This is a genomic window from Paraburkholderia sp. 22098 (genome assembly GCF_052045935.1).
Taxonomy (GTDB): Bacteria; Pseudomonadota; Gammaproteobacteria; order Burkholderiales; family Burkholderiaceae; genus Paraburkholderia; species Paraburkholderia caledonica.
Genome location: NZ_JBQEPV010000002.1, coordinates 112,867 through 170,537 on the forward strand (window position 1 = coordinate 112,867; position 57,671 = coordinate 170,537).

Sequence of the window (57,671 nt, forward strand, 5' to 3'; positions counted from 1 at the left end):
GCCGACGCTCATACTGCTGCCGACACCGGTGCCGCTTCAGGCGCAGGTGTGGCCGCAAGCCCGGCTGCCGCCGATGCCGCCGATGCCGGCGTGCGCGGGAACCTGATCCGATGAAGCTGACGAACAGGCTGGTTCGCTCATATGCGTTTTACACGCTTGGCTTCCTGCTGTTCATCTATGTGATGTGGCGCATTGAGCGCACGACCGGGCCGGGCATGTGGATCGGCTATGTGTTCCTGTTCGTGCCGATTGCCGTGTACGCGGTGATCGGCTTGCTGTCGCGCACGTCGGATCTCGTCGAATACTACGTAGCGGGACGGCGCGTGCCGTCCGCGTTCAACGGCATGGCGACGGCGGCGGACTGGCTTTCGGCGGCTTCGTTCATCGGCCTCGCCGGGTCGATCTACGCAACCGGCTACGACGGCCTGGCCTATCTGATGGGCTGGACGGGCGGCTATTGCCTCGTTGCGTTTTTGCTCGCGCCATACGTGCGCAAGCTCGCGCGCTACACGATTCCCGATTTCCTCGGCACGCGTTTTTCGAGCAACGCCGTGCGCGGCCTCGCGGCGTTGTCGGCGATTCTGTGTTCGTTCGTTTATCTGGTTGCGCAGATTCAGGGCGTCGGCCTGATTGCGACACGCTTCATTGGTGTCGACTTTGCCGTGGGCATTTTCTGCGGACTCGCGGGGATTCTCGTGTGTTCGTTTCTCGGCGGCATGCGCGCGGTGACGTGGACCCAGGTTGCGCAATACATCATTCTGATTTCGGCGATCCTGATTCCCGTTTCGATGATCGCGCATAAGGACGGGCTCGGCTGGGTACCGCAACTGAGTTACGGCCGGTTGATGGAGCGTATGGAGAGCCTCGAGAAACAGGTGCGCGACGAGCCGCTCGAGCAGACCGTGCGCGACGATTATCGCCGCCGGGCCGCGCTGATGCAGCAGCGGCTCGACATGCTGCCGCATTCATTCGTCGCGCAGAAGCTGAAGCTCACACAGGAGGTGGCGGATCTGCGCCGCCGCAATGGTCCGCTGCGCGAGATCAAGGAGCGCGAGAAAGCGCTCGAGCAGTTTCCACGCGATGCCGCTGCCGCGCAGATCGTTTGGAGCCAGCAGCGAGACGAGATGCTGATGCGTGCTGCCGCGCCGCTGCCGATGCACGAGCCGTTCCCCGCGGCGAGCGATGACGACCGGCGCATGCACGAGCGCAACTTTCTTTCGCTTCTGCTGTGTCTGTCGCTCGGCACGGCGAGCTTGCCGCATATTCTGACGCGCTACAACACGACGACGTCGGTCGCGTCCGCGCGACGCTCGGTCGGCTGGACGCTCTTTTTCGTCGCGCTGTTTTATGTGACCGTGCCGGTGCTTGCGGTACTGATCAAGTACGAGATGTTGACGAGCCTCGTGGGTCATCACTTTTCCGATCTGCCGCAATGGCTCACACAATGGCGCAAGGTCGAGCCGAGCCTGATCACGCTCGCGGACACCAATGGCGACGGCATCGTGCGATGGAGCGAGATTCAGATGCAGCCCGACATGGTGGTGCTTGCCGCGCCGGAGATCGCGGGATTGCCGTATGTGATGTCTGGCCTGATCGCGGCGGGCGCATTGGCCGCGGCGCTTTCGACGGCTGACGGTTTGCTGCTGACGATTGCGAACGCCTTATCGCACGACGTGTATTACCACATGGTCGACCCGGGCGCGTCGAGTCAGCGGCGCGTGACCATTTCGAAGATTCTGCTGCTCGGAGTGGCGCTGTTTGCGTCGTATGTGGCGTCGCTCAACACGGGCAACATTCTGTTTCTGGTCGGCGCGGCATTTTCACTGGCGGCGTCGAGCCTGTTTCCGGTGCTGGTGCTGGGCGTGTTCTGGAAGCGCACGACGCGGCTCGGCGCGGTGGCCGGCATGCTGGCGGGGCTACTCGTGTGCATCTACTACATTGTTTCGACCTATCCCTTCTTCGCGCAGATGACGGGCTTTGCGGGGCCGCGGTGGTTCGGCATCGAACCGATCAGTTCGGGCGTGTTCGGCGTGCCGGCGGGCTTTCTGGTGGCGATCGGCGTAAGCCTTTTCGACCGCAAACCGGATGCTTATACGACGGCGCTGGTGGACTATATCCGTCATCCGTAGAGCGGTTTGCGCGAGGGTGTAGCGGACGGCTCGAAGTTTGCTATAATTCGGCTCCCCGCCGGAGAGATGGATGAGCGGTTTAAGTCGCACGCCTGGAAAGCGTGTATAGGTTAATAGCCTATCCGGGGTTCGAATCCCCGTCTCTCCGCCAGAATACCTTTGTGCCTATAAATGACTGATTTATAAGGCCGTATCGTGTTGGCGAATTCTCGCTAACCACACAATCTACACGCATTCCCACCACATGTAGGCGGTCGTCAGGAGACGGTTCGTGAGCCAATCAGCGTCCTTTCTGGATGAAGTTGAGCTGCTACAGAACATCCTTGTGTCACACGCGACTAACGGCCCTACGTACGATGGCGACTATGTGACACTGAGGGCCTCCCTACTGGCGCGCGCGGACTATGCGCCACTTGTTCCGAGATTCGTGCGTACCTGTCGCGACCTGAGCCAGTTCTGGCAATTCATAAAACACAAGTTTCCGAGTTACGCAGAGCGGCGGTTGTTTTTGTGGGATGAGTTCAGGCCTCTCCTGGAGCGAATCGAAGGGGCCGGGACGAGTCCCGCCGACTCGGCAGTTACTGCGGCCATCGAGAAGTTCGATAGCGAGCATGTGCTGGCTGCATGGAACAAGGCATTGGAGAGGAAGCAGGCGGACCCAGAGGGTGCGATAACGATGGCGCGTACTCTTCTTGAGAGCATGTGTAAGCATATTCTCGACGAGCGCGACGTATCTTACGGGGAATCGCCTGACCTGCCGGAACTCTACAGGCTCACATCTAAGGCATTGAACTTGGCTCCCAGTCAGCACACTGAGTGAGTCTTTAGGCAGATCTTGGGCGGCTGTCAGTCGGTGGTGGAAGGGCTGGGTGCCCTCCGAAACAGGCTTAGCGATGCGCACGGCACAGGCAAGCGCGCAGTAAAGCCCGCAGCAAGGCATGCTGAACTCGCAGTGAACCTGTCGGGGGCACTAGCCCTCTACCTGTTGGCCACACTAGAAGCCATGGGCCAGACTCCATCTGGGCAATAAGGCCGAAGTAGGTAGTCTGCCAGGTCATTGGTAAGTGCCATACGTCCTCAGCTATTCCTTTCCATCCGCCTATCCGCGGAGGAAAGAGGCAGGCCGTTTCTGGGTAGAACGATTCGCCAATGTCGTCGTGAACCACGTTCACAGAGTCCGAGGCTGCCTTCCTGAAGCTTGTCCGTTTTGCTCCCTTTGCACTTAACTATTTGTTATTGCACGTGACTGCTTACGGTGTAGTCATTGTCTGTCGACATCGACCGACACGCCGACCTGTTGAGCGGCTTTTTGTTGACAAGGATGATACGCATACCGAATTAATGCATCGTGATTATCCCACCGAAATGCGAGCGGAAAAATACTGTCTCACGTCGCCAAACACCAGCACGTCACCTGTTTTCAGAGTTGTCCGATATGGCGGTCAGCGCGTCATGCGAGGTAATGCCTTGTCGCGTCAGCGGGCCAGGTTCCGCGCAATGCGGAGGAGTGACTTAACCAGGACAGGAGACTAAAAATGCCGGAACAGCAGGAAAACCAAACGACAAGCCTGTTTGCAATTATTGGTACTCGCACCGGGCGCTGCGGATACGCGAGCCGGGTACTGACCAGCGCCGAGTATGCAGGCAAGGCATGCGCTCGCGTCGGAGAAATCGACGCGTATGACGACGGGAGACAAACCAGCATTATCGACGGCGCCGCCTATGCCGCTACATGGGAGGTTAAGCCGCTTGCGCTGATCGGTTCGCGCCTAAGCAACGGCGAAATGACTCCCGTCCTGTTCGACCGCGGATACGCGCCGCCTGCCGCTGAGTCTGCCAGTGCGAGAGGCGACACCCATGCGTAAGGCGCTCGTCGTGCAAGGCAGCCCCACGACGACAGGTGGCGTTGTAACCGGCGGGTCTGCCACTCACATGACGGACCACGGCAGGCCATTCGCGCTCAACGGTGACAAAGCAACGTGCGGCAAGTGCGAGGGTACGTTCAGGATATCCGGTACAGCTGCGCGCAGATACTACAGAGGAAAGCCCGGTGTCATCGAAGGCGATCTGGTGCTGTGTCCCTGCGGACAGAATCGCGTGATGGCTAGTCCCAATCCCTGTTGTTTCTACTGGACCGACGAAAGCGAAGCGGGCGAAAGCAGCGGGGCTGCTGCCGCAATCGCGTCATCGGTAGTAGATGCGATATACGACGAACAGGTCTGCGTCGCTGCTGCGGGCATGACGCTCGAAGGGTATCCGTATGTCATCGAGACGCCAGACGGCCGGATGCGCGCGGGACGCCTTGGTGCGGATGGACGGCTACCGCGCATTGACACCGGCGAGAGTAGCGGCGACTTCGCAGTGTATTGGGGCGATGAAGCGCTCGCACGCGATGACATGGCGCGCATCTAGTACCACATGGAACACGAAACGAAATCATGATGCTTCGAATCGACGTAGTAGGCGACAGCCTGGAACGCGGCGGCGAGAAACTGCCTTATGCGGGTCCGGTCCTGACTATTGGCGAGGCGGTTCGCCGCCTCGCCGTCATCGGCGGAACGGCTTACTGCGAAACCTCCAGGAGCGCTGGCACGATTGAAGGCTGGCGGTCCCCGGCGTATTGACTGTATAGGTGAGATTACCGCTGACCGCGATATCGTCCTTTGGAAGTGCCCGTCGCGGTCACCTGCCGCGCGTCCACACTGCCACCGCCGTTAGTTACACCGTTCATTGAGGCGATGAAGCCCTCGCAAAACAGGAAGTCTGATAATGCCGAACACGAAGACAATAGTCAGAACCAACTCGACGCCGAACTCCATCAAGGAAGTGCAGTTGACAGTACTGACCTTTCGCGAGCTGTGGAGTGCTTATCCGTCGGGAAATCCGTATGATAATCCTGCATACAAGGATCAATGCGCGATTCGCATGAGCGTTACTTTCCATCGCGTCGGCATCGAAATGAAGTCGTTTTCTTCGAGGCTGGTGCGTCCACTGTCGGGCCAGTCCACCATTGGGCGAATCATTCTCGATGGCAAACCAACAGCAACTCGCGCAGATGAGCTTGGTGAATGGTTGAAGCTGCGCCCCTTTGCCGGTCTGCCGAACGCCGGGGACATTACCGGGCCAGATTGGGAATCGAAGATGAAGGGGAGAACTGGCATCATCCAGTTCTCCCGCTATTGGACGCGGGACGGCGAAAGCGCAGCAGACGCAAGTGGCGGGCACATTGACCTTTGGAACGGTTCGCGATTAACGATCAGCGGCCCAGAAGACTCAGTTGCAACGGTCGGGCGAATGTTTGGGATGAACTCTCTCTTCGCGGGTACTTCGTTTGGCTTCTCTGATTTACGAAAATCAAAAGAGATCCTTTTTTGGGAGATCAAGTGAAACGGTTCGTCGTTAGCCTTGGAGGAATTGGATACGGACTTGCTATTACATGGGCTTGCCTCGCTACACTCAGTAGATACGACTGGTTTCGCGATCCACACAAGATTGTGCACGGCTGCCACGAACTGGGCAAATGCGCATTTCCTTGGTACAACTGGCTCATTCTGTATCTGCTCATATTCGGCCCCGCCACTTTAGCGGCTGGCGTCAATGCCTACGCGTGGCAGCGATGGCCCTTGATGCGTTGGGCATACTGCACTGGCGGCGCGATGATCCTGTGCGTGGCTCTCTATTTTGTCGGTGCGATTATTCTTGAGCGTTAGCGAAAAGCCCGGCTTCAGCGGGGCTATAGATTGCTGACAAAGCACCGCCCACGTCTGGCCAGACGCCGGGCTTTGTCGTTTAATGAGCCTCATGCTCAACAAGCTGACGCCGATGCAGCACGAACTCGAGACGGTCACGTTCGAGGAACTCGCGCCCGGGGTTACCTGCTGCGCAAGATTTTGCGTGGCAGGCCATTCGAGTTCCACATTGACGAAGCAATGTACGGAAAGTGCGAGGGGACTCTCCGCTCTAACACTAGCCACTGGCTGCGCATATTTTTCCTGGTACGCTTTCCGGTTCTTGGGTTACGCATGAAGGTTCGCATCGGGCCGGCAACAGCCTCCCTTCATCAAACAAGCGCATTACTAGCAGCCGCCGCCCGCCCGCGCAGCCACGTGATGCTCGCAAAGAGCAGCACTGCGAACACGATCAGCATTGTCGCTACGGCGAGGATCGACGGGTCGATCGAGTCGCGAATTCCACTCCACATCTGCCGCGGCACGGTTGTCTGATCCGGGCCGCCGATGAACAGAATGACAATCACCTCGTCGAATGACGTCGCGAACGCGAAGACGCTGCCCGTGGCGATCGCCGGCATGATGAGCGGCAACGTCACGCGCCTGAATGTCACCCACGGCGGCGCGCCGAGCCCTGAAGCGGCACGCAACAGGCTGTGGTCGAACGAAAGCAACGAAGCGGTCACGGTAATCACGACGAATGGCGTGCCGAGCGCCGCATGCGCAAGCACCACACCGGGATACGAGTTCACGAGTCCGAGCGGCGCGAAGATCAGATAGAAGCCTGCCGCGACCACGACGATGGGTACGATCATCGGCGAAATGATGAGCGGCATGATCAGCGAGCGCAGCGGAAACTGCGAGCGCGACAGGCCCAATGCGGCGAGCGTGCCGAGACACGTGGCAATCACCGTCGAAGCCGCGCCGATGCCGAGGCTATTGAGCAGCGAGCGTTGCCAGTCCGCGCTCGTGAGCGCCTGCTCATACCAGCGCAGCGAAAATCCCTGCATCGGGTAAGAAAAGTAGGATCCCGAATTAAACGAGAGCGGGATGATCGCGAGAATCGGCGCAATCAGGAAGAACAGCACGAGTGCGGTATGCAGCCGCACCCAGCGCGCGGCGACGCGTTCGGTCAGCATCTTGTTGCGTTGATCTTGCATATCGTTCCTCCGTCGTGTCCCTTCGTCGTGCTTCGTCGCGTGTGCATTCGAACGGTGCTTACCCGAAGCGCAGGCGGTCAATGCCTACGATGCGGTTAAAGAGAAAATAGAAGATCGCCGTAAAGATCACGAGATAGGCCGAGAGCGCACCGGCGAGGCCCCAGTTGAGTTGCGTGTTCGTCTGCATCGCAATGAGCTGGCTGATCATCTCGTCGCCGGCGCCACCGAGCAGCGCAGGCGTGATGTAGTAGCCGAGCGCGAGCACGAAGACGAGGAAGCAGCCGGCGCCGACGCCCGGCAGCGTCTGCGGCACATAGATGCGCACGAACGCGGTGAACGGATGCGCGCCGAGCGATTGCGCGGCGCGCATATAAACTGGCGACACGCTTTTCATGACCGAATAGATCGCGAGAATCATGTACGGCAGCAGCACGTGTGTCATGCCGATCAGAACGCCTGTCCGATTGAAGATGAGCGGCAGCGGGTGAGTGGCGAGGCCGAGACCCGTCACGAGACTATTGATGACGCCGCCCGGCTGCAGCAACACATACCATGCTGTCGTGCGCACGAGCAGCGAAGTCCAGAACGGTACGATCACGAGAAGCATCAACCGGTTGCTGCTTTTCGCGGGCAGGTTCGCAAGCAGCCACGCGACCGGGTAGCCGAGCACGAGACACAGCAGCGTGACCGTCGCGCTGATCGAGATGGTCCGCACGAATGCTTGCCGGTAGACCGAAGCGTTATCCGCGACGAACGCGAGCGTGCCTTGCGGCGTCACTTGCGCATCGACTGCGGCGAGCAGATAGTCCGGCGTCGGCGACGCGGCGGCTCGCTTCAGCAGGCGCCAGGTCTCGGGCGAGTTCCAGCGTTCGTCGAGTTCGACGAGCGCCGGCTTCCACGCCGGCGGCGGATCGCCCGACAGCTGGCGCGCGGTGCGCATGAGCAGGCTGCGAAACTCCGGCTGCGCGAAATTCAGCCGCCGCGCGACGGTGCCGAGCTGCCCGCTTTGCTGCGCTTCCTTGAGCCCCGCGGCGAGCAGCGCGAACGTGGCTTCGTCCGGCACGCCGCGACCGTCCCATGCATCGAGCGCACGCGTCAGTGCAGGCATGCTGTCCGGCACTTCGCGGTTCTCGACGCTGCGCGCGAGCAGCAGCATGATCGGCGCAATGAACGTCGAGAGCAGAAACACGAGCAACGGCAGCGCAAGCAGCAACGCCTGCAACGATGCGCGGCGGCGCGCCTTCTGGAACGACGCGCGGCCTTCGGCTCTCGTCGGAGAGCCCGGGACCGTGCCTTGGGCGGAAGCGGGCATGCTGGTAGTCAAGTTGGGCTCTCGTCGAACGGTGGCGTTACTGCGTCAGCCACACCTGGAAGCGCTTGTTGATCTGGTCCGCGTTGTCGGCCCAGAAGTTCGCGTTGATCTGCAGCGCGCGCTTGAAGTTCTCGGGTGCGGTCGGCAGATCGGCAAGACGCTGCTTGTCGATGAGCGCAATCGCGTCCTTGCGCGGCGGCGCGTACGCGATGTACTTCGACAGATCCGCGTAAGCCTTGGGTTGCGAAGCCGAGACGATGAATTTGGCTGCGGCGTCGGCGTGCTTCGCGCCCGTCGGCACGGCCCACCAGTCGAAGTCGTAGACCTGCGCGTCCCAGACCGCCTTGAACGGCTTGTTGTCTTTCTTCGCGGCATCGGAGATGCGGCCGTTGTAGGCCTGCGTCATGACGACCGCGCCGTCGGCGAGCAGCTGCGGCGCCTGCGCGCCCGACTCCCACCACACAATGCTCTTCTTGATCGTGTCGAGTTTCTTGAACGCGCGATCCACGCCGGCGGGCGTGCCGAGCACCTTGTAAACGTCTTTAGGATCGACACCGTCCGCGATCAACGCCCATTCCATCGACACCTTCGGCGACTTGCGCAAGCCGCGCTTGCCCGGGTATTTCTGCAGGTCGAAGAAGTCGTTGACGGTGGTCGGCGCGGTCTTGAGCTTGCTCGCGTCGTACGCATAGACCGTCGACCACACCATGCTCGCGACCGCGCAATCGCTGATCGAGCCGGGAATGAAGTCGCTCGTCTTGCCGATCGTCTTCTTGTCGAACTTTTGCAGGAGGCCTTCCTCGCAGGCGGTGATCTCATCGTTGGTTTCGAGGTCGATCAGGTCCCACGTGGTGTTTTTGGCTTGCTCCATCGCGGAAAGCTTGGCGAGCCCGCCGTCGTACGATTCGGTCGAGAAGCCGATCCCCGTGGCCTGCGTAAACGGTTCGAAGTAGGCCTTCTTGGCCGCCGCTTCGTACGCGCCGCCGAAGGTCACGACGGAGAGCGTCTCCGCTGCCTGGGTGGTCACGGTGGCGAATGCGGCTACGGCGAGTGCAGCGCATTGTGCTTTGATGAGGGTGCGCATGTCAGTTGGCTCCTGCTGGTGCGGTCGTGATTATGGAAGGTGAGGGCGGTGTGGTTACGTTGATTGCGGGCGCGCTTCGCGGCGCAGGTGCGGCGAGAATCTTGCAGTCGTCGTGGCGCCACGCGACGTCGATGGTGCTGCCGGGCGAGGGCAGCGCATGGCGCTGGGTGTTGGGCACCTTCACAACGATCGAATCGCGCGAGCCGAGCGTCAGATGTACACGGTGATGATCGCCGCAATACACCAGTTCGTCGACGCGCGCACGCACTACGTTGTCGTGTTCGGCGGCGAGCGTGCCTTCCGCGCTCGGGATATGCGCGCGTTCGGGGCGCAGCGCGAGCATCGCTTCGTCGCCGGCGCGCAGGCCTTCTTCGCAACGGCCGCGAATCATGCTGCCGTCCGAAAGCGCGAGCGTTGCGGAGCCGTCGCTTGTATTCGCCACGCGTCCGGTCAGTCCATTGTTCTCGCCGACGAAGTTGGCGACGAACGCGTTCTGCGCATTTTCGTAAAGCTCGCTCGGTGTGGCGGCCTGCTGGATGCGGCCATCGGAAAACACGGCCACGCGGTTCGACATGGTCAGTGCCTCCGCCTGATCGTGCGTCACGTAGACGATCGTGAGCGACAGTTCGCGATGCAGGCGCATGATTTCGTATTGCATCGTTTCGCGCAGGCGCTTGTCGAGCGCACCGAGCGGCTCGTCCATCAGCACGACACTCGGCTCGAACACGAGCGCACGCGCGAGCGCGACGCGCTGCTGCTGTCCGCCGGAGAGTTGCGCAGGACGCCGGTTCGCCAGATGCGGAAGTTCGATCATGTCGAGCGCACGCTTCACACGCACCTTCTGCTCGGCGCGGCTCACGTGCCGCACGGAAAGCGGAAACGCGACGTTCTCCGCGATCGTCAGATGCGGAAAAAGCGCGTAGTTCTGAAACACCATGCCGATGTCGCGCTGATGCGGAGGTTTGTCGTCGAGGCGGCGGCCGTCGAGGCGGATCTCGCCGTGAGTGGGCGTTTCGAATCCCGCGAGCATCATCAGCGTGGTTGTCTTGCCCGAGCCGGAGGGACCGAGCAGCGACAGAAATTCTCCCTTGCCCACCTCGAGATTCAAGTCATCGACGACATATTGGGCGCCGTCATACGATTTGCTCACGCGCGAGAGCGAAATGAAGGAAGGGTTTGACATCGTGATCGCGTCCTGTCGATGGTGCGTCGTAATCAATGTGTACCGGGCTGCGTCGCGGCGATCTTGCTGGCTAGGTAGCGCGCGAAGTCATAGTTGGGGCGTTCGAGATGGCTCAAATGGCCCGGTTTCGCGAGCGGCGCGTGCACGCCGCGAAAGACCGCTTCCACGCCGCGTTTATCTTCGGCGTTCACGTCGTCCAGCAGTTTCTTCAGCGTCGCCATATGCGCGTTCGCTTCGGGGTCCGCGATGAACTCCGGCGCAAGCCCCCCGCCGAAGCGGATATGCACGTGCCCTACGCCCTGAGGTTGCAGCACGAGATACCAGAAGTAACCTGGGGTAAGCGTGACCAGATGCGTCGGGTAGATCGCGAGCAGCGCGGTGGTCTTGCGCCAATGCCCGGTAAGTCGCGTGTTCTCCGGATGCGCGTTGCCGATCGGCAAAGACGCTTCCTTCGTAATCCAGTGATAGTTGAACGCGGGATAACCCGGCGGGCATTCCATTTCTTCGAGCCGCGAATGCGGTCCGACCGTCGCGCGATGCAACATGGGCAGGTGATAGCTTTCCATGAAGTTTTCCGCGAGGATCTTCCAGTTCGTGTCCCACACGTGCTCTTCATAGAACGTTTCAATGTAGTCCGACATGCCGTATGCGCCGATCAGTTCGCCCAGATCGGCAAGCTGCTCGCGCACGGGCGGCGTGTTTTCTTCGAGCGTCACATAGAGCCAGCCTTGCCATTCTTCGCAACGTACTGCGGGCAGCCGGTAGCTTTCCTTGCAGAAGCCCTGTTGCCGGTCCATGAGCGGCGCGCCGTGTAATGCGCCGTCCAGTGAATAATTCCACGCGTGATACGGGCAGACGATGCGGCGCACGTTTCCGCGTCCTTCGAGCAATACCGACATGCGATGCAGGCACACGTTCGACATGGCCCTGAGTTGCATCTGTTCGTCGCGTAGAACCACGACGGGTTGCGCGCCGATGCGCGCGCTCAGGTAATCACCGGGGGCTTTCAGCGCGCTAGCGCGGCCGACGCATTGCCATTCCCGCGAAAAGATCGCGCGCTCTTCCAGCGCCAGAAATTCGGGCGACGTGTAGACACCGGGCGGCATTGAACGCGCATCGCCGAATGGCCGTTCGCAACCCGTCTGCAGCTTTTCAACCAGTGCATGCACTGCAGTCGTCGTTGGCAGGTCGGTCATGCGTCCCCCTCGATTCGTGACGGTCAGAGCGAGCCGGCGTAAAGCCTCGCGGCGTAGCGCTCAACATGGCCACCAATCTATCAAGCCAATTTGCAAGCCAAAATATTGTTTTCAGATACAAAGCAAAGGTTTTGTCTATGCAGCGAACGCAATCTGAAAGCAGTCGACCAACCGCGATGACTCATTCGTCTATATGCAGTCGCCGGATGTAGTTCTCGCAGAACGACGCAAAACGATGCACGAGCTGGCGAGGCTTCATCGTGCGCGATTGCGCGATGCCTAGCATCGTTGCGTTGACGTTGTCTTTGAAGCGTTTAATGACGAACTCTTCGCCATCCACCGTGCGATTGGACTTGAGCGGAAAGTTAAGCAGGCTGTAGCCGAGACCGTTGGCCACCATGCCGCGCACGACCTCGGGCTGCGACGAGCGAAACGCCGGCACCGGCCGGCTGCCCACTGCGTCGAAGAGCGCGGCGAAGTACTCGCGGCTGTGCGGCAAGTCGAGCATTACATAAGGCTCGGGCAAAAGGTCAGCGAGCGATACCTTGCGCGCGCGGGCGAGCCGATGCGTGCGCGGCAGGATCGCATAAGGCGGCAGCGAAAGCAGCGGCGTGAAAGCAATGTCCTCGGTCAAGTCGAGGCTGTAGGTGAGGGCAATGTCGAGCGAGCCGTCGTGCAGGCCGCGTAAAAGGCCGTCCTGATGCGCCTCGACGGTGCGAAACGAAATGCCCGCGTGCTCGCCAGTGAAGCGGCTGATCAACCGCGGCATGAGCGGCGGCGCAAGCGAGACGAGACAGCCGAGCGCAATTGCACCCGTCATGCCGCCGTCCATTTCCTTCGCGGTCGTTTGCAGTTCCTCCGCGATCTTCAGCAGATTGCGCGCCTGGCCGAGCAGATCGCGTCCGGCCTGCGTGAGCGAAAGACCGCTCGCGTGATGTCGTATGAAGAGTTGCACGCCGAACGAGACTTCGAGATCCGCAAGCGCCGTCGAGATCGACGGTTGCGAGATATGCAGGCGCTTTGCCGCCGCCGTGAAAGACAGCGCTTCCGCCGTGACGACGAAATAGCGCAACTGGCGCAATGAATAGCGCAACGGGTGACTTTCCATCGACGACGCTCCATCTTCAAGGTCTTCAACGAGCGGCATTGTGAGGCGGTCAAAAAGCGCTGCATAGGAAAAACCGATGCGCTGCATTTTTTTAATATGTTTTTCGGATTCGGAATGGGCGGGTAGATTTTGACGGGAGACGAACGGCCGGGGCGGCACACGCCGTCTGCAAGCATGATTCGCTATAGCCTCTTCTGAAGGACACAGTCATGACACTCGAAACAACGTCGATCGATACGCTGGTGGTCGGCGCCGGCCAGGCCGGCGTCGCGATGAGCGAACACCTGACGAGGCTCGGGGTGCCGCACCTCGTACTGGAGCGCGCCCGTATTGCCGAGCGCTGGCGTACCGGGCGCTGGGATTCGCTGGTTGCGAACGGTCCCGCATGGCACGATCGTTTCCCCAACCTGGAGTTCGCGGACGTCCACCCGGACGCTTTTGCGCCGAAGGAGCAGGTCGCGGAATATTTCGTCGCTTACGCAAAAAAGTTCGATGCGCCGATCCGCACTGGCGTGGAGGTGAAGCACGTCGTGCGTAATGCCGGACGTCCGGGCTTTACGGTCGAAACGTCGGAGGGCACGATCGAGGCTAATCGCGTGGTCGTCGCGACTGGACCTTTCCAGCGCTCCGTCATTCCGCCGATTGCGCCGCAAGACACGCGTCTCACGCAAATTCATTCCGCCGACTATCGCAACCCGGGGCAATTGCCTGAAGGAAGCGTGCTCGTGGTGGGCGCGGGATCGTCCGGCGTGCAGATCGCGGACGAGTTGCAGCGTGCAGGCAGGCGCGTTTATCTGTCGGTCGGTGCGCACGACCGTCCGCCGCGCGCTTATCGCGGTCGCGATTTTTGCTGGTGGCTCGGCGTGCTCGGCGAATGGGACGCGGAGGTCATGAAGCCGGGCAGGGAACACGTGACGATCGCAGTAAGCGGGTCGCGCGGCGGTCATACGGTGGACTTCCGGCGTCTCGCGCATCAGGGCATTACGCTCGTGGGTCTCACGAAGTCTTTCGACAATGGCGTCGCTGTCTTCGAAGACGATCTGGCGGCGAACATCGCGCGCGGCGACGAGAACTATCTGTCGCTGCTGGACGCGGCCGACGCGTATGCCGAGCGCAACGGTCTCGATCTTCCGCAAGAACCGGAGGCGCGCGCCATTCCCGCCGACCCCGAGTGCGTCACGCATCCGCTTCGCGAACTCGATCTGGCAGAAGCCGGCGTGACGTCGATTGTGTGGGCAACCGGTTATGCAGTCGATTTCGGCTGGTTGGACGTGAACGCGTTCGACGAAAAAGGTAAGCCGTCGCATCAGCGCGGCGTATCGAAGGAGCCGGGCATCTATTTTCTCGGACTGCCGTGGTTGTCGCGTCGCGGCTCTGCGTTTATCTGGGGCGTGTGGCACGACGCGAAGCACGTCGCCGATCACATCGTCACCCAGCGCAAATATCTGGCGTATTACGATGGACCGCGACGCGACGTAGCGAGCGGCCGCGACGAAAGCGCAGCAGGCACTGAAGGCGCCGACGGCTCGTCCGCCGGTTCAAAGGTTCATAAAGTAAGCGAAATGGGCGTGAACTGATTCACGCGTCTCCCCATCTTTCTCCCCATATAAATGGTGCACTCATGAGCCAACCTACGCATACCCGAATTCGCATGTTCAACACGAAGGACACATATCCGAACCAGACGCTCGACAACGACCTCTGTCAGGCCGTGCGCGCAGGCAATACGGTTTATGTACGCGGCCAGGTGGGGACCGATTTCGAAGGCCGTCTGGTCGGCTTGGGCGATCCGCGCGCCCAGGCCGAGCAGGCCATGAAGAACCTCAAGCAATTGCTCGAAGAGGCGGGCAGCGACTTGTCTCACGTCGTCAAGACAACGACGTATCTGACGGATGTCCGTTATCGCGAGCCTGTGTATCAGGAAGTCGGCAAGTGGCTGAAGGGCGTATTTCCGATTTCCACCGGGCTCGTCGTGGTTGCGCTCGGTCAGCCGCAATGGCTGATGGAGATCGACGTAATCGCCGTCATTCCAGACGGATGGACGCGGCCGCAAGCCTGAGGAGCGGGACATGACATTCTCTATTGTCGGACGCTGCGCACAGTCGGGGCAGCTTGGGATTGCGATCAGTTCGTCGAGCATTGCAGTGGGCGCCCGTTGTCCCTGGGTGCGTGCAGGCGTCGGCGTGGTCGCGACGCAAAACGTCACGCTGCCGGCACTGGGCCCGCAGATTCTCGATCTTCTCGAAAGCGGGCAATTCGATCCCGCCGCCGCGTTGGATCGTGCGCTAGGGGCAAGCGACTGGAGCGAATATCGTCAGGTGACGGTGGTCGATAGCCAGGGCCGCACGGCGTTCTTCAGCGGCAAGGAAGCGTTGGGCACGTATCACGCCGTCGCGGGCGAGCAATGCGTGGCAGCGGGCAATATGCTCGCCGGCGTCGAAGTGATCGAGGCAATGGTCCCTGCGTTCGAGCAGACCGCAGGCCCGCTTGCCGATCGGCTCCTCGCGGCCATGCACGCGGCGATGGCCGCGGGCGGCGAGGCGGGGCCCGTGCATTCGGCGGCGCTCAGAATCGTGGGCGATGTGAGCTGGCCCGTCGTCGACTTGCGTGTCGATTGGGTCGACGACGATCCCATCGGCCAACTCGATGGTTTGTGGCGCGCATATCAGCCGCAAATGCAGGACTATCTGACGCGCGCTTTGAATCCGACCGCCGCGCCGAGCTACGGGGTGCCCGGCAATGAGTGACAGGTCCAGTCGCGCGCTGCTCGCCACGTTGATCGGCTTTGCCACGGTCAGCCGCGAGTCGAATCTCGACATGATCGGGTTCATTCGAGATTACCTGGACGAACTGGGTGTGAAGAGCGAACTCTTCTACAACGCCGAGCGTACCAAGGCGAATCTGTTTGCGACGATCGGTCCGCACGAGCGGGGCGGCATTGTGCTGTCAGGCCATACCGACGTGGTGCCGGTCGAAGGGCAGGCGTGGAGCGTCGACGCATTCCGTCTCACCGTGACGGCCGGCTGTACGGTCGCGGGACGGCCGACATGAAGGGCTTCATCGCATCGGTGCTCGCGGCGGTGCCTGGCTTCGTCGAACGCGATTTGAAGCTCCCGGTGCATCTCGCCTTTTCATACGACGAGGAAGTCGGGTGCCTTGGCGTGCGGCCTATGCTCGCTGAACTGGAACGGCGTCCGCATAAGCCGGTGCTGTGTCTGATCGGCGAGCCGACCGAACTCAAGCCGGTGCTCGGACACAAGGGCAAACTGGCGATGCGCTGTCAGGTCAAGGGTGCGCCGTGCCATTCGGCCTACGCGCCATATGGTGTCAACGCCATTCAGTACGCGGCGCGCATGATCAGCCGTCTCGAAGAGATCGGCGATCATCTCGCGCAGCCCGAGTATCGCGACGAACGGTTCGATCCGCCGTTCTCGACCGTGCAGACCGGAGTGATCAAAGGCGGCCGTGCGCTGAACATCGTGCCCGCAGAATGTGAGTTCGATATCGAAGTCCGGGCGCTGCCGGGTTTCGACGCCGGTCAGGTAGCCGACGAGTTGCAAACGTACGCCGAAGCCGAGCTGCTTCCCAGAATGCGTGCCGTGAAGTCCGACGCCGATATCCGCTTCCAGTCGCTCTCGGCTTATCCGGGACTGGCTACGTCGCCCGATAGCGAAGCGGCGCGTCTTCTATCGTTGCTGACCGGTTCAAACGAGTTTGGCACCGTGGCGTTCGGCACCGAAGGCGGGCTCTTCGAGCAGGCGGGCATTCCCACCGTGGTCTGCGGACCAGGCAGTATGGACCAGGGGCATAAGCCAGATGAATTTCTCACCAGCGAGCAACTGAGCGATTGCGATGCAATGCTCGCCCGTCTGGCGGATTACCTTTCGGCTATGGATTGAAACGCACGCGCTGGCGACAGCGCGCGGTCGCGATTCAACCCTGGTTTCTGGCGCTGAAGCCTCGGCCTCGGTTCGCAGAGCGCTCGCGGCGCTCGCTGCGTGATCGGCCGGTCCCTAGGCCGGCTCCCAGGCCGGCCCCGGCCGATACGCGGGCCGTGCTTCAGTTGCCGTCGTTATCGCCTGGGGCCTGCTTGCGCGAACGCGGCGGTTTGCTCGCGGCTTTCGCACCTTTCGCATCTTTCGCGTGCCGCGCGTCGCGTTCCCGGCTCCAGTGTTCGAGCAGTATTCGCGTCTGATCGCGTACCGTGGACTTCAACTGCTCGGCCTTCTCTGCGTCCATGCTTTTCCAGCCGAGAACCGACAGCGTCGAGCGATGCGCGAGGTGAAAGACCACCAGCTGTCCATGCAGACTGAATGTGCGAATCTGCGTGACGGGGTCGTCGGAGGCTAGCCCGCAGATACGCGCGACCAGCGCGGCGCTCGCTTCGTTCAACGGCTGACGGATCCGGCACGCGAGAATCTGCGTGGCGCTCTCGGGTTCGTAGCCGGCCTGCTCGCGTGCAAAGAACATCCGCCGGCCCGGCTTGCTCGCTTTCGCGAACGCGCCGTCCGCCATCGCTTCCTGAATCCGGATAAAAGCGTCGATCAACACTTCGGTCCCGGCGTTTTCGCGCACCACGGCCTGTGCGTGTTCGATGGCCGGGCCGAAGGTTCTCCATGCATCGTCGGCCAGTGCTTCGACGCACGCGCGATACACCCCTTCCTTGTTCTCGAAGTAGTACTGCAGCGCGGGCGCGTTGACGCCGGCGCAAGCCGCGATCTCGCGGGTCGACGCGCCTTCGAATCCGTGTTCGCCAAACAGCTGGATCGCTGCTTCGATTATTCGCTGACGCGTCTCGTCACCGCGCGCGTAGCCGCCTTCCGGCGACCGACGCACTTTCTGTGCGGGGTTCATGCATTTCTCTCCATTACTTCCACACAAATATATCACTTGACACAATTCTATCGACTGGAATAATTCTGCCAACTGGAAATAATTGGACCATTGAGATGTCAACGACCGCAGATTCCCCGTCCCGTCCCCGACCCGCTGACGAGTCGCCGCCGTCAGGCATGCGCCGTCCGAGCCGGCGCACGGTGTCGATCGCTCTGGGCGTTGTCGCGCTCATTGCCGGAGGTATCTGGCTCGCGCGTTGGTGGACCGTAGGACGCTTTATCGAGAGCACCGACGACGCCTATCTGCAGGCCGACAGCGTCACGGTCGCCCCCAAGGTGTCCGGCTATGTGACGGAAGTTTATGTCGCGGACAATCAGATGGTGAAGCCGGGCGATCCTCTCGTGCATCTCGACGCGCGCCAGTACCAAGTTGCGCTCGACCAGGCGCTTGCCACCATCGACGCACGCAAGGCGGACATAGAACGCGCGCAGGCCGACATCAAACAGCAGCAGTCCAATATTGCGCAGGCACAGGCGCAAGAGCGGGTGGCCCTCGTGAGTGCACAGCATGCGAGCGACGAAGTGCGGCGTTACGCGCCGCTCATCGCGACCGGCGCTGAAAGCAGTGAACGCATGGCCGAGCTGACCAGCACGCGCGACCAGGCGAATGCCACGCTTGCAGCAAACGCAGCCGCGGTCGACGCCGCACGTTCGCAGATCGGCTCTGCCACCGCGCAGCTTGCACAGGCGCGCGCGCAACTCGAAGCCGCCGAGGCAAGCGCACAACAGTCGCGGCTCGATCTCGAGAATACGGTGGTGCGCAGTGCGCTCGGCGGCAAGGTAGGGGACCGCACCGTGCGTGTCGGTCAATACGTGCAGCCCGGCACGCGGATGCTGACGGTCGTTCCCGTACGAAGCACCTATTTGCTGGCCAATTTCAAGGAAACGCAGGTGGGCCGCATGCGGGTCGGCCAGCCCGTCGAAATGCATGTTGACGCGTTGCCTGGCCATACGCTGCACGGTGTGATCGACAGTTTCTCGCCGGGCACCGGCTCGCAGTTCGCATTGCTGCCGCCGGAGAATGCGACCGGCAACTTCACGAAGATTGTGCAGCGTGTGCCCGTGCGGATTCGTATCGATACGGGGGCCGAGACGCGCAGCGTATTGTTGCCAGGCCTGTCCGTCACGGTCGATGTCGACACGCGGTCTGCGCGTGAGCGCGATGCGCGTATCGATGCCGAGAATCGTCGTGGCTGACGCGACGCCGGCGACTGCGGCGCCTGCCGCACCACACGGGGAAGAGCGAGCGAGCGTCGGCGACTGGATCGCCGTCGCCGCCGGCGCGCTCGGCGCGTTGATGGCGACGCTCGACATCTCCATCACGAACTCCGCTCTGCCGCAGATTCAGGGCGAAATCGGCGCGACGGGAACGGAGGGTACGTGGATTTCCACCGGGTACCTGATGTCCGAGATCGTGATGATTCCGCTCGCGGCATGGCTCACACGCGTCTTCGGCCTGCGCAACTTTCTGCTCACCAACTCGGCGCTCTTCATTGCATTTTCGATGATGTGCGGCTGGTCGCACACGCTGCCCATGATGATCGCCGGCCGGATCGGCCAGGGCTTTACTGGCGGCGCGCTGATTCCTACCGCGCAGACCATCATCCGCACGCGGCTGCCGCTTTCGCAGTTGCCGGTCGGCATGACGATGTTCGGCCTGATCGTGCTGCTCGGACCGCTGCTGGGGCCGGTAGTCGGCGGCTGGCTCGCGGAGAACGTCAGCTGGAGCTGGTGCTTCTTCATGAACCTGCCAATCTGTCTTGCGCTGATGACGCTGCTGATTGTCGGACTGCCGTCGGACAAGCCTCACTGGGAAGCTTTCTTCAAGGCGGATTGGCTCGGCATCGTCGGCCTCGCTATCGGGCTCAGCTCGCTCACGGTGGTGCTCGAAGAAGGGCAGCGTGAACGCTGGTTCGAGTCGTCGACAATCGTCCTGCTCACCTGTGTATCGGTTTTCGGCATGCTCCTGATCGCAGCTTCGCAGATGACGGCAAAGAAGCCGATCGTGCGCCTCGGCCTGATGCGTAATCCTAACTATGCGAGCGTGATTGTGATCGTGTCGGCGGTCGGCGCTGCGCTTTATGGCGTGTCGTATCTGCTGCCGCAGTTTCTCGGCGTGGTGGCGGGCTATAACGCGGAGCAGTCGGGCGCGATCATGCTGCTCTCGGGGCTGCCGGCATTTCTGATCATGCCGGTGCTGCCGCGGCTGCTTGGCAAGTTCGATTTCCGTCTTCTCGTCATCACCGGGCTCGTGTTGTACGCGCTCAGCTGCATGCTCGACATCAGCCTGACGGCGCAAAGCGTCGGGCACGATTTCGTCTGGTCGCAACTCATACGCGGCACCGCACAGATGCTCGCAATGATGCCGCTCAATCAGGCCTCCATGGCTGCGGTGTCGCGCGAAGATTCCGGCGATGCCGCGGGACTCTACAACATGGCGCGCAATCTTGGCGGCTCGATCGGCCTTGCGATCATCGGCACCGTGATCGACCGGCGCACGACGTTTCATACGGCAATGATCCGTGAATCGGTGAGCGCGAATTCACTGATCGGTCAGGACAGCATTGCCGCCAATGCGGCGAACTGGTTCACCCATACCGGCGACATGGCGTACTCGCGAATGCGAGCGCTCGGCCAGCTCGGCGCGCAGATCCAGCAGCAGGCGATCGTGATGACCTATTCGGAAACTTTCTATCTGCTCGCCATCGCGCTCGTCGCCTGCATTCCTCTTGCGTTGCTTCTGAAGACGCCGCGCAGGAATGCGCCGGCGCCTCCGTCCGCTGGACACTAATGTTTTCTGATCTCACATGATGTTCAACCGTCCCTCGAGTTTCGCTCTCGCCGCCGCGGCGCTTCTGTCTTCGCTGTCTGTCTTGCCGGGCTGCACAGTCGGTCCCGACTATCACGGTGCACCGCCCGTTGCGCAGGATGCTCGCGGCGCCGCATTCGTGCGCACGCCGGCGGCCGGCACGACCGCGGCACCGGCGCCTCGCGAGTGGTGGCTCGCACTGAACGACCCGCAACTGAACGATCTGATTGCCGCCGCGCTCGCACATAGCCCGGACGTGCATATTGCGCAGGCGCGCCTGCGTGAGTCGCGCGCGCAGCTGCAGTCGCAGCGCGCGGACGCTTTGCCGAAGCTTTCGGCCAACGCGGCTGCGCTGCGCACGCGCGAGCCCGATCTGAGTGCGCTCAGTTCGGCGGGTTCGTCCGGTGGCAGTTCGGGGTCATCGGGAAGGGGGCCGCTGCAACTTTACACGGCGGGTTTCGACGCCTCATGGGAAATCGACCTGTTCGGCGGCACCCGGCGCGCGATCGAGGCCGCATCGGCCAATGCGGAAGCGGTCGACGCGGATCTCGCAGATACCCAGGTCTCGCTTGCCGCGGAAGTGGCGCAAACGTACATCGACCTGCGCGACCAGCAAACGCGGCTTGAACTCGCGCGGCGCCAGGCGGACATCGAACAGAAAATGTTGACGCTGACGCAGCAGCGGCGTGAGCGCGGCACGGCTGCGGATATCGATGTCGAACGTCTGACCACGCAGGTCGAAAATACGCGCTCGACGCTGATTCCGCTCGACGCGCAAATGAGCGATTCGCTCGACCGCCTCGCGGTGTTGACCGGGCGCGCACCCGGCGCGCTGGATCAGCAACTGGCGTCTGCCCGGCCGCTGCCGCCTATGCCTGCGACGGTGCCCATTGGCGATCCCTCCGCGATGTTGCAGCGCCGTCCGGACATTCGAGCTGCGGAGCGGCGGCTTGCATCGAGCAACGCGCAAATCGGCGAACACGTGGCGGACTTTTTCCCGAAAGTGACGCTGTTCGGCGATATCGGCTTCAGCGCGAGCGATCCGGGCCATCTCATACGCAAGAGCAACTTCAGCTGGATTACCGCACCCTATCTGCAATGGAATGCGTTCGATTTCGGACGCACGCTAGGCAGCGTACATGCGGCTGAGGCGTCGCGAGACGAAGCCGAGGCGCGTTACACGAAGGCTGTTCTCGGCGCGCTTCAGGACGCGAACTCTTCGTTGTCGCGCTATGGGCATCAGCGGGAGCATGTCGTGACGTTGCTGAAAGTGGAGACGTCCGCGACCCACTCTGCCGCGCTGATGCGGCAGCGCTACACGGCGGGCGTCGCGACGTTGATTGATTTGCTCGACACGCAGCGCCAGGAATTCAGCGCGCAGCAGAATGTCGTGGCAGGGCAGGCGGAGTTGCTGAAGGACTTCGTGTCTCTGCAGAAGAGTCTTGGCATTGGGTGGGAAGCGCCTCAGGGGTAGTCCGGTCGGGCGTTCGCGTGGCGGGTGCGAGCCTTCCGTAGTGGCGCACAGCGCGGGTCTTATTGCGGTGCGTCACTTTTGCGCGATGCGCTGCCTGGCTTCGCAGTTCGCGCATAAGCGGCAGCGACTCACGCAGGGCATGGCAGGTTTTCTGGATTTTGGCTGCAAAAAGACGATCGCCCCCGCTATCGGCGGAATATAGTGGGCAGGGTTTTGGGTCTGTCGGCGCGAATACTCGCGGTCATCGGCGCGCAATGCGTCGGCCCGAGCCATTCAGTTTGCAAAGACAGATCGAATCTGGAGGCCTGCGATGAACGCGACGATCGCAACAATGACGACAATCCGTGGAGCGTGCAAACGCTGGACCGTGATTGCAGGTGCATTTTTGCTGGCCTCGTGCGGCGGGTCTATCGATTCGAATACAGCCGTGCCTGCATCCATCATGCAGGTAATGCAGAAGCCCGCCTATAAGAGTGCGAGCTGGTCCATGCTGGTGGTCGATCTCGAGTCCGGGCAAGTTGTCTACGACCTCGACTCCAACTCGCAGATGTTCATTGCCTCGGTGCGTAAAGTTTTCTCGACCGGAAACGCGCTCAACGCGCTCGGCGCGCAACACAAGTTCGTCACGCCAGTCTATCGGCAGGGCAGCGTTGCTTCGAACGGCACGCTCAACGGCAATCTGATCCTGGTTGCGAGCGGAGATCTGACGATGGGCGGGCGCGCCAATCCCGATGGAACGATAGCGCTCACCGACTTCGACCATAACGAAGCGAACTCGCTCGGCAATGCAGTGCTGTCGGCGCCGGACCCGCTCGCGGGATACAACGCGCTGGCGGCGCAGGTGGCGGCTGCCGGCATCACCACGATCAACGGCAATGTCGTGATCGACGACCGTCTTTTCGAACCGTTCAACTTCCGCGGTGAGTTCAACGTGCGGCCGATCTTCGTCAATGACGACCTCGTCGACGTCACACTATCGCAGAGCGCCGAAGGCGCCGCTGTTCCATTCGACTGGCGGCCGAAGTCGGCGGCTTTCTCCGTGCAATCGACGCTGAAGACCGGCAGCGCGACGTCGACGCTCGCGATCGGGCTCGACCCCGAGCCACCGCAGTGCATCGGCGCGCCTAATTGTGTGGCCACTGTCAGCGGGACCGTGCCGGCGGGTTACGTGCCCATTCTGACCAACGCATATCCGCTGATCCGCACGTTCCGCGTGAGCGAGCCGTCGAACTACGCGCGCACGATCTTTATCGAAGCACTCGCGCGCTCGGGCGTAACGGTAACGGCTGCCCCCGTCGCGGCCAATCCTGTGCAGTTGCTGCCCGCGAAGGGCTCGTATTCGAGCGCGCAACAGGTGGCGCAACTGACATCGGCGCCGTATGCGCAGCACGTTCGATACGTCAACAAAATCAGCTACAACATTGGGGCCGACGTGACGCTGATGCAGTTCGGACTCGCGCACAACGGATCGACCACCATGGCCGGTTCGCTTGCCGCGGAACAGAGCGAACTGTCCACCGTGTTCAACATTTCGCCGGCTCAATATCATTTCATCGACGGCAGCGGCGGCGGCGAGACCACGGCCAACGGCAAAGCCGTCATTGCGATGCTGCGCGGTATGAGCGCGAAACCTGCTTTTACGCCGTACTTCAATTCGATGCCGGTGCTCGGTGTGGACGGATCGCTCGCCACCGTCACCAACTTTGAAGCCGATTCCACATTAGCGGGAGCGAGAGGCCAGGTGCACGCGAAGACGGGCACGTACGTCGCCGAAAATCCGGCCGCGCCGGGCATGCCGCTGCTGAAAGGGCAGGCGCTCGCCGGCTATATCGATGCGAAGAGCGGCCGCCGCATCGTATTCTTCCTGACGGTGAACAACGTGCCGATCACGGGCATTCCCGACGTGCTGACCGTGTTTCAGGACGAGGGCACGATCGCTGCCATGTTATGGAAAATGCAATGACGGCGCTTGTCGGTACTTTGCATAGACGATGCCAGGGGACAACGTCAAGGTCGCAACGGGCAGGAACTGCGCGCGCATGGATGTTCCTGCGGCTCGCGTGAAGAAGATCCGGCATAAGGACGGTAGTGACGGGATCACCCACGACGCGACAAGGCGCCGCTCACTTCGCACCGCGTCGCAGCAGAACATCGAACCGGCCTGCTACGAGATGCGATTCGCTCACTTCCGGCAGCGTTTTGGCAGCTTGCGTGATGCGCCAGACTTCCTCCAGAAGTGAGCGGTCCGTACCCGACCAGCTCGTCAGCACATTTTCGATGCGCTCGGAGCCGTGAATGTCGCCGGTGAAATACCCCATCGACCACTCGGCAAAGTGCCTGTTTTCCAGCGAACCAATCGCGACAATCCGCATGTCGTAGTGACGGCTGTCATTGCCGATGCGGCGCAAGCATTCCCTCACTGCTACCGGATCACCTTCGAGGTACTGGACAAAATTACGGCCCGCGTGCACGAGAAAACCGGTCAGTGCATCGGCGCGATTGAGCACGCGAGACACCGACACAATCGATTCCACGTCCGATATGCCTACGCCCGGCGCGACATTGCTGATGTACACCGCGCCGAATAGTGTTTCATCCTGGTCCCGCGTTTCGAGACGTTTGGATTCGTCTGAGAACATAGGGACACCTCTACAAAGTCGTTTCGCATTTCCACTTTAATACAGGGCCGGCTGTCTAAAATCGACCAACGTTAGTCGGCTGCGCCCATGCGGGCGGAATTTGTCGGCACACGTTATGCGCTTGTCCGTTTAGTGTGCGGTGATGCATGACTGACCGCGTCGCGGGTTTCAGCGCGTGCTTAGAAATTGCACTTGAGGTCGCGTCTCGCGCAGCTTCTAGTGAAGCGGGGTGGTCGGTTCAAATCGCTGTCGACATCTTCAAACCGATGTACGCCCCAACCACTCACGTACGTACAACGAATGCGGTGGGCGCACCGCCGAGTGTTCACGAGATTTCGGTGTGCCAACAAATAAGAAACCCAGCACGCGCTCGGCCGGCTCGAAGTCGAGCGCGGCCTGGAGATTGGGGTCGTACGCATCGGCGCCCGTCGCCCAGAAACCGCCGTAACCGAGCGCGTGAATTGCGTTGAGCATGTTCATGACCGCCGCGCCGACCGCGAGCAGTTGCTCCGATTCCGGAATGTGCGAACTGGGAACCGGCGCCGCGCCTATGACGATCACGAGCGGCGCCGTGTACGCGAGTTGCCGCCGTTGCTCGTGATCTGCGCGAGGCGTTGCCGGCTCGCGTCGCGCCGCGACATCGACGAGCACTTCGCCGAAATCGGCGCGCGCGTCGTCGCGAATCAGCGCGAAGCGCCAGGGGCGCAGCGCACCATGGTCCGGCGCCCGCATGGCGGCGTCGAAGATCAGACTTAGCTCGGTGTCACCGGGTCCCGGCTCGGCTAGCGGCCAGTGCGACTGGCGCGAAAGCAGCGTTTCGAAGAACGCTTGTTGTCGCGGCGAACCGGTGTCGCCGATCTGACGGATCTGAGAGGTATCCATGGCGGTGTAATTGAGTTTTCTGTCGGATGGATAATGACGACAAACGCACGGTAATGCAAATGATTCCTATTTGCTTGTCTGGCGAATGATTTTGTTTTAAGCTGTGCCCTCATTGCCCGGAGACAAAGAGGGTGAGGGATGGACCTTGACACGCATCAAGGGCAACGAGTAAATTTAAATGCAAATGATTCGCATTTAATGCGTAGTGATTCAAATCCTGCCGGGCAATCTGCCGCGCTTTTGCGAGGGCTGCCCGGCATGTTTGGCCGCAAACCGACGTACAACTTCATTCAGGAGCCGCGATGAGCTGGGGTGACGAAAACACCAACTTCGTTGTCGTTGTAAATCACGAAGAGCAGTATTCGATCTGGCCTGAGTACAAGGCGATTCCAGCCGGCTGGCGTGAAGCCGGCAAGTCGGGCAAGAAGGACGAATGCCTGCAATGGATCGACCAGGTCTGGACGGATATGCGTCCGCTGAGCTTGCGCGAGGCCATGGCCGGGAGCGCTGCGGCCGAAAGCGTACCCAATGCGTGATCAACGGGCGTCCAGCCGATGACCTCGTCGAATGGTCTGCCGCGTATGTCCGACCCGCTAATCCTCGTGTGTCTCGCGCATGCGGGCGGCAGCGTGGCGCTGTACCGGGACTGGCAGCCACGGTTGCCGTGGTTCGTGCGGGCGCGCATGCTCGAATTGCCCGGCCACGGCATGCGCCGGTCCGTATCGCCGCATACCGAATGGCCCGCGCTCATCGAGCAACTCGCAGATGAACTGCTCGCGCTGGTTGGCGGCGCTCCGTTTGCGTTGTTCGGACACAGCATGGGCTCGCTCGTCGCACTCGAATTGATGCACGTGCTGCGCGAGCGCGGAGCACGCGCTCCTGTCTGGTTCGGTGCGTCGGCAACCATCTCGCCAGTGCGTCGTAAGCACGAAACACACTGGCTTAACTGTTCGCAGAGCGAAATGATTGCTTGCTTGCGGGAGCGCGGCGGCACACCTGCCGAGCTGCTCGACGACGCGGAGTTCGTCGACTTCATGCTGCCGGTGCTGCGCGCCGATTTCCACCTGTGCGGCGTGCATCCGGCGCATATTGCGGCACGCGCCGATGCTTATCGCGCGATGCTGCCCGGAACGTCGAATACATCCGCCATGCTCGACTGCCCGATCGACGTCTTCATCGGCCGCGATGATCCTGCCACGGCAAACCGCGCGGATGTCGACGCCTGGGCAAACGAGACAAGCGGCCCATGCGCAGTCCACTGGTTCGACGGCGGGCACTTCTTCATCGACACGGCTCGCGAAGCCGTACTCGCAGCCGTGGCCAAAGCGCTCTTGCTGCATGGACAACGGGCGCAACTGGCGCAACCGGTGCGAGACGTCGCGGCATGACGAACCCTTAGCGCGGAGTGCTCGCGCGAATCGCTGACCTCGCGCACGCGGTGATCACTAATTGCAGTATTGGGGCAACCCGGAAAAGGAACGAATGACCATGAGCCAGGCTTCGCTGCCGATCTTCGATTTCTCGCCGTTCGTTGGGCACAGCGAGCGCTATGTGGCGCTCATCAAACAGTTTGCGGCGGCCGGGCCGTTTCGCAGCGCGACGGTCGACGAACTGCTGCTCGACGACGACTTCCATCGACGCCCGCTGCGGCCAGAGGACTTCGACTTCCTCAAGTTCATGAAACCCGTGCGCGAGCACAACGTCAGTCGTCTGCCGGCGCTTGCGTCCGGGCGCACGCTGATGTCGATCTACGAGCTCGACGTCGCGCGCCCGCCGGTAGGCAGCGAGCCCGCCGACTGGCAGCGTTTTGCAGATTTCTATCGCGAAGATACGCGCGAACTCGGGGCGCAGATTGCGCCGTTCCTGGAAGCGTATGCGTTCGAATACCTGACGAAGGACGTCGATACCCGCGAAGACACCGGCGCCGTGAGCGCGCGCCTGACGCGCATCGTCGACGACGAACTCGCATTCTGGAGCGCTACGTTCGAGCGGTTGATGAGCAACGACTACCTCGAACAAGGGCTGCGTTTCATCATGGTGCAGCGCTGGGCGCTCGCGGTATCGAAGCGCCGCGCGCTCGCGCGAGCCGGCGCAAGCGGCTTCTTCGACATGCTCGCGCCCGACGAGCGTCCGAGCCTTCACCGTCAGATGCCTGACGACGCACTGTTCGAGCGCGTGGCCGAGGCAAGCTGCATTACGCGCCGGCAACATGCGTACTGGCAGTTTTATCTGCCGACGAGCATCGCGAAATGCAATCTGCTCTATGCGCTTGCCCGTCGTCCGGACCGCGCGTTCGGGCTCATCGGCGCGGCGTTCGCAGCCGAGGCGGAGTGGCTGGCGTTCGGGCTCGCGCTCGAACGGGCTTGCGCGCATCTGCAACCGGCCAGCCGCAGCCCGGCCGATTCCAACGCACTGAGGGCCGCGCTGCAGCAGCGCTGCGCGCGTGCGCTGGAGCGTGTTGCGCAAGGCTTCGGCGACGTGGCGCGTGCTCAATGCGTACAAGGCGTTGTCGCAGGCGAGCGCCTCGCGGAACGCGGGCGTTGGGATCTTGGCGAACAGTTGCGCTGGCTGTCGTCGATTCGCGAGTATGTGAACTTCGCGCATCGCATCAGCTCGCGCATCGACGCGGAGTGTCCCGGCATCGACCGCGAGACCTTCATCGAGCCTCAGGAAATGTGCTCGACGACGCACGTGCACAACGACCACCGTCTCGTCACGATCGAGGAGGGCGACATGCTGTTCTGGGGCAACGTCGGCATGCAGCTTTCGATGCACAAAGGCGACATGGTGCTGATTCCGGATGGCAGGCTGCACGGCTCGACGGTCGTATCGAACGAATGCACGTATCACCAGCCGATCATTCCGAACGATTGGGTCGAGGCCCTCGTGGCCGAGCTTGACGAACCGGCGGCGGCTTCGACATGACAGCAGCAGATTGCGCGGTACATCCGTAACCGATCGGCAACAAGCTGGTAACAAGGTAGCAACGAGCCGGCGGCACCATGCAGGCGCTAACGGCGGAGATCGACAAAAAATGCGCCTCTTCCCCACGACAGCAATATCGACGTTCCGGCCACGCAGGCTGGGATGCCTCGCGCGTTCGACGCGCGCAACAGTGGGTCAGGAAGAGAGAGCGAACGATGCAAGCAGGCAACAGTGCTATCGCAGAGGCCGATCGGTTCGAGGTCAGCGACTGGAAGAGCCGGATCATTGCCGGCAGAGCGACGGGCGCGGCGGTGTCCGCGCCTGCGTGGCTGGACGCTTCGTATGCCACGCTGCGCGAGCAGGTGCTCGATCCGGCGTATCCGTGCTTTTTCGGCACGATGGCCGAGCGGCGCGGCGAGATGTTCTACTCGTTCGTCAACGGGCGCGATTTGCGCGACCTGCCCGCGACGATGCAAACGTTCGCGGAGCTCGCCGTGCAGCCCGAGTACAGGCGAAACAACATCGCGGTATTTTTCGAACCGGACCCGCAGCCGCTTGCGCACGATGCGTACCGGACATTGTTCTGGAGCATCCTGCAGCAGCTGCACGACGGTGATCCGGATCCGGCGGCCGACCAGCAGCCGGACCCGATGGACGAGGCGTGGGAGTTCTCATATGCGGGCGTGCAGATGTTCGTGGTGTGCGCGTGCCCGTCGTTTCGCGCGCGCCATAGCCGCAACCTGGGGCCGGGCATGGTGCTGCTGTTTCAACCGCGCTCGGTGTTTGTCGATACGATCACGAATAAGGTCATTGGCCGCGAGGCACGCAATCAGGTGCGCAAGCGTCTGGAAACATGGGACGAGATTCCCGCGCATCCCGATCTCGGCTTTTATGGCGACCCGGGCAATCTCGAATGGAAGCAGTACTTTCTCGACGATGCAAACGCGCCCATCGAGGAGCGCTGTCCGTTTCTGAAACGCCGCGCGCAGGCACGCGACGCAGCGTCAGCGCAAGTGCAGTCCATGCAGGCCCGCCGTCAGGTGGCTCCGCAAGACACGCGCAATGAACACGAAAGAGGCTTCGCGCAAAAAGACGCTGCGCGAGGCGCCGATAACTGACGCGGCCGGCGCACGAGGACGTCTGCACGACGCTTGCGGCATTCGCTAGTGCGAGCCGACCTGCCGTCTTCCTGCTCTCATGCCGCAACGAAAGGAGATTCATGTCCGTACTTTTGCAACTGGTCAGCAAGTCACGCTGGATGATAGCTGCGGCACCCATCGCAAGTGTGCTCGGCGGCCTCGGCAATGCGGCGCTGCTCGCCCTGATCAATCAGGCGCTGGTCGCGACGCCGCAGGGGCTCGCGCGCCTCGGCTGGCAGTTCCTTGCGATCGGCCTCGGCGTTCTGGCGATGCGCGCGCTCGCACAGTCGCTCTTCATGTGGCTCGGCCAGCAGGCGAAGGCGACGCTTCGCATGCGCACCATTCGTCGTATCGGCGACGCTGCGTTCGCGCAGCTGGAGAAGCAGGGCGCGGCGAAATCGCTCGCGGTGCTCACGCAGGATCTCGACACCATCGTGGTGTTTTTCGTGAGCATGCCGTCGCTCGCGATGCAAAGTGCAGTGATAGTCGGTTGTCTTGCTTATCTCGGCTACATGTCGTGGCCGATTTTACTGGTTGCGATCGTGACTATCGTGCTGGGCATGGCAGGCTTTCGCTACGCGCACAGCCGCGCAATGTTCCATCTGCGCGCGTCGCGCAAACGCGAGGACGATCTCGTCAAGCACTTCCGCGCACTCTTCGACGGTGCAAAGGAACTGAAGCTGCATCGCGCCCGCAAACGCGCGTTCGTCGAGGATACGCTCGCAAGCAACGTCGAGGAGGTGCGTGTGCAGCGCACGCGCGGCTACATGCTGTATGCGGCTGCGTCCAGTTGGGGCAACTTCATTCTGTTCGCGTTCATCGGCCTTACGCTCTTCGTGTTCGCGCGCTACATCAAAGTCGATCCGCATGTCATGTCCGGCTATGCGATCGTGTTCGTCTACATGATCATGCCGATAGAGGCCGTGCTTTCTGCTATTCCGAGCCTTAGTTCGGCGCGCGTCGCGCTCGAACGAATCGAGCAGGTCAACGCGGAACTGCCGCGCGAAGTCATGCTCGAGCCGCCCGTCGCCGCATCGTTCGACACCATCGCGCTCGACGGCGCCACGCACCGTTACTTCCGCGAGAAGGAGAATGAGGTGTTCACGCTCGGGCCGATCGATCTTACGTTCCGGCGCGGCGAGCTCGTTTATCTGATCGGCGGCAACGGCAGCGGCAAGACCACGCTCGCAAAGATGCTGGTTGGCTTGTACGTGCCGGAAAGTGGCAGGGTGTTGCTGAACGGCGAGCCTGTCGACGAAGCACGGCGCGATGCGTACCGCCAGCATTTCTCGGTCGTGTTCAGCGACTTCTTCCTGTTCGACACACTGCTCGGCATGCATACCGAAGGACTCGACGCGCTCGCGCAGCAACTGCTCGTGGATCTGCAGCTCGACCACAAGGTGAGCGTGAAGGACGGCAAGTTCTCGACGCTCGATCTTTCGCAGGGACAGCGCAAGCGGCTCGCGCTTGTCGTCGCGTATCTGGAGGACCGGCCGTTCTATGTGTTCGACGAATGGGCGGCGGATCAGGACCCGCTTTTCAAGGACGTGTTCTATAAGCGTCTGCTTCCCGAACTCAAGGCGAAGGGCAAGACCGTGCTGGTCATCACACATGACGACCGCTACTTCCATCTTGCAGAGCGCTTTATCAAACTCGATTTCGGCCAGATCGTCGAGGACGGGCCGGGCGCCGCGCATGCGGCGAACCTCACGTCCGTTGATAACTGATCAGGATGCCTCCGCACATGAACGCCAATCTATCCATTGATTCCGCGCGCGCCGTGCACGGCGAACCGATGTACGAACTCGATGACGTGTCGTTTCGCATCGGCGAGCGGGTGTTGTTGCATCCGCTTGCGCTCACGCTGCCGAGAGGTCGCGTGTGCGGCCTGATCGGTCACAACGGCTCCGGAAAATCGACTCTGCTTAAACTGCTCGCGCGTCAGCAGTCGCCCACGGCAGGCACGCTGCGTTTCGCGGGCCGCCCATTGCGCGAGTGGGAGAACCGTGAGTTCGCGCGACAGGTGGCCTATCTGCCGCAGCAGCAGCCGGCCGCGAGCGGCATGACGGTGCGCGAACTGGTTGCGCTCGGCCGCTATCCATGGCACGGCGCGCTCGGCCGCTTTACCGGCGTCGACGGCGAGAAGGTTCATGAAGCGATGGAGTTGACCGACATCACCCGGTTCGCGGATCGTGCAGTGGACAGCCTGTCGGGCGGCGAGCGGCAACGCGCATGGATCGCGATGCTGGTCGCGCAGGATAGCCAGTGCCTGCTGCTCGACGAGCCGATCTCCGCGCTCGATATCGCGCATCAGATCGAAGTGCTCGATCTCGTGCGCACGCTGAGTCAGCAGCGCGGTCTTGGCGTGGTCGTCGTGTTGCATGACATCAACATGGCCGCGCGTTTCTGCGACGACCTGATCGCGTTGAAGAACGGCCGGCTGCTAGCAAGCGGCACGGCGCCAGAGCTGATCGAGGAAAAGATGCTCGGCGCGATCTACGGCGTGCCGATGGGCACGGTCGCGCATCCGCGCGGCGGCATGCCGATCAGCTTCGCGTATTGAACGGCATGCGCATGCCGGCTCTCGCATCGTCACGATGCATCGCTGCCGGCCTTGCATGACCGACAGCAGATAACGGCGCTCCCAAGAGACGCCTTGCTTTCCCCGCAATGACGAATTCAGGTTGTCGACGCAAGCATGCGTCGGCGACGGTCTGCGTGCGCCGCGCTGATGCGGTGCACGGCGAAGACGACCGCGCGGCGCGCGGTAAATCTCGGGAGGCGAGGATGTCTGTTATCAATACGCCGCGCCAGGATGGCGTGAACCTGCATGCAGCGGGTGCGGCCACCGCGGAGAACGCGGCAAAAGATAGGGCGGATCGTGGCGCAGGTGACGTTGCGGCGATTACGGCTGCCGATTCTGCGGCCGGTAGCGCAACGAGCACAACGGCCAATGCAACGGCCAACACAGCGCCCCACACCGCGAACTGGGCCGCAGCGCCAGCAAACGACCTCGTCTCGGTGATGAAGTTGCACGTCAGCCAGCGCCCCGATCAATTGGCGGTGCGATTTCTCGCTGACGGCGACGCCGACGCACGCGAACTCACGTACGCGGCACTCGACGAGCGCGCGCGGCGTCTCGCGGCCGTGCTCCGCCGCCATGGCGCGCCGAACGATCGTGTGCTGCTGATGCTGCAAAGCGGGCTCGATTACATCGTGTCGTTCTTCGCGTGCCAGTACGCAGGGATGATTGCGGTTCCTGCGTATCCGCCCGATGCGCCGCAAAGCGCGCACCTCGCGCGGCTGCGACGCATCGCAGCCGATTGCGTGGCGCACATCGCGGTGCTAGATCGGGCATCGCATGAGTCGTTTGCCAGCATCAGCGACGAGCTTTCTTTGCATGGCGCGGCGTTGTTGTCGCCCGACGCCGCCGATACGGAGGTTCTCGGCAACGGCGACGGCGACGGCTTTTGCATCGACAGCGCGGTGCCCGATGCGGTGTCGTTTTTGCAATACACGTCCGGCTCTACGTCGTCGCCGAAAGGGGTGATCGTTAGTCATGCGAACATATGCGCGAATGTCAGCGCAATGTCGCGAGGCATGGGTTGCCGTGCCGGCGACCGGATGTTCTCCTGGTTGCCGCTCTATCACGACATGGGCTTGATCGGCAGCGTGCTGATGCCGGTCTTGTGCGGCTTCCAGGTCACGCTGATTTCGCCGTTGCATTTTCTGGAACGCCCGGCGCGCTGGCTCGCGGGCATCGCACGTGAGCGCGCGACGGTGACGGGCGGCCCGGACTTCGCGTATCGGCTGTGTACCGACCGCGTGCGCGATGCACAACTCGCCGGGCTCGACCTGTCGTCGCTGCGTGTCGCGTTTTGCGGTTCGGAGCCTATTCGCCAGACTACCCTCGACGGTTTCGCCGCGCGTTTCAGCACGCACGGCCTGGATCCACGGGCGATGTATGCGTGCTACGGCCTCGCCGAGGCAACGCTGTTTTTCACGGGCGTCGAGGTCGGCTCGGGCGCACCCGAGACGCGCTTCTCTGCATCGGCGCTTGCGCGGCGCGTTCCGGTCGCGTTGCCGGCCGGCCGCGGAAACGACAGCGAAAAGCACGGCGAAACATATAACGCAGCCGACGACGACACCAAGGCCGTTGTCGGCTGCGGCGTGACCGCGTTGGGCCATACGCTCGCGATCGTCGATCCGGATACCTGCGAGCGTTTGCCGGATCGGCACGTCGGCGAAGTGTGGTGCAGCGGCCCGAGCATCACTCGCGGTTACTGGCGCAATCCCGAAGCGAGCGCTGCGGTGTTCCTTGACGACGCACCGGGTTTTCCGGGACGTTGGCTACGCACCGGCGACCTCGGCTTCGTCGAGCGCGGCCAGTTTTTCTTCTGCGGACGCCGCAAGGACCTGATCGTGCTGCGTGGCGAAAACATCTATCCGCAGGATCTTGAAACCGTGCTGGCCGATCGCGTCGAATGGCTGAGGCGCGGGCGCGTCACCGCGTTCCCCGTCGAAGCGGCCGACGGCGCCGAGGCAATCGGCGTCGCCGCCGAAGTGCCGCGCGGCAGGGCGCGGCAGGTGGCGCCCGAGACCATCTTCGCCGCGATCGCGGCCGCGCTCGGCGACGCGTTCCAACATGAAGCGGCGTTGATTCTGTTACTCGAACCGGGCGATTTGCCGCGTACGTCGAGCGGAAAACTGCAGCGCAGCGCGTGTGTTGCCGCGTGGCAAAGCGGCGCGCTCGTGCCGTTCGCAGTGCGCGACGCCAGGTCCGGGCAGTCGCCACGCATCGAAACGGACACAGCACCGGCGGATGCAATTCCGGTTGCCGGTTGCGGCGACATGCTGACACCCACCGCGCACGCTATCGCACAAGTATGGAGCGAGGTTCTCGACGTGCCGACGCCGTGTGCATCGGATGACTTTTTTGCGCTCGGCGGCCGTTCGCTGCTGGCCGCGAAGGTCGCGTCGCGGCTGCGCGCGCGGTTGGATCGCGACGTGCCAGTCGGTCTGTTGTTCAGCCACCCGACGCTCGCGAACCTTGCCGCGGCGCTCGATGCTCGCTGGGCGACGCCGTCGAACGCGCTCGCTCCGGTTGCGCCGCTCGCGCGCCGCGCCGAAAGCGAACGCGGCGAGGCGCCGCTATCTCTGCCGCAGGAGCGTTTATGGATGCTGTGGCAACTCGATCCGGACAGCCCCGCGTACAACATTTCTGCTGCACTTTCGCTGACCGGTCCGCTCGATGCGCATGCCGCGAGAACCGCGCTCGACGCTGTGGTACGCCGTCACGAGATGCTGCGCACGCGCTTTGCGGATGTCGACGGCGTGGCGCGTCAACTGGTCAGGCCCGTGACTGACACGACCGATGCGTGGCGCTGGGAATGCGTGAACGCGCTGGAACTCACCACCGGCGACTTCCACGCGCAGTTGCGCCGACGCGCTCGCGAGCCCTTCGACCTGACGCTCGGCCCGCTCTTTCGCGCGGCGCTGTTTGTCCGCGACCCGGAGCAGTATGTGCTGCATATCGTGATGCATCACATTGTCTGCGATGGCTGGTCGATCAATGTGCTGCTGCGAGATTTTGCGGCTGCGTATCGCGCCGCGCGGCTCGGCGGCATGCCGGCTTTGCCGGCGCCGGCGGTCCAATACGCGGATTACGCCGCATGGCAAGGCGCGCGATTTTCCGACGACGGCCACGGCGGCGTGGAACTCGCTGCGCAACTCGATTACTGGCGCAACCGTCTGGCGGGCTACGACGCGCTGCTCGATCTGCCGACCTTGCATGAGCGCGGCCGTCCCTATGAGCCTCGTGCCGAGCGTGTCGGCGCCGATATACCGAGCGTGCTCGCGAGCCGTCTTGAGGTGCTCGCGCGAGAGCACAACGCCACGCTGTTCATGGTGCTGCTTGCCGCGTTCGCTGCGTTGCTGTCGCGTTACAGCGGCGCGCACGACGTGGCGATTGCGGTGCCCGTCGCCGGCCGCGACCGGATCGAAACGGAGGAGCTGATCGGCTTCTTCATCAACACGCTCGCGATGCGCGCGTCCGTGAAAGGCGCGAAGTCGTTCGCGACGCTGCTGCGTGAGGTGCGCGACGACAGCATCGACGCGCAGACGAACGCCGACGTGCCGTTCGAACGCGTCGTGGCCGCGCTGCAGGTCGGCCGGCGCGCGGGCGTCAGCCCGCTTGCGCAGATCAAGTTCGTGCTGCACGACGAGTTCGAACGTGCGCTCGATCTCGGCGGCGTGCGTTGCGCGCTGGTCGACGCCGACGCGAGCGACGCGCGGTTCGAAATCGCGCTCGACGTGTTTCGCGAGGGCGTGCGCGGCCTGCGCTGCGTTTTTGCGTACGCCGCCGAGCTTTATGACGACGCCTTTATCGCGCAGTTCGCGCGGCACTACGTTGGTCTGCTCGAACAGATCGCCGACACGCCGGAGGGCGCGATCGGCGAATTCAATCTCGACGACGATGAAGCGGTCGACGGCATTGCGCCAGTCGCTGGGGCGTACTCGCTTTGAGTATGCGGCCGCCGTCCTGACATCGCATCGACGCATCGAGCCCGCGCTTGCCGGCGCGGGTGCAAGACACCTGGATCACACCACGGACACCATGCAAGCTATCTCTTTCGACACCGACTTTTTGCCCGCCCGCGTCGCGCGGTTTGCCATCGAACGGCCGGATGCCGTTGCGCTTGTCGACAGCACGGGACCGCTGGTCTGGCGTGATCTTTGGCAGTGGTCCGGCAGGCTCGCCGCGGCGCTCGTCGCTGAAGGTGTGCGGCCTGGCGATCGCGTGGTGCTCGCATTACCGCGCTGCACGGCGTTCGTTGCAGCGATTCTCGCGGTGTGGCGGGTGCGCGCATGCTATGTGCCGCTCGACCCGGCGCTTCCGGAAGCGCGGCTGCGCTGGCAGGCCGAGGACTGCGGCGCGCGCGTGGTGATGACGGGCGCTGCGCTGACAAGTGGGGCGTTGGATGCGGTGGTGGAGGGTGTCGCAGCTGATGCAACTGATGCAACCAACGCCTCAATCGGAACCGACGGCCCGCGCTGGCTGCCCGAGGGCGTGACGACACTCGACCCGCAAGCGTTCCGCGTCCCTGACGAAGCCGTGGCCAAGGTGCTCGACACAACTAACGCATCAGGCAGCGAGACCTTTCACCACGCGATGTCTGGTCCATCGAGCGACGACAGCGTCCTCATCTGGCCCGCGTACGTGATCTATACGTCAGGCTCGACCGGCCGGCCGAAGGGCGTCGTGCTCAGCCATGCGGCGCTCGCCGCCTATTTGCAGGGCGTCTCCGAACGGCTGCCCGAAGGTATTGCAAGCGCAGCGTATCTGTCGACCACCGCCGCCGATCTTGGCCACACATCGTTGTTCGGCGCGCTGTGGCACGGCTGGACTCTGCATCTGATCGACGCCGACGTCGCCGCCGATCCGGACGCCTTTGCCGCCTACATGCACACGCATTCGGTCGACCTGCTCAAGATCGTGCCGAGCCATCTCGACGCGCTGTTGCAAGCGCAATCGGCGGAATGGGTGCTGCCGCGCCGCTGTCTCGTGCTGGGCGGCGAGCCGGCGCCGACGCGTCTGGCCGCGCGCATCGCGACGTTGCGGCCCGAATGCCAGTTGATCAACCACTATGGGCCGACCGAGACCGCGGTCGGCGTACTCACGCGCGCGGGCGCGCAAAGTCGCGCGGGGACGCTTCCGCTCGGCAAGCCGCTCGCGCACGTGAAGGCTCGCATCGTGGATGCCGACGGTAATGCGGTGCCCAAAGGTGCCACTGGTGAGTTGTGCATCGGCGGCGCGAGCGTGGCGCAGGGCTATCTGAACAGACCTTCGCTGACGGCGGAGCGCTTCGTGCCCGATCCCGACGGTAACGGCGCGCGGCTCTACCGGACGGGCGATAGAAGCCGCCGTCTGCCGGACGGCGAATACGCGTTTCTCGGCCGACTCGACGACCAGGTGAAGATCCGCGGCTTTCGTGTCGAGCCGGAAGAGGTCGCCGCGCGCCTGCGCAACGAGCATGGCGTGCGCGACGCAGTGGTGATCGCCTACGCGGATAGCGACGGCGCCGCGCCTCGCCTCGTCGCGTACCTGAGTGCCGCAGAATCGCTCGACGTCGATGCGATCCGCAGCCGTCTCGCCGCGGAACTACCGGACTACATGGTGCCGTCGTCGCTTCAGGTGCTGGCCGCGTTGCCGCTGACCCCGAACGGCAAGATCGACCGTGCCGCGTTGCCGGCGCCGCTGCAGGAAAACAGGGCGGGCGCCGCGCGTGTCGAGCCGCGCAATGACGCGGAACGCACGCTGATCGGAATCTGGAAGCTGCTGCTCAAGCGCGATGACATTGGCGTAACTGACAACTACTTCGAAATCGGCGGGGATTCGATTCTCAGCCTGCAGATCATTGCCAGGGCGCGCGGCGCGGGACTCAAGCTCACGCCGAAACAGATGTTCGACCACCCGACGATCGAGGCGGCGGCGCGCGTCGCCGTCCCCATGAAGGTGGCGTCCGACCATCGGAGCGCTGGAGAGAAAGGCGGCGGGGCGAAGCAGCGGACAAGCGCAGGCTCGACTGAGCAGGCAAGCACGACGACACACATCAAGACAAGCGAGCGGACCCGCGCCGACGCCGGCGCGAGTCACACAGCGGCATATGCCGCCGCAACACCGCCGCACACCACGCATCCCGCCGACGACGATCGCTGGTTCGCTGAAGCCGGTGTTTCGCGCGACGCCGTCGACGCAGTCTATCCAGCCACGCCGATGCAGCAGGGTCTGCTATTTCACGGCATGCTCGATGGCGAGCCAGGCATGTACGTATCGCAATTGCGTCTCACGATCGACAGCTTGAAGATCGACACCATGCGCGCGGCGTGGGACGCTGTGATCGCCCGTCACCCGGTTTTGCGCACGCGCTTCGTGTGGCCGGCCGGTGGCGAGCCGTTGCAGATCGTCGAGCGGCGCGTGCGCATGCCGTTCGAATTGCATCCACGTGATGCGCTAGTTGTGCCGGTTCCGATCGCCGCGCTCACTGCGGCGGCATCGACGGACGAACAGTACGACGCCGCATACGAAGGCGCACGCGAGGCGATTGCCACGCGCGGTTTCGAGCCAGACGTCGCGCCGCTGATGTGCGTCGATGTCTTCGAGCGCCCCGACGGCGCGCACGATCTGCTGTGGACTCACCATCACGCGTTGACCGATGGCTGGAGCACCGCGCAGGTCGTCAGCGAAGTCGCGCGCGCGTATGCGGCGCTCGACGCGGGCGGCGTCCCCGACACGTCGCCGGCGGCGCCGTACGCGGATTACGTCCACTGGCTGCGCGGCCAACCCGATACGGCTCCGTTCTGGCGCGCACGGCTCGCAACGCGCGATGAACCGGCGCGCGTAGCCGATGCGCTCGGCGGTGCTTTGCGTGCGTCGTCCGAGAAGAGCGCCGATGGCGTAGCGGCACAAGCGCTGATCCGCGAGCTCGACGGCCCGTCTCACGCGCGGTTGACGCGCGCTGCGCGTCGCGCACAGGTCACGCTGAATACGCTTGTCCAGGCAGCGTGGGCGCTCGCGCTCGCACGTTTCTCCGGGCGCACGCAAGTGACGTTCGGCATGACGGTGTCTGGCCGCCCGGTCGATCTGCCGAATGCGCAATCGATAGTCGGTCTGTTCATCAACAGCTTGCCGTTGTGGGTCGATGTGAAATCCGACGCGACGGTGCGCTCCTGGCTCGCCGCGCTGCAGCGGCAAAACGCGGAGTTGCGCGACGTCGAGCACACGCCGCTCGCGAGCTTGCAGCAATGGGCGAACTCGAACGTCGATGCGCTGTTCGATAGCCTGATCGTCTTCGAAAATTATCCGCTCGACGACGCGCTCGATGCGCTTGGCGATGTGCCGCGCATACGCGCTGTCGACGCACACAACCGCAGTCATTTTCCGCTGATGCTGGTCGTCGCGCCGCGTCATGTGGGAGGCGGCGACGCGCTGAGACTGGAGTGGCACAGGCATGCCGCCAGCGTGTCCGAGGATGGGGGTGCCCGCATCGCGGAATATTTCGAGCGGATGCTGGACTGCCTCGCGACCGCGCTCGTTGAAGGCGACGACCCGCACGTGCGGCTGCGCGATCTGCCAACCGACGACGCTCCATCTGCAAAGTCGCCACGTTTGCCATCCACGTTCGTCTACGAACCGGTGACGGCGCAGATTGCTGCGCAAGCGCGTGCGCGGCCCGAAGCGATCGCGCTGGTCGATGGCGATGAGCATGTGACGTATGCGCAACTCGATGTGTGGTCGCGCGCGATCGCGGATGAGTTGCGGCGCCTCGGTGCGACAGCGGAAACGCGCGTGGGCGTCGCAATGCAGCGCTCTGCTGCGCTGGTTGCGTCGCTGCTCGGCGTGTTGCGTGCAGGGGCGGCGTATGTACCGCTTGATCCGTCGTACCCGGCCGGACGCCTCGCGCATATCGTCGACGATTCCCAGCTTCGGCTGATCGTGACCGATGCGTCGAGCCTCGCGCAGCATGCGTCGCTGTTCGGCTCGCGGCCAACTTTGGATGCGGTGGCGCTGCGCGATGCGGTGCCTTCTGATGCCACGAGCGATACCACGGACGATGCCGGTGCATACCCGCATCCGCAACAGCTGGCCTACGTGATCTATACGTCGGGCTCGACGGGCGTACCGAAAGGCGTGGGCATCACGCATGAGAACGTCGCGCGTTTGTTCGATGCAACACAGTCGCGCTTTGCATTCGACGCACAGGACGTGTGGACGCTGTTCCATTCCTACGCATTCGACTTCTCCGTGTGGGAGATTTTCGGGGCGCTCGTGCATGGCGCGCGGCTCGTGATCGTGCCGCACTGGAGCACACGCGAACCCGCGGCATTCCATGCGCTCCTGCGCAAGGAACGGGTGACGGTGCTGAACCAGACGCCGTCGGCATTCGTGCAATTGATTCAGACCGATGACGGCAACACGCTCGACTCACTGCGCGCGGTGATTTTTGGCGGCGAGCGTCTTGAGCCGTCCTCGCTCGCGCGATGGGCTGACGGCGCGCGGCGCAAGGGCGTATTGCCGGCGCTCGTGAACATGTACGGGATCACGGAAACGACCGTGCATGTGACGCACCGGACACTGGACGAAGCGGCGTTGCGCGACGGGCGCAGCGTGATTGGTGCGGCGCTCGATGACCTCACGCTGCACGTGCTCGACGCGGATCTGAACCGCGTGCCGGTGGGGGCGGTGGGCGAACTGTATGTGGGCGGCGCGGGTCTGGCGCGCGGCTATCTGGGCCGCGCCGCGCTGAGCGCGCAACGCTTCGTGCCGGACCCGTATGGTGCGCCGGGTGCGCGGCTGTACCGCTCGGGCGACCTCGCGCGACGGCTGCCCGATGGCGACCTCGAGTACCTGGGCCGTAACGACGATCAGGTGAAGATTCGCGGCTTCCGTATCGAACTGGGTGAAATCCAGGCGGCGCTGCGGGCGCATCCGGAAGTGCAGGATGTGGCGGTGCTGGTGTCGGGCCACGGCGACGACAATAACGCCAACGACAACCGGCGCCTGATCGCCTACGTGGTGCCGCGCGGCGGACCCGATGCAGGCGATGCGGGACGCTGGCAGACGTGGCTCGCCGAGCGGCTGCCGGGGCACATGGTGCCGTCGTCGTATGTGGAGCTTGAGCGCTTTCCGCTGACGCCGAACGGCAAGCTCGATCGCCGTGCATTGCCCGCGCCGGAGGTGGCCAATTCAAGCCGCGCGACTTATGTCGCACCGCACGGCGAAACACAGACAAAGCTTGCCGCGATCTGGCAACAGGTACTCGGCGTGGAGCGCGTCGGCGCACACGACGATTTCTTCCTCCTTGGAGGCCATTCACTGCTGGCAGTGCGTGTCCTGTCGGCCGTGCGTAAAGAATTCGGCGACGCGCCCGGGCTGCGAGCAGTGTTCGAACATCCGCGTCTCGAAGACTTCGCGACGCTGCTGAGCGCCGCGCAATCCGCTGGAGCCGACGACGACGCGCTGAGGTCGGCGTCTGGCGTTGCGGTTGCTGCTGATGGTGATGCTGCTGCGCTCTCCATCACCGCTGCCGTCACCGCCGCCGACATCGCCCGTCAAGCCGACGTCACCGCGCCAATGCCGCTTTCGCCGTCGCAGCAAAGCTTGTGGTTCCTGTGGAAGCTCGATCCTCAGAGCGTGGCATATCACGTGAACGGTGCGCTCCGCTTCGACGGCCAGCTCGACGTCGATGCGCTGCGTGCAGCGTTCGTCTCGTTGGGCAAGCGGCATCCCGCACTGCGGATGCGTTTCGCCGAGATAGAAGGCGTTCCATACCAGCGCATCGACGATGCATGCCGCAGCGAGATCCGCCTGCTGGATTTGCCGAACACGCACAACGACACCAGCGAGGAAGCGCTGGCCGCGTGTCTCGGCGCGCTCGTTCGCACGCCGTTCGACCTGAGCGCCGAGCCGCCCGTGCGCGCGACGCTCGTCCGCATGGCCGACGACTGTCACGTGCTGCATCTGGTGCTGCATCACATCGTTAGCGACGACTGGTCGCTCGGTCTCCTGTTCGCCGATTTTTCGCGCCTGTATCGCGACTACTGCGCAGCGGGTCCTGCTGCGTCCGTGACATCTGTCGCGTCTATCGCCGACGATGAGCGCGTCGCCGCCACATCGGCCGCCGCTTATCGCGAACTGATATCGGCGCGCGCGGCTCGACTGACGCCCGAGCGCGAGTTGCAACAACTCGAATGGTGGCGCGCAGCGCTCACGAACGACGACGAGTCTCCCGCGACGCTTGCGCTGCCATACGATCGAACGCGCTCCGGCTCGCGCTGCGCGCCCGGCGCGCGTCATCGCGTGCGCGTGCCCGCCGGCACAGCGTATGCGTTGCGCGCGCTCGCAAGCGCACGTCGCGCGACGCTCTTCATGACGCTTCTCGCCGCAGTCGATGCGCTGCTTTACCGATGCTCGGGCCAGTCCGACATTCGCCTTGGCGTGCCGCTCGCAGGCCGCGATCTGCCGGGAGCCGCGGACGTCGCGGGCTTCTTCGTCAACACTGTCGTGATCCGCACCGCGCCGCGCGGCGAAACGCGGGCGGCGCAACTCATCGACGATGTGCGTGAGCGGCTGCTCGGCGCTTACGCGAACCAGGATGTGCCGTTTGCGAGCGTCGTCAAGGCGGTGCAACCGGCGCGCGACCTGGCGCAGACACCGCTCTTTCAGGTGCTCGTCAATCAGCAACAGCGCCATGATCTCGCTGCATCGTTCGGCGAGGGACTGCGCGTGACGGTGCAGGAAGTCGACAACGGCGAGGCGCAATTCGATCTGATGCTCAATATCGCCGAGGCCGCCGACGGCGCGATCGATCTGGCGTTCACGTACGCGACTGACGTCTTCGACGCGTCCACCATCGAACGGTTAGCGCGTAATTTCACGGGCTTGCTCGAACAGTGGAGCGCGGCTCCCGATGCACGGATTGCATCGTTCGAACTGCCCGAACTCGGTGATCAACTGCCGTCACGTCTGCCATCCACGTTCGCCTACGAACCGGTGACGGCGCGGATTGCTGCGCAAGCGCGTGCGCGGCCCGAAGCGATCGCGCTAATCGATGGCGATGAGCACGTGACGTATGCGCAACTGGATGCCTGGTCGCGCGCGATCGCGGATGAGTTGCGGCGTCTCGGCGCGACAGCGGAAACGCGCGTGGGCGTCGCGATGCAGCGCAGCGCTGCGCTGGTTGCGTCGCTGCTCGGCGTGTTGCGTGCAGGGGCGGCGTATGTGCCGCTCGATCCGTCGTACCCGGCCGGACGCCTCGCGCATATCCTTGACGACGCGCAGCTTCGGCTGATCGTGACCGATGCGTCGAGTCTCGCGCAGCATGCGTCGCTGTTCGGCTCGCGGCCCACCGTCGATGCGGTGGCGCTGCGCGATGCGGTGCCTGCCGATGCCACGGACGATGCCGGTGCATACCCGCATCCGCAACAGCTGGCCTACGTGATCTATACGTCGGGCTCGACGGGCGTACCGAAGGGCGTTGGCGTCACGCATGAGAACGTCGCGCGTCTGTTCGATGCAACGCAGTCGCGCTTTGCATTCGACGCACAGGACGTGTGGACGTTGTTCCATTCCTACGCATTCGACTTCTCCGTATGGGAGATGTTCGGGGCGCTCGTGCATGGCGCGCGGCTCGTGATCGTGCCGCACTGGAGCGCTCGCGAACCCGCGGCATTCCATGCGCTCTTGCGCAAGGAACAGGTGACGGTGCTGAACCAGACGCCGTCGGCCTTCGTGCAACTGATCCAGACCGATGACGGCAACACGCTCGACTCGCTGCGCGCGGTGATCTTTGGCGGCGAGCGTCTTGAGCCGTCCTTGCTGGCGCGATGGGCGGAGGGCGCGCGCCGCAAGGGAACATTGCCGGCGCTCGTGAACATGTACGGGATCACGGAAACGACTGTGCACGTGACGCACCGGACACTGGACGAAGCGGCGTTGCGCGACGGGCGCAGCGTGATTGGTGCGCCGCTCGCTGACCTCACGCTGCACGTGCTCGACGTGGATCTGAACCGCGTGCCGGTGGGGGCGGTGGGCGAACTGTATGTGGGCGGCGCGGGTCTTGCGCGCGGCTATCTGGGACGCGCCGCGCTGAGCGCGCAGCGCTTCGTGCCGGACCCGTATGGTGGGCCGGGTGCGCGGCTGTACCGTTCGGGCGACCTCGCGCGACGCTTGCCCGATGGCGACCTCGAGTATCTGGGCCGTAACGACGATCAGGTGAAGATTCGCGGCTTCCGTATCGAACTGGGTGAGATCCAGGCGGCGCTGCGGGCGCATCCCGAGGTGCGGGACGTGGCGGTGCTGGTGTTGGGCCACGGCGACGACAACAACGCCAACGACAACCGGCGTCTGATTGCCTACGTGGTGCCACGCGGCGGACCCGATGCAGGCGATGCGGGACGCTGGCAGACGTGGCTTGCCGCGCGGCTGCCGGGGCATATGGTGCCGTCGTCGTATGTGGAGCTTGAGCGCTTTCCGCTGACGCCGAACGGCAAGCTCGACCGCCGTGCATTGCCCGCGCCGGGGGCGGTAGCGAACGCGAAGCAGGGCGTCGCCGCATCGACGCCCGCCGAGGCCGCGTTGCTTGCTGTCTGGCGTGCCGTGTTGCGGCGCGACGATATCGGCGTGACGGACAACTTCTTCGTGATAGGCGGCGACTCGATCTTGAGTCTGCAAATCGTGGCAAAAGCGCGCGATGCGGGCTTGCACGTGACGCCGCGCATGGTGTTCGAAGCGCCGACCGTGCAACAGCTTGCGCGTGCGGCCGGACCTGTGCCGGCGTCGGCATCCGCATCGCTCGCGGGCATTGGATCATCGGCTGGAACCAGCGCGTCGGCGTCGTCCGATCTCTGGCGTGCGCTCGGCATCACGCCTGAGCACGTCGAGGACGTCTATCCGGCGACGCCGTTGCAAAGCGGTCTGCTTTATCACACGCTCGCGGAGTCGCAACAGGGCGCGTATCTCAACCAGATGCGCGCGACACTGTCGGGCACGCTCGACGTCGCCGCAATGCACGCAGCGTGGCAGGCCGCGCTCGCGCGTCACGCGATTTTGCGCACGGGTTTCGCGTGGCAGCACGGCGGCTCGGTGATGCAGATTGTCCATCGCAGCATCGCGTTGCCGTTCGAAACGCACGACTGGTCCGCCGCACCCGATTACGACGCGCGCCTGGCCGACTGGCGGGCGCGCGATCTCGCCGATGGCATCGCGCCAGATGAGGCGCCGCTCATGCGCATCGCGCTCTTCATTCGCGACGCCCGCACCGCAGACCTCGTGTGGACGCATCATCATCTTCTGCTCGACGGCTGGAGCGTTTCGCTGTTGTTCGCGGAGATCTTGCGCGACTATCGACTGCGCACGAGCGGCGCTGCCGCGACGTTCGAACAGGCGCCGCCGTATCGCGGGTACGTCGAGTGGATTCGTGAAGCGGCCGACGATCCCGCAACCGAAGCATGGTGGCGCGCATGGGCCGCGCGCGCCGACGATCCTGCGACGCTCACCGCCAGTCTCGGCGAGCCGCGCGCAGCAGAACCGGGCGCCCATGCGCGGCGCTGCGCGCTGGACGAAGCGCTCGTCTCGCGTTTGCATGCAACGGTGCGTCGCCACGAAATCACGCTCAATACGCTGATGCAAGGCGCGTGGGCGGTGCTGCTCGCGCGCTATGGACATCGGCGACAGGTTTCATACGGCACTACGTTGTCGGGACGGCCGGCGCATCTGCCGGGCGTCGAACGCATGTTGGGGCTGTTCATCAATACGCTGCCGGTGCAGGTCGACGTCGACGCAAGCGCGGACCTCGGCGCATGGCTGCACAAGCTGCAAGGCGAGCTGATGGAACTGCGCCACTACGAGCACACGCCGCTCGCGCGCGTGCAGCAGTGGAGCGGACGTAGCGGCGACGCGCTGTTTGACAGCATAGTGGTGTTTGAAAACTATCCCGTCGATGCCGCGCGCGATGGCGACGCCAGCCTGAAGGTGGAGTCGATCGATTCCGTCGACCCCACGCATTACCCGCTCGCGCTAGCGATCATTCCGCGCGGAAAGACGCTTTCGCTCGAATGGGCGTGGAACGGCGAGCGGATCGATCGCGAGACCGTCGAACAAATTGCATTGCAGTACGAAGCAATTCTGACGCAAATGGCCGGGGACGTCGCGCGGCGCGTTGGATCGTTGACGTTGCCCGGGCGTTATGAAGCAGCGCCGTTGCAGCGTTATGCGTTCGAATCGCTCGGGATGGCGCTCGCGGCGCAGGCGAAGCGCTCGCCGGATGCGATTGCGCTGCGCTGCGAGGATGAGTCGCTCACCTATGCGGAACTGGATGCGTGGTCGGCGAAGCTGGCCGCACGACTCGTCGCGCGAGGTGTTGGCGCCGAGCGGCGCGTGGGGCTGTGCGTGGCACGCGGCCCGGCGCTGGTTGCGGCACTGCTTGGGATCATCCGCTCGGGTGGGGCGTTCGTGCCGCTCGATCCTGAGTATCCGCCCGCACGCCTTGCGCAGATGATCGACGACGCGGGCATCGTGCAGGTGGTGGCCGATAGCGCTAGCGCGAAGCAGGTGGGGGCGGTGCTGGCGGGGTGTGAGGTGGTTGAGGTGGGAGACGCCGTCTTGGCGACTCAGCCGGATGACGACGCAAGCGCGGAAACAGCGACAGCAGCACCACACTTCCTCGACGCCCCCCTTCATCCCGACCAGCTCGCCTACGTGCTCTACACATCGGGCTCGACCGGCCGGCCCAAGGGCGTCGGCGTGAGCCACGGCGCGCTGTGGACGCACCTGCAGGATTTCCTCGCGACCTACGGCATCGACGGTACGGATACGGTGCTGCACTCGTCGACGATCAACTTCGACGTCGCGCTGCACGAGACGCTGCCGGCGCTGCTGCGCGGCGCGACGGTGGAGATGCGCGGGACGCAGCCGTGGGATCTGCAAAGCCTGAGCGAGCGGCTGGTGAAGCGGCGCGTGACGTTCGCGCGGATTCCGACCGCGCTGTGGCAGCAGTGGCAGCGTCATGCACCGCCGCGCGCGCAACTCGCGCTGCGTCAGGTGACGGTGGGCGGCGAGGCGCTGCCGGGCGACGCGCTCGCGCGCTGGCGCGAGGGGCCGCTCGCGGATATCCGGCTGGACAACCTGTACGGGCCGACCGAGACGACGGTGGCGGCACTGTACCGCCGCACCGGAGCCGACGACGCACGGCAGGTGACGGTGCCGATCGGGCATCCGTACCCGGGGCGTACGGCGCGGGTGTTCGACGCGTTTGGCGATGAAGCGCCGGTGGGTGGGCTCGGCGAGCTGTGCATCGGCGGACCGACGGTGGCGCGCGGGTATCCGGGAAGGGCGGCGCTGACGGCGGAGCGGTTCGTGCCGGACCCGTACGGGGAGCCGGGGGCGCGCGTCTATCGCAGCGGCGACCTGTGCCGGCTGCGTGCGGACGGCACGGTAGAGTTCCTCGGGCGGCTGGACCAGCAGGTGAAGCTGCGCGGCCAGCGCATCGAACTGGGCGAGATCGAGGCGGTGCTGCGCCAGTGCGACGGGGTGCGCGAAGCCGCAGTGATCGTGGTGGGCGAGGCGCAGAAGCAGCGGCTCGCGGCGTATGTGGCTGGGCAGTCCGACGCAGCGTCCCTGCCGCCGCTCGACGCCCAACGTCTGCAACGCGAACTGGAGCAGAAGTTGCCGGGCTACATGGTGCCGTCGTCGATAACAGTGCTCGCACGGCTGCCGTGGATGCCCAACGGCAAGCTCGACCGGGCGTCGCTGCCCACGCCGCAGGCGGGGGCGATCGAACGGGTGGCGCCGTCGAACGGGGTCGAAGCGGCACTGCTGTCGATCTGGGCGGCCGTGCTCGGGCGCGACGATCTCGGCGTGACGGACAACTTCTTCGAAGCGGGCGGCGACTCGATCCAGAGCCTGCAGATTATCGCGCGGGCACGCGAGGCGGGCTGGCGGCTGACGCCGCGGCAGATGTTCGAGCATCCGACGGTCGCCGGCCTCGCGCAACGCGCACAGCGGCTGGACGCCGGCGCAGTAGAGGAGTTCGACGACGGCGCCGCGCTGCCATTGACGCCGATCCAGCGGCTCTTCTTCGAGCGCTATCCGCAAGGGGAGTCGCACTGGAACCAGGCGGTGCTGCTGAAGGTGAAAGGGCGGCTGGTGCCGGCGGCGCTGGAGCGCGCGGTGGCGGCGCTGGAGGCACGGCACGACGCGTTGCGGCTGCGGTTTGCTAGGGAGGCGGGGGAGTGGAAGCAGGTGGCGGTGAAGGGCGCGCAGACGTCAGAGATGTCCGCGCAAATGTCTGAAGCCTCTCAAGCAGCGCAGACCTCACAACCGTCACAGTCAGCTAGCACAGCGGTAGTCCATCACGACCACCTCGCCTCGCTTGCCCGGCTGACAGCGGCCTGCGACCGCATCCAGTCAAGTCTGAACATCGAACACGGTCCGGTCTGGCGCATAGGCCACTTCGAGACGCCCGACGAAACGCGCGTACTGATCGCGATCCATCACCTGGCGGTGGACGGCGTCTCCTGGCGCGTGCTCCTCGAAGAACTGCAAACCGCCTACGAACAGGCCGAACGCGACGCGCCCATCGCACTGCCGGCGCCGTCGATGTCATGGCGCGCCTGGGTACGCGCGCTCGAACAATATTCGCACTCCGATGCAGTTCAGTCGGAAGCCAGTTGGTGGCAGAACGCGCTGAGTGTCCTCGATGAGGCTTCGGAACTTCCGTTGCGTGCACCCGCAGGCACGCGCGTCGCCGGAAGCGAAACAATCGACTGGACACTCGACGCTAGCCGCACGCGCGATCTGCTGCAAAACGCGTCGCGCGCCTATCGCACGCGCGTCGACGAATTGCTGCTCGCCGCGCTTGCGCAGGCGCTGGGCGCGTGGAGCGGCGCGGCTGAAATTGCCGTCGAACTGGAAGGCCATGGCCGCGAAGACGTGATCGACGGTGTCGACCTGAGCCGCACGGTCGGCTGGTTCACAACGCGCTTCCCGGTCGCGCTTCCAGGAGCCCCGGCAGCACCTGGCGATGCCCTCGTTGCGGTCAAGGAGCGAGTGCGTGCCGTGCCTCACAAAGGGATGCACTGGGGGCTGCTCGACGCGAGCCGCGCGCGGCCGCGTCCGGCGATCAGCTTCAACTATCTCGGGCGCTTCGACCAGTCGTTCGACGCGGCATCGCGCTTCACCTTCAGCTCCGATGATGCAGGCAGCAGCCACGGACCCGGCGCGCGCGTCGATTACGCGCTCGACCTCAACGGCATCGTCACCGGCGACACGCTGCTGCTACGCTGGCGCTTCGATCCGGCGCGCATCGCGCGTGAAAGCGTCGAGCGCATTGTCGCGGCCTTCGATCAACACGTCGACGCACTGATCGCGCACTGCGTCGCCGCACCACCGGGCGCGACAGCGTCGGATTTCCCGTTGTCGGGCCTCGACCAGGTGCAGTTGCGCGCGCTGCGCCTGCCGCTTGGCGGCGTCGCCGATATCTATCCGGCTACACCATTGCAGCAGGGCTTGCTCTATCACAGCGAGTTACAGCAGGGCGAGGGCGTGTATGTGAACCAGTTGCTGCTGACGCTCGGCGGCCGCCTCGACGCCGCCGCCTTGCGCGCCGCCTGGCAGGCCGCCATCGCGCGGCACGACATGTTGCGCACGCGCTTCGAGTGGCGTCATGGCGAAGCGGCGTTGCAGATCGTGCAGCGCGAAGCCGTGCTGCCGTTTGCGGTGCACGACTGGTGCGATGCACACGACTACGACGCGCGCCTCGCCACGTGGCGCGCGGCGGACATCGCTGCGGGAATCGATGCGTCGCGCGCGCCGCTGATGCGTGTCAACGTGTTCCGGCGTCCGGATGGCCGCTTCGACCTCGTGCGCACGCATCACCATGTACTGACCGACGGCTGGAGCGGCGCACGTCTGCTGGCCGAAGTATTCGACGACTACGAGCGTGCGTTGGGCGTTTCCCCGACTGACGGCGCGCGCGCTGCCGCAGGCATGCCGCCATCGTACCGGCGCTATGTCGAGTGGCTCGCTGTGCAACCCGATCCACGGGATTGGTGGAGCGAGCGGCTCCCTGCCACCGACGATACCGGCACGCTCACAGCCAGCCTTGTCGCGCCGCTCGGCACAGATTCGAGCGAGGCGGCGAGCGTGCCACGCAAGCTCACGCTCGAACTGGACGCGCCGCTCGATGCGCGAGTGCGCCGCGCCGCACAGCGGCATCGCGTGACGCTCAACACGTTGATGCAGGGCGCGTGGGCCGCGCTGCTCGCACGGGTGAGCGGCAAGCGGACGGTGGCCTTCGGTGTCACGGTGTCGGGGCGGCCCGCATCTCTCGCTGGATCGGATCAAATGTTCGGACTGTTTATCAATAGCCTTCCCGTGTTTGCAGCGGTGCCCGGCGAGGTGACGATACCGGCATGGCTCGATGAATTGCAGACCTGCAACATGCAAATGCGTGAGGTCGAGCATACGCCGCTATCGTCGCTGCAGCAGTGGGCGGGTCGCAGCGGCGACGCGTTGTTCGACAGCCTGATCGTGTTCGAGAACTATCCGGTTGCGGCCCGCGCGGCGTCCACGGCAACCGACGCGCTGCGTGTGGAGCGCGTGGATTCGTTCGAACGCACACACTATCCGCTGACGCTGACGATCCTGCCGGCGACGCGCATCGAACTGCAATGGCAGTGGGACAGCCGGCGGCTCACGCGTACTCAGGTCGAGCAGTTGCAGCGGCAATATCTCGGGCTCCTCGATCAACTCGCTGACGACGGCGAGCACGCGCCGCGCTTCGTCGGCGAACTTGCGGTGCGGCGAGGTGCGCCGCACGCCGAGCCGTTGCCAGAAGCCGCGCCGCTCGCGTGGCATGAACGTTTTGCGGCTGAGGCCGCGCGCATGCCGCATCGCATCGCCGTCCGGCAAAACGGCGAAGCGTTCGACTACGCGACGCTCGCCCGTTGGTCCGCGACGATCGACGCGCGTTTGCGTGCGAGCGGGGTCGCGCGGGAGGAGTGCGTAGCCGTCTGCATGCGCCGCTCGCCGGCGCTGATTGCCAGCATGCTCGGCGTGTGGCGCAGCGGCGCGGCTTATGTGCCGCTCGATCCGTCGTTCCCGGCGGAGCGCCTCGCCGCCATGCTGGACGACGCGAGGATAACGCGGGTCATCGCAGACGAAGAAGGGCGCGCACGGCTCGGCAGCGCGCTCGACGGTCGTATCGACGTGAATGGTGGGATTGGCGCAGAGGTCGGAGCTGCGGGTGTCCCTGACGCCGTGGTCGGCAAGGCGGCAACAGTGCCGCCACCCGTATTGCCATGCACCGGTTCGGAACTCGCCTACGTGATCTACACGTCAGGTTCGACAGGGCGACCCAAGGGCGTTGCGGTTTCTCACGGCGCGCTGGCAAGGCTGCTCGCGAGTGTCGATATCGTCATGCGAATCGATAAGGATGACGTACTATTGTCAGTCACTACACCGTCGTTCGACATTTCGCTGCTGGAATTCTGCCTGCCGCTCATGAAAGGCGCTTGCGTCGAAATGGCCGACGCCGCCACCGTCGCGGACGGCGCTGCGCTCGCGCGTCTTATCGATGAAAGCGGTGCGAGCGTCATGCAGGCAACGCCTAGCGGCTGGCGTCTGCTGATCGAATCGGGTTGGCGCGGGGCGTCGCGTGGACGACTCACCGGCATCGCCGGCGGCGAGCCGTTGCCCGCAGACCTGACGGTTCAACTCGCGCAACGCGGCGTCGATTTGTGGAACCTCTACGGTCCGACCGAAACGACGATCTGGTCGACTTGCGCCCGGGCGCCTCAAGGCGGAGCGGTCACCATTGGTCGCGCGCTGCATGCGAACGCGCTGCGTATCGTCGACGCGACCGGCCAGTTGACGCCGCAAGGCGGCGTCGGGGAACTGTGCATCGGCGGCGACAATCTTGCGCGCGGTTATCTGGGTCGCGCCGGACTCACCGCCGAGCGCTTCGTGCCTGATCCGTACGGGCCGCCGGGCGCGCGGATGTACCGCACAGGTGACCTGTGCCGCGAGCGGCCCGACGGCGAGGTCGAATGCCTTGGCCGGATCGACCAGCAGGTCAAGCTGCGCGGTTATCGAATCGAACTGGGCGAAATCGAGGCGGCGCTGCGCGACTTCACCGGCGTGCTCGACGCCGCAGTCGCGCTTGTGCCGGGCGCAGGTGACGCCGAAGCGCGGCTCGTCGGCTATGTGGTGGGCCAATCATCCGCGGTACCGGCAGGCTGGCACCAGACGCTTGCCGCGCGCCTGCCGGGCTACATGGTCCCCGCGGCGCTCTACCAGATTGATGCGCTGCCTCGCACCGCGAACGGCAAGCTTGATCGCAACGCGCTCGCGCGGTTCGAGGTGTCGCCGCAACGCGAGGCGCAGTGGGCGGAGCCATCGGGCGAGATCGAAGTGCTGACGGCGCGGCTGTTTGGCGATGTGCTGGGGCTCGCGCGTGTCGGCGCCGACGACGATTTCTTCGCGCTCGGCGGCCACTCGCTCGCGGCGGTGCGATTGATCGCCCGGCTGTCGGAACAGCTCGGACGAAAGGTTGCGCTCGCGGCGCTGTTCGACAGTCCCACACCGAGGCTGTTGGCTCAACTGCTTACGGACGTTGTGGATGGAAACCCGCAGGTCGACGTGTCGCCGGGAAAGACCGCGAGCGATGAGTTGCAGGCGCTCGATGGACTGTTCGATGCGCTGGATTGAGAAGCGAACACCATGCGCGGGCGCGACGCGCTCGCCTACCTATTCAGACTGACCAGACTGACGTTATGCAGACCACGACCCGCAACGAACCGGCCGCCGTGCCGGATTCTTTCACAGGCATCGGCGACGCGCCGAGCCACGCGCTCGCGATTTCGCGCAAGTACGCAGCGTTGTCGCCAGAGCGTCGGCGTCGTTTTCGCGAGAGGGCGAGCGAGCAGGGCATCGATCCCGCGCGTCTGCCGATCGTGCCGTTGTCGCGCGAGGCTGGCAACGCGAACGATGCGGACGGCGTTCCTTCTTCGCCCGGCTCCGCGCTTTACCCCCTTGCGCCCGCGCAGGAGCGCCTGTGGTTCTTGTGGAAACTCGATCCGCAGAACCCGGCGTACAACCTGTCGCGTGCGCTGCGGTTGACGGGACATCTCGATGTGCCCGCATTGCGCCGTGCATTCGATGCGCTCGTCGCACGCCATGGCGCACTGCGTACGCGCTTCGTGGAGACGCGCGGCGTGGTCGCGCAGCACATCGGCGACGGCGCCCACTACCTGTGGCGTGAGCACGCGCTCGAAGACGCCGCGCAACTGCGCGACACGCTGCGTGCCGCCTCTCGCGAACCATTCGATCTGGTGAAGGGGCCGCTGCTGCGTGTCGATCTCATCGCGATCGGGGCAGAGCGTCACGCGCTCTCGATTGCCGTGCATCACATCGTGTCCGACGGCTGGTCGCAGTCATTGCTCGTTCGCGAAGTCGCGGCGTTGTATCGCGCGGCGCTCGCGGGCGAGGATGCGCCGCTGGCTCGCGCGCTACCGCCCGTCGAAATTCATTTTGGCGACGTCGCTGCATGGCAGCGTGAATGGCAGGACGGCGCGCTCGTCGACGATCTAGCGTATTGGACGCAGCGCCTCGGCACCGGGCGCCCCGCGCTCGAACTACCATTGGACCGGCCGCGCGCTGCGGTGCGGGGCATCGAGGGCGGACGGGCGCGGCGCGACGTCGCCCCGGCGCTCGCCGGGCGCTTGCGCGAACTCGCGCGCGCGCAGCGCACGACGGTTTTCACTGTACTGCTTGGCGCGTATGCCGCCTTGCTGTATCGCTATGACGGGCAGTCGGGCGTACGGATCGGCGTGCCGTCGGCGGGACGGCAGCGCAGCGAGACAGAAGGGCTGATCGGCTTTTTCGTCAACACGCTCGTGATCGACGTCGACGTGGACGGCCGCATGCCGTTCGGCACGCTGCTCGCTGGATTGCATGAACGTGTGCTCGAAGCGCATGCGCACCAGGCGGCGCCGTTCGGCAGCATCCTCGACGGATTGCGGATCGAACGCGATCTCGGTCGCTCGCCGCTGTTTCAGGTGATGTTCAACCTCGAGCAGGCGACGAGTAGCGCGTCCGTTGCGATGCCAGGAATCGTCGCGGAGCCGGAGGCGGGCGGCACGGACACGGCGCGTTTCGATCTTGTGCTGAACGTGGTGGACGACGGGCACGGCCTGCGCCTGATGTTCAACTATGCGGCGGATGTGTTCGATGCAAGCACCGTCGAACAAATTGCATTGCAGTACGAAGCGATTCTGACTCAGATGGCTGACAACGTCGCGCGACGCGTTGGATCGTTGACGTTGCCCGGGCGTTATGAAGCGGCGCCGTTGCAGCGTTATGCGTTCGAATCGCTCGGGATGGCGCTTGCGGCGCAGGCGAAGCGTTCGCCGGATGCGATTGCGTTGCGCTGCGAGGATGAATCGCTCACCTATGCGGAACTGGACGCGTGGTCGGCGGCGCTGGCGGCACGGCTCGTCGCGCGAGGCGTTGGCGCCGAGCGGCGCGTGGGGCTGTGCGTGGCACGCGGTCCGGCGCTGGTTGCGGCGCTGCTTGGGATCATCCGCTCGGGTGGGGCGTTCGTGCCGCTCGATCCCGAGTATCCGCCGGCGCGTCTTGCGCAGATGATCGACGACGCGGGCATCGTGCAGGTGGTGGCCGATAGCGATAGCGCGAAGCAGGTGGCGGCGGTGCTGGCGGGGTGTGAGGTGGTTGAGGTGGGAGACGCCGTCTTGGCGATTCAGCCGGATGACGACGCAAGCGCGGAAACAGCGACCGCAGCGTCACACTTCCTCGACACCCCCCTTCATCCCGACCAGCTTGCCTACGTGCTCTACACATCGGGCTCGACTGGCCGGCCCAAGGGCGTCGGCGTGAGCCACGGCGCGCTGTGGACGCACCTGCAGGACTTTCTCGCGACCTACGGCATCGACGGCACCGATACGGTGCTGCACTCGTCGACGATCAACTTCGACGTCGCGCTGCACGAGACGCTGCCGGCGCTGCTGCGCGGCGCGACGGTGGAGATGCGCGGCTCGCAGCCGTGGGATCTGCAAAGCCTGAGCGAGCGGCTGGTGAAGCGGCGCGTGACATTCGCGCGGATTCCGACCGCGCTGTGGCAGCAGTGGCAGCGTCATGCACCGCCGCGCGCGCAACTCGCGCTGCGCCAGGTGACGGTGGGCGGCGAGGCGCTGCCGGGCGACGCGCTCGCGCGCTGGCGCGAGGGGCCGCTCGCGGATATCCGGCTGGACAACCTGTACGGTCCGACCGAGACGACGGTGGCGGCGCTGTACCGCCGCACCGGGGCCGACGATGCACGGCAGGTGACGGTGCCGATCGGGCATCCGTATCCGGGGCGTACGGCACGGGTGTTCGACGCGTTCGGCGATGAAGCGCCGGTGGGTGGGCTCGGCGAGCTGTGCATTGGCGGACCGACGGTGGCGCGCGGCTATCCGGGAAGGGCAGCGCTGACGGCGGAGCGGTTCGTGCCGGACCCTTACGGCGAGCCGGGGGCGCGCGTCTATCGCAGCGGCGATCTGTGCCGGCTGCGCGCGGACGGCACGGTGGAGTTCCTCGGGCGGCTGGACCAGCAGGTGAAGCTGCGCGGGCAGCGCATCGAACTGGGCGAGATCGAGGCGGTGCTGCGCCAGTGCGAGGGCGTGCGCGAGGCCGCGGTGATCGTGGTGGGCGAGGCGCAGAAGCAGCGGCTCGCGGCGTATGTGGCGGGGCCGTCCGACGCAGCGCCCCTGCAGATTGTTGACGCCCAACGTCTGCAGCGCGAACTGGAGCAGAAGTTGCCGGGCTACATGGTGCCGTCATCGATAACAGTGCTCGCACGGTTGCCGTGGATGCCCAACGGCAAGCTCGACCGGGCGTCGCTGCCCGCGCCGCAGGCGGGGTCGATCAAACGGGTGGCGCCGTCGAACGAGGTCGAAGCGGCGCTGCTGTCGATCTGGGCGGCCGTGCTCGGGCGCGACGATCTCGGCGTGACGGACAACTTCTTTGAAGCGGGCGGCGACTCGATCCAGAGCCTGCAGATCATCGCGCGGGCACGCGAGGCGGGCTGGCGGCTGACGCCGCGGCAGGTGTTCGAGCATCCGACGGTCGCCGGCCTCGCGCAACGCGCACAGCGGCTGGACGCGGGCGCCGTAGAGGAATTCGACGACGGCGCCGCGCTGCCGTTGACGCCGATCCAGCGGCTCTTCTTCGAGCGCTATCCGCAAGGGGAATCGCACTGGAACCAGGCGGTGTTGCTGAAGGTGAAAGGGCGGCTCGTGCCGGCGGCGCTGGAGCGCGCGGTGGCGGCGCTGGAGGCACGGCACGACGCGTTGCGGCTACGGTTTGTGAAGGAGGCGGGTGGGTGGAAGCAGGTGGCGGTGAAAGCAGCGGGGACGTCAGAGATGGCCGTGCAAATGTCTGAAGCCTCTCAAGCATCGCGGACCTCACAACCGTCACAGTCAGCTAGCACAACGGTGGTCCATCACGACCACCTCGCCTCGCTTGCCGGGCTGACAACGGCCTGCGACCGCATCCAGTCGAGCCTGAACATCGAACAAGGCCCGATCTGGCGCGTGGGCCACTTCGAGACGCCCGACGAAACGCGCGTACTGATCGCGATCCATCACCTGGCGGTGGACGGCGTCTCCTGGCGCGTGCTCCTCGAAGAACTGCAAACAGCCTATGAACAGGCCGAACGCGACGAACCGATCACGCTGCCGGCGCCGTCGATGTCATGGCGCGCCTGGGTGCGCGCAATCAATCAGTATGCCGAATCATCGGAGCGCGTCAGTGAACTCGCGTGGTGGCAAACGTTACTCGACGCGCCGGCGTTGCGCGCCGGCCCGCTGTTCCCGCCGCTTTCTTCGCATCCCCAACCGCAAAAGACGCTGCTGAAAAAACTATCACCCGACATGACCGCCGAGTTGCTGCGCGAAGCGCCGCGCGCCTACAAAATGCGTGTCGATGAAGTGCTGCTTGCCGCGCTCGCTCGCGCTATCGGCGATACCGTCACGCGTGACGAAGTGCTGGTCGAACTGGAGGGCCACGGTCGCGAAGACGTGATTGAAGGCGCAGACCTCAGCCGAACGGTTGGGTGGTTCACCAGTCAATACCCGCTCGCGTTACCGCGCGGCATGGACTCCGCTGACTCGCTGCTGCGCGTGCGCGAGCGCCTTGCCGCGGTACCGCTGCGCGGCCTCGGCTGGGGCCTGCTGGCCTGTTGCGCCGACGCAGCCAGCCAGTCAGCGCTGCGTGCGCTGCCATCACCGGAAATCGGCTTTAACTACCTGGGCCGCTTCGATCAAACGTTCGACGGCGAAAGCCGCTTCGGCTTCGCGCCGGAATCGTCGGGAGACGCCATCGCGCCGCATGCGCGGATTCCTGATCGCGCGCTCGATATCAATGGCTGGATTGCAGGCAACTCGCTGACGTTC

33 protein-coding genes, 1 tRNA gene and 2 pseudogenes (2 of these 36 only partly in view) are annotated in these 57,671 nt (G+C 64.2%); 27 read left to right on the top strand and 9 right to left on the bottom strand.

All coding sequences use genetic code 11. The features are described from left to right. From ACTJLB_RS04095 to ACTJLB_RS04140, 10 genes and pseudogenes are all read left to right on the top strand, one after another. Nucleotides 1–114, top strand: the 3' portion of a protein-coding gene (locus tag ACTJLB_RS04095) for a DUF4212 domain-containing protein (RefSeq protein WP_440782563.1). Its footprint begins 321 nt before the window's first position; the window shows 114 of its 435 coding nt (coding positions 322–435); the start codon falls outside the window, past its left edge; its stop codon occupies nt 112–114. Then, on the top strand, nt 111–2,129 hold the full coding sequence (locus ACTJLB_RS04100) for a sodium:solute symporter family protein (protein WP_440782564.1): 2,019 nt from the start codon (nt 111–113) through the stop codon (nt 2,127–2,129). The genes ACTJLB_RS04095 and ACTJLB_RS04100 overlap by 4 nt, the downstream gene beginning before the upstream one ends. Before the next feature lie 60 nt (nt 2,130–2,189). Next, nucleotides 2,190–2,280: transfer RNA gene (locus ACTJLB_RS04105), tRNA-Ser, on the top strand. Nucleotides 2,281–2,400: 120 nt separating this feature from the next. Next, complete coding sequence (locus tag ACTJLB_RS04110; RefSeq protein ID WP_440782565.1) at nt 2,401–2,949, top strand: hypothetical protein; 549 nt, start codon at nt 2,401–2,403, stop codon at nt 2,947–2,949. A 15-nt stretch (nt 2,950–2,964) separates the two neighbouring features. After that, entirely contained in the window at nt 2,965–3,159 is a 195-nt protein-coding gene (locus ACTJLB_RS04115; RefSeq protein ID WP_440782566.1) for an abortive infection family protein, read from the top strand. A 505-nt stretch (nt 3,160–3,664) separates the two neighbouring features. Next, on the top strand, nt 3,665–3,994 hold the full coding sequence (locus ACTJLB_RS04120; RefSeq protein ID WP_440782568.1) for a PAAR domain-containing protein: 330 nt from the start codon (nt 3,665–3,667) through the stop codon (nt 3,992–3,994). Continuing rightward, a pseudogene (locus ACTJLB_RS04125) lies at nt 3,987–4,202 on the top strand (PAAR domain-containing protein); the annotation flags it as partial. The gene ACTJLB_RS04120 and the pseudogene ACTJLB_RS04125, both read left to right, overlap by 8 nt. Before the next feature lie 27 nt (nt 4,203–4,229). Beyond that, nucleotides 4,230–4,541 carry a hypothetical protein gene (locus ACTJLB_RS04130; RefSeq protein ID WP_408130302.1) on the top strand — a complete coding sequence of 104 codons (312 nt, stop codon included), beginning with the start codon at nt 4,230–4,232 and terminating at the stop codon, nt 4,539–4,541. A 26-nt stretch (nt 4,542–4,567) separates the two neighbouring features. After that, nucleotides 4,568–4,753, top strand: a complete 186-nt coding sequence (locus ACTJLB_RS04135; protein ID WP_408130158.1) for a hypothetical protein — start codon at nt 4,568–4,570, stop codon at nt 4,751–4,753. Nucleotides 4,754–4,898: 145 nt separating this feature from the next. Then, the gene (locus tag ACTJLB_RS04140; protein WP_440782569.1) at nt 4,899–5,516 is read left to right on the top strand and encodes a type VI secretion system amidase effector protein Tae4; all 618 of its coding nucleotides are present in this window, start codon (nt 4,899–4,901) and stop codon (nt 5,514–5,516) included. A 673-nt stretch (nt 5,517–6,189) separates the two neighbouring features. On the opposite strand, the gene ACTJLB_RS04145 is transcribed toward ACTJLB_RS04140, so the two are convergent. The 6 genes from ACTJLB_RS04145 to ACTJLB_RS04170 all read right to left on the bottom strand — a co-directional run bounded on the left by ACTJLB_RS04145 (nt 6,190) and on the right by ACTJLB_RS04170 (nt 12,900). Further along, complete coding sequence (locus ACTJLB_RS04145; protein ID WP_020069962.1) at nt 6,190–7,017, bottom strand: ABC transporter permease; 828 nt, start codon at nt 7,015–7,017, stop codon at nt 6,190–6,192. A gap of 58 nt (nt 7,018–7,075) precedes the next feature. Further along, nucleotides 7,076–8,329: an ABC transporter permease gene (locus ACTJLB_RS04150; protein WP_310359396.1), complete on the bottom strand. Its 1,254-nt coding sequence runs from the start codon at nt 8,327–8,329 to the stop codon at nt 7,076–7,078. A gap of 37 nt (nt 8,330–8,366) precedes the next feature. Next, nucleotides 8,367–9,413, bottom strand: coding sequence for an ABC transporter substrate-binding protein (locus ACTJLB_RS04155; RefSeq protein ID WP_020069960.1), 1,047 nt, complete (start codon nt 9,411–9,413; stop codon nt 8,367–8,369). 1 nt (nt 9,414) lies between these two features. Beyond that, nucleotides 9,415–10,596 (bottom strand): ABC transporter ATP-binding protein, encoded by a 1,182-nt coding sequence (locus tag ACTJLB_RS04160; RefSeq protein WP_087752648.1) that lies wholly within the window; start codon nt 10,594–10,596, stop codon nt 9,415–9,417. A gap of 32 nt (nt 10,597–10,628) precedes the next feature. Continuing rightward, the gene (locus tag ACTJLB_RS04165) at nt 10,629–11,792 is read right to left on the bottom strand and encodes an SRPBCC family protein (RefSeq protein WP_408487185.1); all 1,164 of its coding nucleotides are present in this window, start codon (nt 11,790–11,792) and stop codon (nt 10,629–10,631) included. 181 nt (nt 11,793–11,973) lie between these two features. Further along, the gene (locus tag ACTJLB_RS04170) at nt 11,974–12,900 is read right to left on the bottom strand and encodes a LysR substrate-binding domain-containing protein (protein WP_440782570.1); all 927 of its coding nucleotides are present in this window, start codon (nt 12,898–12,900) and stop codon (nt 11,974–11,976) included. A 209-nt stretch (nt 12,901–13,109) separates the two neighbouring features. Here ACTJLB_RS04170 and ACTJLB_RS04175 point away from each other — a divergent pair, with 209 nt between their 5' ends. From ACTJLB_RS04175 to argE, 4 genes and pseudogenes are all read left to right on the top strand, one after another. Beyond that, the gene (locus ACTJLB_RS04175) at nt 13,110–14,477 is read left to right on the top strand and encodes a flavin-containing monooxygenase (protein WP_440782571.1); all 1,368 of its coding nucleotides are present in this window, start codon (nt 13,110–13,112) and stop codon (nt 14,475–14,477) included. Between the two features lie 44 nt (nt 14,478–14,521). Further along, on the top strand, nt 14,522–14,959 hold the full coding sequence (locus ACTJLB_RS04180) for a RidA family protein (protein WP_006048278.1): 438 nt from the start codon (nt 14,522–14,524) through the stop codon (nt 14,957–14,959). Nucleotides 14,960–14,969: 10 nt separating this feature from the next. Further along, the gene (locus tag ACTJLB_RS04185) at nt 14,970–15,647 is read left to right on the top strand and encodes a DUF1028 domain-containing protein (protein WP_440782572.1); all 678 of its coding nucleotides are present in this window, start codon (nt 14,970–14,972) and stop codon (nt 15,645–15,647) included. After that, nucleotides 15,640–16,799 (top strand): annotated as a pseudogene (gene argE / locus ACTJLB_RS04190) (acetylornithine deacetylase). Before ACTJLB_RS04185 ends, argE begins: the two are co-directional and overlap by 8 nt. Nucleotides 16,800–16,959: 160 nt before the next feature. Here the strand turns inward: argE and ACTJLB_RS04195 are convergent. Further along, nucleotides 16,960–17,754: a CerR family C-terminal domain-containing protein gene (locus ACTJLB_RS04195; protein ID WP_440782573.1), complete on the bottom strand. Its 795-nt coding sequence runs from the start codon at nt 17,752–17,754 to the stop codon at nt 16,960–16,962. A 95-nt stretch (nt 17,755–17,849) separates the two neighbouring features. Between ACTJLB_RS04195 and ACTJLB_RS04200 the strand changes: the two genes are divergently transcribed. The 4 genes from ACTJLB_RS04200 to ACTJLB_RS04215 all read left to right on the top strand — a co-directional run bounded on the left by ACTJLB_RS04200 (nt 17,850) and on the right by ACTJLB_RS04215 (nt 24,041). Then, complete coding sequence (locus tag ACTJLB_RS04200) at nt 17,850–18,992, top strand: HlyD family secretion protein (protein WP_440782574.1); 1,143 nt, start codon at nt 17,850–17,852, stop codon at nt 18,990–18,992. Next, complete coding sequence (locus ACTJLB_RS04205; RefSeq protein WP_051121046.1) at nt 18,970–20,586, top strand: MDR family MFS transporter; 1,617 nt, start codon at nt 18,970–18,972, stop codon at nt 20,584–20,586. Before ACTJLB_RS04200 ends, ACTJLB_RS04205 begins: the two co-directional genes overlap by 23 nt. Before the next feature lie 16 nt (nt 20,587–20,602). Further along, nucleotides 20,603–22,078 (top strand): efflux transporter outer membrane subunit, encoded by a 1,476-nt coding sequence (locus ACTJLB_RS04210; protein ID WP_440782575.1) that lies wholly within the window; start codon nt 20,603–20,605, stop codon nt 22,076–22,078. A 331-nt stretch (nt 22,079–22,409) separates the two neighbouring features. Next, entirely contained in the window at nt 22,410–24,041 is a 1,632-nt protein-coding gene (locus ACTJLB_RS04215) for a D-alanyl-D-alanine carboxypeptidase/D-alanyl-D-alanine-endopeptidase (protein WP_440782576.1), read from the top strand. 160 nt (nt 24,042–24,201) lie between these two features. On the opposite strand, the gene ACTJLB_RS04220 is transcribed toward ACTJLB_RS04215, so the two are convergent. After that, complete coding sequence (locus ACTJLB_RS04220) at nt 24,202–24,717, bottom strand: BLUF domain-containing protein (RefSeq protein ID WP_440782577.1); 516 nt, start codon at nt 24,715–24,717, stop codon at nt 24,202–24,204. A gap of 258 nt (nt 24,718–24,975) precedes the next feature. Further along, the gene (locus ACTJLB_RS04225) at nt 24,976–25,599 is read right to left on the bottom strand and encodes a nitroreductase family protein (RefSeq protein WP_440782578.1); all 624 of its coding nucleotides are present in this window, start codon (nt 25,597–25,599) and stop codon (nt 24,976–24,978) included. Between the two features lie 302 nt (nt 25,600–25,901). Here ACTJLB_RS04225 and ACTJLB_RS04230 point away from each other — a divergent pair, with 302 nt between their 5' ends. The 9 genes from ACTJLB_RS04230 to ACTJLB_RS04270 all read left to right on the top strand — a co-directional run. Next, nucleotides 25,902–26,135 (top strand): MbtH family protein, encoded by a 234-nt coding sequence (locus ACTJLB_RS04230; protein ID WP_440782579.1) that lies wholly within the window; start codon nt 25,902–25,904, stop codon nt 26,133–26,135. Nucleotides 26,136–26,153: 18 nt separating this feature from the next. Next, the gene (locus ACTJLB_RS04235) at nt 26,154–26,987 is read left to right on the top strand and encodes a thioesterase II family protein (protein ID WP_440782580.1); all 834 of its coding nucleotides are present in this window, start codon (nt 26,154–26,156) and stop codon (nt 26,985–26,987) included. Between the two features lie 100 nt (nt 26,988–27,087). Further along, nucleotides 27,088–28,524, top strand: coding sequence for a peptide synthetase (locus ACTJLB_RS04240; protein WP_440782581.1), 1,437 nt, complete (start codon nt 27,088–27,090; stop codon nt 28,522–28,524). Nucleotides 28,525–28,739: 215 nt separating this feature from the next. Next, nucleotides 28,740–29,642, top strand: coding sequence for a YqcI/YcgG family protein (locus tag ACTJLB_RS04245; RefSeq protein ID WP_440782582.1), 903 nt, complete (start codon nt 28,740–28,742; stop codon nt 29,640–29,642). Nucleotides 29,643–29,743: 101 nt separating this feature from the next. Continuing rightward, entirely contained in the window at nt 29,744–31,390 is a 1,647-nt protein-coding gene (locus ACTJLB_RS04250) for a cyclic peptide export ABC transporter (RefSeq protein WP_440782583.1), read from the top strand. Nucleotides 31,391–31,407: 17 nt separating this feature from the next. Beyond that, on the top strand, nt 31,408–32,226 hold the full coding sequence (locus tag ACTJLB_RS04255; protein ID WP_410802811.1) for an ATP-binding cassette domain-containing protein: 819 nt from the start codon (nt 31,408–31,410) through the stop codon (nt 32,224–32,226). A 224-nt stretch (nt 32,227–32,450) separates the two neighbouring features. After that, nucleotides 32,451–36,188 (top strand): condensation domain-containing protein, encoded by a 3,738-nt coding sequence (locus ACTJLB_RS04260; protein ID WP_440782584.1) that lies wholly within the window; start codon nt 32,451–32,453, stop codon nt 36,186–36,188. Between the two features lie 91 nt (nt 36,189–36,279). After that, nucleotides 36,280–52,929, top strand: a complete 16,650-nt coding sequence (locus tag ACTJLB_RS04265; RefSeq protein ID WP_440782585.1) for an amino acid adenylation domain-containing protein — start codon at nt 36,280–36,282, stop codon at nt 52,927–52,929. Between the two features lie 65 nt (nt 52,930–52,994). Next, nucleotides 52,995–57,671 carry the 5' portion of an amino acid adenylation domain-containing protein gene (locus ACTJLB_RS04270; protein ID WP_440782586.1) on the top strand. It continues 1,035 nt past the right edge of the window, so only the first 4,677 of its 5,712 coding nucleotides appear in the window; it begins with the start codon at nt 52,995–52,997; its stop codon lies beyond the right edge, outside the window.

What these genes read in the sequence shown, in the direction of transcription:
- ACTJLB_RS04160 (WP_087752648.1), bottom strand. Translation starts at nt 10,596, where the DNA reads ATGTCAAACCCTTCCTTCATTTCGCTCTCGCGCGTGAGCAAATCGTAT.
- ACTJLB_RS04255 (WP_410802811.1), top strand. Translation starts at nt 31,408, where the DNA reads ATGAACGCCAATCTATCCATTGATTCCGCGCGCGCCGTGCACGGCGAA.
- ACTJLB_RS04145 (WP_020069962.1), bottom strand. Translation starts at nt 7,017, where the DNA reads ATGCAAGATCAACGCAACAAGATGCTGACCGAACGCGTCGCCGCGCGC.
- ACTJLB_RS04245 (WP_440782582.1), top strand. Translation starts at nt 28,740, where the DNA reads ATGCAAGCAGGCAACAGTGCTATCGCAGAGGCCGATCGGTTCGAGGTC.
- ACTJLB_RS04260 (WP_440782584.1), top strand. Translation starts at nt 32,451, where the DNA reads ATGTCTGTTATCAATACGCCGCGCCAGGATGGCGTGAACCTGCATGCA.
- ACTJLB_RS04235 (WP_440782580.1), top strand. Translation starts at nt 26,154, where the DNA reads ATGACCTCGTCGAATGGTCTGCCGCGTATGTCCGACCCGCTAATCCTC.
- ACTJLB_RS04150 (WP_310359396.1), bottom strand. Translation starts at nt 8,329, where the DNA reads ATGCCCGCTTCCGCCCAAGGCACGGTCCCGGGCTCTCCGACGAGAGCC.
- ACTJLB_RS04130 (WP_408130302.1), top strand. Translation starts at nt 4,230, where the DNA reads ATGGCTAGTCCCAATCCCTGTTGTTTCTACTGGACCGACGAAAGCGAA.
- ACTJLB_RS04165 (WP_408487185.1), bottom strand. Translation starts at nt 11,792, where the DNA reads ATGACCGACCTGCCAACGACGACTGCAGTGCATGCACTGGTTGAAAAG.
- ACTJLB_RS04200 (WP_440782574.1), top strand. Translation starts at nt 17,850, where the DNA reads ATGTCAACGACCGCAGATTCCCCGTCCCGTCCCCGACCCGCTGACGAG.
- ACTJLB_RS04215 (WP_440782576.1), top strand. Translation starts at nt 22,410, where the DNA reads ATGACGACAATCCGTGGAGCGTGCAAACGCTGGACCGTGATTGCAGGT.
- ACTJLB_RS04225 (WP_440782578.1), bottom strand. Translation starts at nt 25,599, where the DNA reads ATGGATACCTCTCAGATCCGTCAGATCGGCGACACCGGTTCGCCGCGA.
- ACTJLB_RS04155 (WP_020069960.1), bottom strand. Translation starts at nt 9,413, where the DNA reads ATGCGCACCCTCATCAAAGCACAATGCGCTGCACTCGCCGTAGCCGCA.
- ACTJLB_RS04140 (WP_440782569.1), top strand. Translation starts at nt 4,899, where the DNA reads ATGCCGAACACGAAGACAATAGTCAGAACCAACTCGACGCCGAACTCC.
- ACTJLB_RS04175 (WP_440782571.1), top strand. Translation starts at nt 13,110, where the DNA reads ATGACACTCGAAACAACGTCGATCGATACGCTGGTGGTCGGCGCCGGC.
- ACTJLB_RS04250 (WP_440782583.1), top strand. Translation starts at nt 29,744, where the DNA reads ATGTCCGTACTTTTGCAACTGGTCAGCAAGTCACGCTGGATGATAGCT.
- ACTJLB_RS04185 (WP_440782572.1), top strand. Translation starts at nt 14,970, where the DNA reads ATGACATTCTCTATTGTCGGACGCTGCGCACAGTCGGGGCAGCTTGGG.
- ACTJLB_RS04120 (WP_440782568.1), top strand. Translation starts at nt 3,665, where the DNA reads ATGCCGGAACAGCAGGAAAACCAAACGACAAGCCTGTTTGCAATTATT.
- ACTJLB_RS04220 (WP_440782577.1), bottom strand. Translation starts at nt 24,717, where the DNA reads ATGTTCTCAGACGAATCCAAACGTCTCGAAACGCGGGACCAGGATGAA.
- ACTJLB_RS04135 (WP_408130158.1), top strand. Translation starts at nt 4,568, where the DNA reads ATGATGCTTCGAATCGACGTAGTAGGCGACAGCCTGGAACGCGGCGGC.
- ACTJLB_RS04210 (WP_440782575.1), top strand. Translation starts at nt 20,603, where the DNA reads ATGATGTTCAACCGTCCCTCGAGTTTCGCTCTCGCCGCCGCGGCGCTT.
- ACTJLB_RS04100 (WP_440782564.1), top strand. Translation starts at nt 111, where the DNA reads ATGAAGCTGACGAACAGGCTGGTTCGCTCATATGCGTTTTACACGCTT.
- ACTJLB_RS04205 (WP_051121046.1), top strand. Translation starts at nt 18,970, where the DNA reads ATGCCGAGAATCGTCGTGGCTGACGCGACGCCGGCGACTGCGGCGCCT.
- ACTJLB_RS04195 (WP_440782573.1), bottom strand. Translation starts at nt 17,754, where the DNA reads ATGAACCCCGCACAGAAAGTGCGTCGGTCGCCGGAAGGCGGCTACGCG.
- ACTJLB_RS04170 (WP_440782570.1), bottom strand. Translation starts at nt 12,900, where the DNA reads ATGGAAAGTCACCCGTTGCGCTATTCATTGCGCCAGTTGCGCTATTTC.
- ACTJLB_RS04240 (WP_440782581.1), top strand. Translation starts at nt 27,088, where the DNA reads ATGAGCCAGGCTTCGCTGCCGATCTTCGATTTCTCGCCGTTCGTTGGG.
- ACTJLB_RS04180 (WP_006048278.1), top strand. Translation starts at nt 14,522, where the DNA reads ATGAGCCAACCTACGCATACCCGAATTCGCATGTTCAACACGAAGGAC.
- ACTJLB_RS04230 (WP_440782579.1), top strand. Translation starts at nt 25,902, where the DNA reads ATGAGCTGGGGTGACGAAAACACCAACTTCGTTGTCGTTGTAAATCAC.
- ACTJLB_RS04265 (WP_440782585.1), top strand. Translation starts at nt 36,280, where the DNA reads ATGCAAGCTATCTCTTTCGACACCGACTTTTTGCCCGCCCGCGTCGCG.